Raw genomic sequence first — 57,671 nt, 5'->3', positions numbered from 1 at the left:
CGGCGGCGCGTCCAGCACCAGCGCCGCCGTGCCCCAGGTCGCGAGGGCGGGTGGGACGAGCCGCAGGTCCGTGGGTCCTTCCTGCCGCGGACGGGAGCTGCCCAGCCGCTTGCCGGAAGCGGCGTGCACGGACGAACGGGCGGGAGAGGCGGACCCGGAACGGGCGGGAGAGGTGGCCCCGGCGGGAAGGACCGACCCGGCGGTGAAGGCCTCAGGCGCCGCCTCGTCCTGCCGCGTCGGCGGCTCATGGGCCCTCCTCATGGCCGTACGAGGTTCCGCAAATCGGCGAAGCGCCGGTCGCCGATGCCGTTCACCTCGCGCAGCTCGTCCACCGATCGGAAGCCGCCGTGCTGCGTGCGGTAGTCGATGATGTGCTGCGCCAGCACCGGACCGACCCCCGGCAAGGTGTCGAGCTGGTCGGCGGTGGCCGTGTTGAGCGAGACGGGAGCCCCCGTCATCACACCGCCCGCCGCCACGCCGCCCGTTCCCCCGGCAGCCGTACCGCCCCCTCCGGTCCCCACCCCAGTGCCCGCAGCGGGAACCGGTGCCCCGACGATCACCTGCTCTCCGTCCACGAGGAACCGGGCGCGATTGAGACCCTCGGTCTTCACGCCGGGCTTCACCCCGCCCGCCGCGCGCAGCGCGTCCGCGACACGCGAGCCGGCCGGCAGCCGGTGGATCCCGGGTTCACGGACCTTGCCGCCGACGTCCACGACGATCTCGGCCGTCCCTGCCGCACCCGCCCCGCCTGTCGCCTTCACCGCTCCCGCGGGCGCTCCCCCTCCTCGTTCCGCCTCGGCCTGTCCGCCGTGTCCCTGCTGCTCGTAGGGTGCCGCCGCGCGCACCACCTCGGGCGGCCGCACGGACTGGGTCCGGCCCGCCCAGAAGTGCTGCACCGCGAACGCCGCGGCGACGACGAGCACCACGGTCAACGCGAGCACGCTGCGCGGCTCCAGGCCACACCTCGCCTGCAACCACACGGGCATCCGCTCCCGCACCGCGAGCCCGGCCCGCTCCCGCCAGGTCCCTTCCCCAAGCCGGCCGTCCCCACCGACCGTCCCGGCGCCCGCCCCACCGTGGCCACCGGCACCGGCACCGTCACCGACGGGGACACGGACGGACTCAGCATCAGTTTCCACACCGGCCTCCGCGATGGCCCCCGGCCGATCCAGCCCGCGCCCCACACTGCCTAAGGCACCCGTCTGCTCGGGCGTAGGCGGACCATGCCTCGACTCCCGCCGCTCCCCGGCCCGTTCGGCATGCTCGCCGAAGAGCACCTCCGCGCGTCGGCGGAGTTCCTCCGCCGAGGCCTGACGATGCCGTGCCCGGCCGCGCGCGACAGGCCGATGGCGGCGGTGGCGGACGCGGCCGTCGGACGCCGGTCCACGGCCCGGCCCGCTGGTCGCAGTCGCTGTGCGTGAACGTGATCGAAGTGCCATGCGACGAGGATCGGCCACCTCGGCACACTCGCGATGATCTTGGTCAATTCCCGGGGACAACGGACGGCTTGTGGACAACGCGGCCACCCACACGGGTGATCAGCGGCCGCCGTGCCCCGCCACGACCGTTCACTGCGGCGAAACCACGACCCCCAGCAACCCGGGCCCCGTGTGCGCCCCGATCACCGCCCCGACCTCGCTGACATGCAGATCGGCGAGCCCTGGCACCCGTGCCCGCAGCCGGTCGGCGAGGGCCGACGCCCGGTCCGAGGCGGCGAGATGGTGGACGGCGACGTCGACCCGGGCGCTGCCCGCACGCTCGGCCGCGATCTCCTCCAGGCGGGCGATCGCCTTCGACGCGGTCCGCACCTTCTCCAGCGGTTCGATACGGCCGTCCGCCAGTTGCAGCAGCGGCTTCACCGCGAGCGCCGAGCCCAGCAGGGCCTGCGCGGCACCGATACGGCCGCCGCGTCGCAGGTAGTCGAGGGTGTCGACGTAGAAGTAGGCGGACGTGCCCGCGGCCCGCTTCTCCGCGGCCGTGACGGCCTCGTCCATGGTGCCGCCCGACTCCGCGGTCTCCGCCGCGGCGAGCGCGCAGAAGCCGAGCGCCATCGCGATCATGCCGGTGTCCACCACTCGCACGGGCACCGGCGCCTGCCGCGCGGCGACGACGGCCGCGTCGTACGTGCCGGAGAGCTCGGCGGAGAGATGGAGGGAGACGATGTCGGTGGCGCCGGACTCGGCGACCCTGCGGTACGTCTCCTCGAAGAGGGCGGGGCTGGGCCGCGAGGTCGTCACCGGGCGCCGCTTCTGCAAAGCCTGGGCGAGGGCGCGGGTCGAGATCTCGGTGCCCTCTTCCAGCGCCCGGTCGCCGAGGACGACCGTCAGAGGTACCGCTGTAATGCCATGACGCTCCATCGTCCGGGCCGGCAGGTAGGCCGTTGAATCGGTGACGATCGCGACATGGCGGGACATGAGCTGGAGGTTACCTGCCGTAGTGCCCGTGTGGCAGCCCGGCCCCCGCGCCCTGTGACGCGAGTGGCCGGATCAAGTGGTGCTCTCGGGGCGGGGCTTCTTCTGCCAGGGGTAGGTCGGGCGCGGTCCCGGCGGGCTGATGGCGGGCCGTGCCGGCTCGTGCTCCGGGCTGGACTGCGGGGTCTCCGGCCAGGTCTGTCCGGCCGTGGCGGCATCGGCGGTGGGCGCCTCGGGCCACGACCTCGCGGCCGGCTGCGGCTCCGGATCCGGATCCTGCTTCTGCTTTGGCGAGGCGGCGGGCCGGGGCTCCGGCTCCGTCGTCCAGTGCCGCAGCGCCCCGGCCTCCATGTTGATCTGGGCGCTGAGCGTGTCCAGGTCGTCCCCCGCGAAGCGGTGGGCGCGGTCGCGGGCCGCCCAGCGCAGGGCATCCGCCGATTGTGTGATGCGTTCGGTGCGCTCGCGCAGCTCGGGGAGCCGCTTGCCGAGCGTGGCGCGGTCGGGCTCGGACTCCAGGCGTTTCAGCTCGTCGTCCAGCTCGTGGCCGTGCGCACTGAGCCGCTCGAAGAGGCCGACGGATTCCTTCAGGGACTCGTCCTCGGCGACGGCCGCGCGCAGCGCCTCCTGGGTGGCACGCATCGACGTACGCAGTTTCAGCCGGAGTTGGGCGAGCTCCCCCGCGGCGCCCGGCTGGGCGAAGGACTTGGCGCGCAGGGTGTGGTCCTCGACCGTGCGGCGGGCCTGGGTGAGGCCGCGGTCCACGCCGCGCTTGGCGGCGCCGACCACCTTCACCGTGGCGTACACACCGAGCCCGAGAAAGAGCACGAAGAGCAGGGCGAATACTGCGATCACTGCTTCCACCGGCTCCTCCTCAGGGCGTCTCGGGACATCTCACGCCACTCCTCAACGGTAAACGCAACAGGCAGGCCCGGAGTTCCAGAAAAACCCCGAACCTGCCCGTAGGGGATCACCCCGAGAGGGTTCCGCGGTGCCCGGCGCCTATGCGGGAACGATGTTCACCAGCTTCGGCGCCCGCACGATCACCTTCCGGATCCCGGCCCCGCCCAGCGCGGCGACGACCTTCTCGTCGGCCAGGGCGACCTTCTCCAGCTCGTCCTCGGCGATCGACGGCGAGACCTCCAGCCGCGCCTTGACCTTGCCCTTGATCTGGACGACGCAGGTCACGGTCTCGTCGACCACGTACGCCGGGTCGGCCACCGGGAAGTCCTGGTGGACCACCGATTCCTCGTGTCCCAGCTTGCGCCACAGTTCCTCGGCGATGTGCGGGGCCAGCGGCGCGACCATCAGCACCAGCGGCTCGGCTACGGACCGCGACACCGGCCCGCCCGTCTTGGTCAGGTGGTTGTTCAGCTCGGTGACCTTGGCGATGGCGGTGTTGAACCGCATGCCCTCCAGGTCCCCGCGCACGCCGTCGATCGCCTTGTGCAGGGCGCGCAGCGTCTCCTCGTCCGGCTCGGCGTCGACGACGGTCACCTCGCCGGTCGCCTCGTCGACGATGTTGCGCCACAGCCGCTGCAGCAGCCGGAACTGGCCCACGACCGCGCGCGTGTCCCAGGGCCGGGAGACGTCCAGCGGGCCCATCGCCATCTCGTACAGCCGCAGCGTGTCGGCGCCGTACTCGTCACAGATCTCGTCCGGAGTGACCGCGTTCTTCAGGGACTTGCCCATCTTGCCCAGCAGCCGGGAGACCTTCTCACCCTGGTAGTAGTAGGCGCCGTCGCGCTCCTCCACCTCGGCGGCCGGCACCGCGATGCCACGGCTGTCGCGGTAGACGTAGGCCTGGATCATGCCCTGGTTGAACAGCTTGTGGAACGGCTCGGCCGAGGAGATGTGCCCCAGGTCGTACAGCACCTTGGACCAGAAGCGCGCGTACAGCAGGTGCAGCACGGCGTGCTCGGCGCCGCCGACGTACAGGTCGACACCGCCGTGCGGCTGCCCCTCGCGCGGGCCCATCCAGTACCGCTCGATCTCCGGGTCCACCAGCTGCTCGCTGTTGTGCGGGTCCAGGTAGCGCAGCTCGTACCAGCAGGAACCGGCCCAGTTCGGCATGGTGTTGGTCTCACGCCGGAACGAGCGCGGGCCACGGCCGTCGCCCAGGTCCAGCGTGACGTTGACCCAGTCCTCGTTGCGCGACAGCGGCGTCTCGGGCTGGGTGTCGGCGTCGTCCGGGTCGAAGGTGCGCGGCGAGTAGTCCTCGACCTCGGGCAGCTCCAGCGGCAGCATCGACTCGGGCAGCGCGTGGGCGATGCCGTCCTCGTCGTAGACGATCGGGAAGGGCTCGCCCCAGTAGCGCTGGCGGCTGAACAGCCAGTCGCGCAGCCGGAAGTTGACGGTGCCCTCGCCGATGCCGGACCGCTCCAGCCACTCGGTGATGCGCGCCTTGGCGTCGACGACCCCCAGGCCGTCCAGGGAGACACCCTCGCCCGTGGAGTTGACGATCTTCGCGTCGTACGACACGAAGGCGGCGTCCCACGTCGAGGTGTCGGTGCCGCGGCCGTCGGTCGGCTCGACGACGCAGGTGATCGGCAGCTCGAAGGCGCGCGCGAACTCGAAGTCGCGCGTGTCGTGTGCCGGGACCGCCATGATCGCGCCGGTGCCGTAGCCCATCAGCACGTAGTCGGCGATGAAGACCGGGATCCGCTCGCCGTTGACCGGGTTGGTCGCGTACGCGCCGATGAAGACGCCTGTCTTGTCCTTGGCCTCGGCCTGCCGCTCCACGTCGGACTTGGACGCGGCCTGCGCGCGGTAGGCGGCGACGGCATCCCCGGGGGTCGCGTGGCCGCCGGTCCACACCTCGTGGGTGCCCTCCGGCCAGGCGGCCGGTGTGAACTTCTCGACCAGCGGGTGCTCGGGCGCCAGCACCATGTAGGTGGCGCCGAACAGGGTGTCCGGGCGGGTGGTGAAGACCGTGATGCGCTCGCCGTCGATGGGGAAGTCGACGCGGGCGCCCTCGGAGCGGCCGATCCAGTTGCGCTGCTGCAGCTTGATGGCCTCGGGCCAGTCCAGCTCCTCCAGGTCCTCCAGCAGCCGGTCGGCGTAGGCCGTGATGCGCATGTTCCACTGGCGCAGCTTGGCCTTGAAGACCGGGAAGTTGCCGCGCTCGGAGCGGCCCTCGGCGGTGACCTCCTCGTTGGCCAGCACCGTGCCCAGCCCGGGGCACCAGTTGACCGGCGCGTCGGAGGCGTAGGCCAGCCGGAACTCGCCCAGGACGTCGGCCTTCTCGGCGGCGCTCAGCTCGCTCCACGCGCGCGTGTGGCCCGGTACGGGCCGCTCACCCGACTCGAACTGGTCGATCAGCTCGGAGATCGGACGGGCCTTCTTCACCTCGTGGTCGTACCAGGAGTTGAAGATCTGCAGGAAGATCCACTGGGTCCACTTGTAGTACTCCGGGTCGATCGTGGCGAACGACCGGCGGTTGTCGTGGCCCAGGCCCAGCCGGCGCAGCTGGGACTTCATGTTCTCCATGTTGGCTTCGGTGGACGCGCGCGGGTGCGTGCCGGTCTGCACCGCGTACTGCTCGGCGGGCAGGCCGAAGGCGTCGAAGCCCAGGGTGTGCAGGACGTTGTGGCCGGTCATGCGCTGGAAGCGGGCGTAGACGTCCGTGGCGATGTAGCCCAGCGGGTGGCCGACGTGCAGGCCCGCACCCGAGGGATACGGGAACATGTCCATGATGAACTTCTTGGGCTTGGCGACGATCTCCTGGTCGCCCGCCAGGTCGCCCTTGGGGTTGGGCGCGCCGTAGGTGCCGTCGGCGTCCCAGAAGTCCTGCCAGCGTGCTTCGATCTCGGCAGCCGTCGCGGCCGTGTAGCGGTGCGGCGCTGCCACCTCGGAGGCGGCAGCGGGGTTCGTCTCGCTCATGATCCTCAAAGCTCCATCGATCGTCTCTGCCTGCGGCTGTGTCGTTCGAGAAACGAAAAATCCCCTCACACAGGAGGGGACGCCGCGCCGATTCCGGCCACTCGACTCGTCCGGTGGCCGGGACTGATCAGCGCGGCCCGCTAAGCAGAAGGCGTACGGCACGCATGGCGTTAGGGTACCGCAGCCCCTCATCGCACCGCGACGCGCTTCCGAGGGGCTGTCTCGGCACCCAAAAACCTGAACATCGGTCAAAAGTTACTTCGCGTAACAGCCGCTATGGGACATCACAACAGCCACATTGTCCTTTGATAACAACGCAATAACTCAAACCTCGTACTCATCGGTATGGCGCCGCTTAGAGTGCGGCAGCGGGACCGCTTTCCCGAACCGCTCGGAGTTGCCCCCATGAACCCTCATCGCAGTAACACCTCGCTACACCCGGCCACCGGGATGTGGGGAGGCCGGTCGTGACGAACTACGACTCCACGGCAGACGACACGTTCGCCGACTTCCTCAACTTCGGCGCCGGCGTGCTGTCCCTCGTGTGCCTGTCCTGCTCGGTGATCTGGGGGCTGGTCGCCCAGGACCGGGTCCTGCTGGACACGCGCAGGCGCATCCTGGCGCAGGCCGTGCACCGGACCACCGCGGTCGCCTCGATCGTCTTCCTCCTGGTGCACATCGGGGTCAAGCTGGCACTCGCCCACACCACGTGGGTCGCGGTGTTCATCCCCTTCGGTCTCATCGCCAGCGACAACGACGAGATCATGGGCCGGTCGTTCCTCGTCGGCCTCGGCACCCTGGCCAGCATGCTCATGATCTTCGTGGGCGTCACGGGCGTGCTGCGCAACCGTTTCGCGTCCCCGGCGCCCGTCGCGGCCCGCTGGCGGGCCATGCACATGCTGGCCTACCCGGCCTGGTGCGCCGCCCTGGTCCACGGCCTCTACGCGGGTCGCCAGGCCAAGCCGATCTTCGTCGTCCTGTACTGCCTGTCCCTGGCCGGTGTGGCCGCAGCCCTCGCCCTGCGGGCCGCTCCGCGCCCGGTCAAGCGCAAGGTCGCCGACAAGTTCGCCCAGCTCATCGGGCCCGGGGACGGCCTGGGCCGCAGGGACCTGGAGGAGAGCCGGGCCCGGGCGGGCACGGGCTCCGCGCTGCCCGGCTACGAGAACCGGAGCAAGCCCGTGGGAGCCATGGCCTCCCCGTCGGGCCCGCTGTACGAGAAGGCGGAGCGCCCCGCGCCGCAGGAGTCCACGAACGGCTTCGCCGCCGCCTACCGGGCCGTCTCGAGCCCGCCCCTGGGCCAGCAGGCGTTCGCACCGGGGCCGACCGACCGCGCGGAACTGCCGCTGGACATGCAGCCCACTCAGACCATCCCGACCGTGGACGGCCCCTCCAGCACCTCGGGCAACTGGCCGATCCCGTCCCCGCCGCCGGTCGGCGAGGCCCCGCCGTCGGCCTACGACCCGCTCCAGGACACGGGCTTCAACATCCCGCCCTACGACCCCCTCCAGGACACCGGACAAAGCATCCCGGCCTATGGCAATCCAGGCGCCGCCGGCTATGGATCGAGTGACGTGTACGACACGGGTGAGACGAACGCCGTCTACGACACGTACTACCCGAACGACACGTACAACAGCGGTCCCGCCACTGAAACACTGCCCGGTGCGTCCTACGACTTCGACGCACCGGGATCGGGCGAACCTTGGAACACGCCTTCCGGAGGCTTTAAGTGAACGAGGCTTTGCCTGACGTACCCGAAGTCCGCGTGGTCGGCCTTCCCCAGCTCACGTCTGGCTTCGACCTTGTCGATCGGCTCGATCTGCCCATGCACCTGAAGGTGCATGGGCCACTCGAGCCGATGGGCGGCGAGCAGCTCGCGCAACTCGCCGAACGCATCAACCTCAAGGGCCGCGGCGGCGCGGGCTTCCCCTTCCACAAGAAGCTGCGCTCGGTCGCCGAGGCGGCGATCAAACGCGGCGTCCGGCCGGTCGTCGTCGTGAACGGCAGCGAGGACGAGCCGGCCTGCCGCAAGGACACGGTGCTCATCAACCGTGCCCCGCACCTGATCCTGGACGGCGCGCTGCTGTGCGCCGAAGCACTCGGTGCCCGCACGCTCGTGGTGGGGGTCACCCGTGAGTCCACACAGCGCTCCATGGAGGCCGCGCTGGCCGAACGCGGCCTCAGCAACGGCCGCAGATCGGCACTCCGCGCGCGTGTGCAGCGCAACCCGGTCCGTATGGTCACCGGCGCCGCCGCGTCGCTGATCCGCTCCATCGACGGCGGCCCGGCCATCCCGCCGGGCCGCAAGGTCAGCGCCTCGCAGAACGGCGTCGGCGGCGCGCCCACGCTGCTGTCCAACGCCGAGACCTTCGCCCAACTGGCCATCGCCGCCCGCATCGGCCCGGAGCGCTACGGCAACACCGGTCTGTACGACGAGCCGGGCACCGTCATGCTCACCGTCTCCGGGGCGGTCGCCCGCCCCATGGTGATCGAGGTCCCGACGGGCGTGCCGCTGCGGTACGTCCTCCAGCTCGCCGGCGCCCCGCCGGTGCCCCAGGGCGTGCTCACCGGTGGCTACCACGGCAAATGGATCGACGCGGCGACGGTCAACGAGGCGATCGTCTCGCGCAATTCCCTGGACGCCGTGGGCGGTGCGCTCGGTGCCGGCGCGATCCTGCCGATCACTCAGGAGACCTGTCCCCTGGGCGAGTCACTGCGCGTCGCCCAGTGGCTGGCGGAGGAGAGCGCGGGCCAGTGCGGCCCCTGCTACCTCGGTCTGCCGGCCGCCGCGCGCGGCATGGAGGACATCCTCAACGGCGGCGGACCGGCCGCCCTGGAGGCGCTCAAGCAGGTCGCCAAGAACGTGAAGCGGCGCGGCGCGTGCTCGCACCCGGACGGCTCCGCGATGTTCCTGGAGTCGACCATCAAGGCGTTCACGGACGACCTGGCCGCCCATGTCCTCGGAAACGGCTGCGGACGGCCCGTGGAGGGCGTTCTGCCGCTCTTCGAGGGGGGCAGGGCCCCGACCGGCATCCCGGGCGGCGGCGAGTCCGAGGAGAACGGCCCCAGCCGCCAGAAGATCTTCGTCGACTGGACGCTGTGCCGGGGCCACGGCCTGTGCGCCGACATCCTCCCCGAGGTGTTCCAGCTCGGCGCCGACGGCTTCCCGACCGTGGCGCAGGCGAAGGTGCCGCGGTACGCCGAGGACAAGGCTCTACGCGCGGTGCGCCGCTGTCCGGCGCTGGCCCTGCGCATCGAGGAGGACACGCGCGCTCAGGGCGGCGCGCCGTCCCGCAACCTCCCTGTCCTGTCCCAGGGCCGCGGCCGCCGCGCTCTCGGCCGCTGAGCAGACGTCGTACGGCGGGCTTCCCCCCAGGGGAGCCCGCCGTAGGCGTACCAGGGCCGGCGCACCCGGAAGCCGCACACGAAGAAGGCGGGCCATCCGATCGGATGGCCCGCCTTCTCATCTGCTGTGGAGCTAAGGAGAATTGAACTCCTGACCTCCTGCATGCCATGCAGGCGCTCTACCAACTGAGCTATAGCCCCTTGCTGCGCCCCTCCGGGTTTCCCCGGCGGCGACGCCAACATTACTGGTCCTCCGGGCCCAACACCAAATCGATTTCGCCTCGCACGGAGATGCCCGTTATGTCGTATTTACACCGACTGTACGGAGCTAAGCCGTGACGAACGAATAGAACCGCTTGAGCGTGCAGTGCTCCTCCAGAAGCCGGCCGTAGATCGGCTCGCCCTCCAGCTCGCGGTACGTCTCGATCGGGTCGCCCTTTATGATCAGCGCCCGCGCGCACTCCTCGCACCAGTACTGGTAGTCGGGATTGATCGGCTCCATGTCGCGGACGATCGGAGTCCCGCTGCCACACCAGTCGCATTTCCGCCTGTGTGCACCCATCGATCAGCTCCAGCTGTGGCCGCAGGCCGTGCACACGTAGGAGATCCCGCCGTTGTCGCCGAGCATCTGGGCCACGTGCGCGGATCCGCAGGAAGGGCAGCTGAGGCGGGTGGACATCTCCCAGGTCAACGCTGCTCCGAGGAGGTGGTCGACCTCCTCGAGGATGCTCGCAGGCATCGCTACTCCCTCCCGTCGGGCCGCGCCCCCTTCCGGCCGTTTGATTCTGCCACGACCGGACCAATACGGTCAGCGACGCCTCAGTACCAGTCCGGACACGGCAACCCGGCGGGGCCGTAGAGGTATACGCCTCAGAGTGCCCCGATGACTCAAGAGGGAGCATGAAAAATCCCGCCCCCTGACGGGAACGGGATCTTGAAGCGTGGAGCTAAGGAGAATTGAACTCCTGACCTCCTGCATGCCATGCAGGCGCTCTACCAACTGAGCTATAGCCCCTCGTGTTCTTCCCCGCTCGGCGGGGCGAACAAGAAGAACTTTAGCCTGCGACCTGCCGGAAAGTGAAATCCGGGGTCAGTCGTCGTCGCCGAGCACCGGTTCCGGCAGGGTGCCGGCGTTGTGCTCCAGCAGGCGCCAGCCGCGGGCGCCTTCACCGAGGACGGACCAGCAGCAGTTGGAGAGTCCGCCGAGGCTCTCCCAGTTGTGGGAGTCCAGGGCGAGGAGACGGCCGATGGTGGTGCGGATGGTGCCGCCGTGGCTGACCACGACGAGCGTGCCGTCCTGGGGGAGCTTCTCGGCGTGCCGCAGCACCACGGGGGCGGCGCGGTCGGCGACCTCGGTCTCCAGCTCGCCGCCGCCTCGGCGCACGGGCTCGCCGCGCTTCCACGCGGCGTACTCGTCGCCGTACCGGGCGATGATCTCCTCGTGCGTCAGGCCCTGCCAGGCGCCCGCGTACGTCTCGCGCAGCGCCTCGTCGTGGGTCACCTCGAGGTCGGTGAGCGCGGCGAGTTCGGCGGCCGTGTTCGCGGCCCGCTTCAGGTCGGAGGCGACGATCGCGTCCGGCTTCAGGGCGACCAGCAGCCGGGCCGCGCGCCGGGCCTGGGCGACGCCGGTCTCGGTGAGTTCGACGTCCGTGGTGCCCTGGAAGCGGCGCTCCACGTTCCACGCGGTCTGGCCGTGCCGCCAGAGGATGATGCGGCGGCCCCGGCCCGTGCCGGCGGACGCCTCAGTGAAGGACGTCACCGCCAGTCACCGTCCAGCTCCGCCGCCTCCTCGGCCGCTCGCAGCTTGGCGTGCTCCTCGGCCTTGCCGCGGGTGGCCTTGGCGTCCTCGGGCAGCTCCAGCTCGGGGCAGTCCTTCCACAGCCGCTCCAGCGCGTAGAAGACGCGCTCCTCGCTGTGCTGGACGTGGACGACGATGTCGACGTAGTCGAGCAGCACCCAGCGGGCCTCGCGGTCGCCCTCGCGGCGCACCGGCTTGGCGCCGAGCTCCTTGTTGAGGCGCTCCTCGATCTCGTCGACGATCGACTTGACCTGACGGTCGTTGGGCGCGGAGGCCAGCAGGAAGGCGTCCGTGATGGACAGCACGTCACTGACGTCGTAGGCGACGATGTCGTGTGCCAGCTTGTCGGCGGCCGCCTGGGCGGCGGTGTTGATCAGCTCGTGAGAGCGGTCGGTCACGGTCACTACAAGGCTTTCCGTCGGCGGTCACTTGCCACCAGGGTCTCACGGACCGCCGTGCGCCCCCCACGCGATTACGGGGACCGGGTGGGGGCGCACTCCCGCCGGCTAGTCGGAGGACGGCTTGTAGTCCTGCCCGAGGACGACGGCGACGTCGGCGCTCGCGGAGATCTTGCCCTTGGTGACGGAGCCCGGGGGCAGGCCCAGGGTCTTGGCGACCTCGGCCGCGTCGGCCTTGTCGGCGGCGTCGGCGTAGGTGACCTTGGACGTGGCCTGGGCGGAGCCGGGCGTGCCGCCCTCCAGGAAGGTGAAGCCGCCGTTGAGGAGCACGACGCGGGCCTTCTCCGTGTTGTCCTTCACACCGCTGGCGTTCTGGACGGCGACGCTGACGGCGGCGCCCTTGTCGGGGCTCTTGGCGGTTCCGCCGAGGACGTTCTTGACCACGCTCGCACTGGCCTGGGCGCTGAGCGTGCCGTCGCCCTGGACGGGCAGCAGGTCCGTCCGGTAGTCGCCGCCCTTGGCCAGGTCGGAGAGCCCGGCGAGGAAGGTGCCGAGGTCCTTGTCGGTCAGGGACGGGTCGAGGATCTGCTGCAACGTCTGGATCGTGGTCGTCGCGGCCTGCGGGTCGGAGGACAGCTTGCGCAGGACGCCCTGCAGAACCTGCCCGAAGCGCTCCAGCTGGGCGTTCTGGGCCTCGCCCGGGGCGCGGTAGGTGGCGTAGGCGACGGCCATCTTGCCGCTGAGGGTCTGGGCCTTGCCCTTGTCGACCAGGGGGGCCTCGCCCTTCTTCTTGGCGTCGGGGTCGGGTACGGCCGTGTCGGTGTCGACGTCGATGTTGCCGACGAGGTCGACGAGGTTCTGCAGGTAGGGGGTGTCCAGGCGCCAGGTGCCCTGGATGTCGGTGCCGAGGACCGTGTCGAGCGCGTTGCGGGTGCCGTCGGAGCCGTCGTCCTCGACCGACTTGGCGAGCGTCGTCGTGGTGCCGTCGTCGCTGGTCAGGGCGAGGGAGTTGGGCAGCAGGACGGTGGTGCCCCGCTTGGCGGTGGTGTTGTCGACGAGGAGGGCCGTGGCGGTGCCGCCGCCCTTGATGTCGTGCAGGTGGACGACGATCACGTCGCGCTTCTGGGCGCCCGCGGCCGTCGCCGTGCCCGTCGCGGGGCCGTCGGAGGACAGGCCGGGCAGCTTCCCCGCGTACCAGAGGTAACCGACGCCTCCGACCGCGGCGAGCGCGAGGACGACGACCAGGGCGACGATCCGGCTGCGGGCGCGGCGCCGGGCCTCCTCGCGGCGCTCGGTGCGGTTCTCGGTGAACTTCAGCCAGTCGATGACGTCTTCGGAGTTGTCGTCGGGCTCCTCGACGAAGGCGAACTGCTCGGTGTGGTAGTCCCGCTGGGGGCCGCCCCGGACGTCCTCGTCGTCGGCCGGGCCCGCCTGCTGGGGGATGTGGGCGGTCTGTTCGGCGACGCGGGGCTGCTGGGCCGTACCGGCGCCGGCCGCGGCCTGGCCGTAGGGGTCGTGAGCGGCGGTGCCGCCCTGCTGCTGCCCGGAGGCGTAGGGGTCGTACGAGCCGTAGCCGGGCTGCTGAGCGCCCGTGCCGTAGTCGTACGCGGGCGGGGGCTGCTGCCCGCCCCGGGCGTACGGGTCGTAGCCGTAGCCCTGCTGTTGCTGCTGGGCGTACGGGTCGTACGTCTGCTGCTGGGTCTGCTGGGCCTGGACCTGCCGGTAGACAGGCTGGCCGTACTCGTCGTAGCCGACGAGTTCGTACTGGTCGCCCCCGTACCCCGGGTCGTATCGGTCGTTCACCGGTGCCCCTCTCGGCTCACTCGCCGCGGTACAGCTCGCGCTTGTCGATATAGCGCACGACTCCGTCCGGCACCAGGTACCAGATGGGGTCGCCCTTGGCGACTCTCGCACGGCAGTCCGTGGAGGAGATGGCGAGGGCGGGCACCTCGACGAGCGAGACACCTCCCTCCGGGAGTCCTGGGTCGTTCAGGTGGTGCCCCGGCCGGGTGACCCCGATGAAGTGCGCGAGGGAGATCAGTTCCTCGCTGTCCCGCCAGGTGAGGATCTGGGAGAGCGCGTCGGCGCCGGTGATGAAGAACAGGTCCGTGTCGGGGTTCAGCGCGCGCAGGTCGCGCAGCGTGTCCACGGTGTAGGTGGGGCCGCCGCGGTCGATGTCGATGCGGCTCACGGAGAACTGGGGGTTCTCCGCGGTCGCGATGACCGTCATCAGGTAGCGGTCCTCGGCCGGGGAGACCTTGCGGTGGCTCTTCTGCCAGGGCTGGCCGGTCGGGACGAAGACCACCTCGTCGAGGTGGAACGCCGCGGCGACCTCGCTGGCCGCCACCAGGTGCCCGTGGTGGATCGGGTCGAAGGTGCCGCCCATGACGCCGAGGCGGCGCTTGCCCGGCTGGGGCCGGCCGTTTCCGGGACCGTCGATCTGGCGGTGCTCCGTGGCGGCACGCCGGGGCTCCGAGTGTCGCCCGGTGCCGCTCGCCGTGTCCTGTGCCGGGTCGTACGGCGTCTCGTTCGCCGGACCGGTAGGCATGTCCTGCTCTCCCATGCGTGCAGACCCTACCGGCCCTGACTGAGGCGTCCGGCCGCCCCTGTGGTCCCCGGGGCGCCCCGCGCGGGGCGCCCGGCCGGGCTCAGCGGTCGCGGTTGAAGCGGGTGGTGATCCACAGCAGGAGCAGCAGGGCGAAGAGGGCGCCGCCACCGGTGAGGTAGGGGCTGAGGCTTTCGTGGTTACCGCCGTGCTCCTCGCCCGCGGCGGCGAGGGTGACCAACTGGGCAGCGGTGCTGTGGAAGCTCATCTTCGGCAGGACCTATCGCGTGTGGGCGGGTTAAAGACGTCGGCTCATCGTAAGCGGGCGCCCCGACCGCGATCACCCCGACTCCGCCTGTTGTGACACGGAGCCGGTGTGCGGTCCCGCCCGGCCCGGTCCCGGGGCCCGGCGGGGAACCTTCCCGGTGCCTCAGTCGTCCTTCCGTCTGTAGCCACGCAGCAGGAACCACGCGGTCAGCACACAGCCCACGATCATCACGAGCAGGACGTACCGCAGCATCCCCGGCCCCCCTTGCCGCTCGGCGGCGGTCGCGGCCTCGGCGAGCCAGGCGGCTGCGGGGTGGTGCTCCATGGCGGTGGTCTCCTTCGCTGTACTGCCCGACCACCGTAACTCCGCCTAGGCTGGGCTCTGCCTCGGGGAAGCAAAAGGCCGCACAAGGGGCCGCAAAGGTCATACAGACGCACTGGGGGAAGACATGTCCGACGGCCACGAGCACAACGGGCACGAGCACGTGCCGAGCAGGCAGCGCAGGCGCTTCCCCGGAATCTCCTCGCGTACGTACGAGCACCCGGCCGACCGCTCCGCCCTGGTGGCCCTGCGCAAGCTGAGCGGTTTCGACACGGTGTTCAAGGCGCTCAGCGGCCTGCTGCCCGAGCGCAGTCTGAGGCTGCTGTTCCTGTCCGACTCGGTGCGGGTCTCGGACCAGCAGTTCTCGCATCTGAACGTGATGCTGCGGGACGCCTGCTACATCCTGGACCTGGAGAAGGTCCCGCCGATGTACGTGAACCAGGACCCGCAGCCGAACGCGATGTGCATCGGCCTGGACGAGCCGATCATCGTCGTCACGACGGGGCTCGTCGAGCTGCTCGACGAGGAGGAGATGCGGGCGGTCATCGGGCACGAGGTGGGGCACGCGCTGTCCGGGCACTCGGTCTACCGGACCATCCTGCTGTTCCTGACCAGCCTCGCCGTCCGGGTCGCCTGGATCCCGCTGGGCAACCTCGCGATCATGGCGATCGTGACCGGGCTGAGGGAGTGGTTCCGCAAGTCGGAGCTGTCCGCGGACCGGGCGGGGCTGCTGGTCGGCCAGGACCTCCAGGCGTCCATGCGGGGTCTGATGAAGATCGCGGGCGGCAACCACCTGCACGAGATGAACGTGGACGCGTTCCTCGCCCAGGCCGAGGAGTACGAGGCCGGGGGCGACCTGCGCGACTCGGTGCTGAAGATCCTGAACGTGCTGCCCCGCTCCCACCCCTTCACCACCGTGCGGGCCGCCGAGCTGAAGAAGTGGGCGGAGTCGCGGGACTACCAGCGGATCATGGACGGCCACTACCCGCGGCGCGACGAGGACCAGGACACCTCGGTGCGGGACTCCTGGCGGGACTCGGCGAACCACTACACGACCCATGTGAAGAACTCCAAGGACCCGCTGATGAAGCTGGTCACGGACCTCGCCGGCGGCGCCGGCGACCTGGGCGACCGTGTCCGCCGGGGCTTCGGCGGTTTCGCGAACCCGGCTCAGAAGCCGCCCCGGGGGCCTGAGACGCCGGGCCCGTCGGACTCCCCGCCGGACGGCCCCTCGGATGCCCCTGAGGACGGCCGGCCGCCGCGCGACGGCAGCTGAGGCGCCCGCACACGCGCCTGGGGAGCACGCCTTGAAGGCACGCTCCGGAAGCCGCCTCACACCCTCGGCTGCGCGCTCGTCGCCAGGGTGCCGCACAGGGCCGTGGCGCTGCCCGTGGCGTAGGGGTCCGTGCCCGCGGGGCCGCCTTCCTTGGCCGTCTGGCCGGCCAAGAGGGGGCGCAGGTGGTTCGTGGAGTCCTCGGCGCAGGAGAGCGGGCCCGCTTGGACGTAGGAGACGACCAGCTGGCCCTGGTGCAGGCGCAGGTCGTCGCGGTCGAAGCGGAAGTGCAGCTCGCGCCGGACGGTGAACAGGGACACCTCGGCCTTGCCACCGGCCCCGGCCGGCCGCAGCGCGTACACGAGCGTGTGGTCGGCGGTGACCTCCAGCGTGGACGAGTTGACCTCGGCGGCCTGGAGCGTGCCCTGGACCCGCACCTTGCGGTCGGCCAGCTCCGCGCGGGAGGGGTCGAAGCGGACGAGCCAGCCGGTGGGCGCGTGGCGTCCGTCGGCGGTGGGACGGGCGAAGCTCTGGTCGAACTGGTCCAGCTGGTCGGAATCCAGCAGGACGCGGACGGCGCGGACCTCACCGCCCATGAGCACGTCCGGGTCGAGTGCGGAGCGGACGACGTAGTCCTTGGCGGTGGTCAGGGCGCTGACGACCTGGCTGTCCGAGAAGTGCGCGGTGCGCCGCGAGGCGGGCAGCGGCACGCCCTCCGCGCCGCTCTTGAACTGTGCGGCGGGACTGCGCTCGTACAGATACGCGGTGTCGGCCGTGCCGGGCACCTTGCCCTCGGGGGCGAGCGGGATGACGGTCATCCGCAGGGGCTCGGCGGCCTCCCGGGCGGCGGGGGTCTGGTAGGGGTGGCGCACCCCCATGTAGATCGCGGTGCCGAAGGCGAGGGCGATCAGCAGGACCAGGGCCAGTGCCTGCCGGGACGGGCCCCGGCGCAGGGGCGGCCGACGTCGCACGGCGGGCGCGTGGTCGGCGATGCGCTCCTGCGCGGAGAACTCCTGGAGACGGGCAGCGCGAACGAACGACTCGTCGAAGACGACGGATCGATACTCGTCCTCTCCACCTCCGGGAGCGCCCTCGGGTGTCCCCTCAGGTGGGTCTCCAGGCCCGCCCATATCTTCAGGGTAGGTCCCCGGAAGCTCGGGTAAACGCCGGGCCGCACCACAAGTTCTGACAGGTCCTCACCAGGAAGGGCGGGTTCCGGTCACGGGTTGCGCGGTATCACCGAGACGGCCGGCGGGGAGTGGTCGGCGGAAGCGGAGGGAGCCGCCGCGCTGCCCTGTTCCAGCCCGGTCGAGGTGGGCGCCGGCACGGGTTCCTCTCGGTTGGAGGACGCGCCCCGGTAGACCGCGGTGAAGGCCAGCGCGACCATGCCGATGCCCATCACGAGGGCGAGCAGCCAGGCGACGGGGCGGTGCCAGCGGACCTGTCTGGAGTACGGCCCCGTGCCGCCGTAGCGGTCCTCGATGATGTCGGGGTCGTCCAGCTCGTCCAGCTCGGGATCATGGCCGAAATCGCCGTGGCCGTCCGGACCATACCCCTCGTCGTACCGCTCGCCTCTGGAGTGGGCGCGGCGCGCCTCCGCCTCGGAGGCTTCGGCTCTCGCCTTGGCGGCGGCCAGGAGGCGCTCCACGGCGGTCGGCTCGTGCACCACGGCCGCGCGTACGAAGGCCTCGTCGAAGACCACGGGGGCGAACTCTTCGTCCGACACCCCGCGGTCGTGGTCGTCGTCGGGCTCCCGGCCGTCAGGAAACGGCGTGCCCCCCACGTCCTCCGGCACGCTTCCAGAGTAGACCTGGGGGGTCATTTTGGGCAGACGGTAGGGAGATTCATCCGCCGGTTGAGACGGCGTGCACGGGGTGCCGCACGGCGCACGCGCGGCCCGGCCACCCCAGCCGCACACACATGCGCCGCCTTGCGGACGCCGCGGCAGGCGGCTCAGCGCCGTACGTGCCCGTCCCCGGTGACGATGTACTTCGTGCTGGTCAGCTCAGGGAGCCCCATGGGGCCGCGGGCGTGCAGCTTCTGCGTGGAGATGCCGATCTCGGCGCCGAAGCCGAACTGGCCGCCGTCGGTGAAACGGGTGGAGGCGTTGACCGCGACCGTGGTCGAGTCGACCAGCTGGGTGAAGCGGCGGGCGGCCTGCTGGGAGGTCGTGACGATGGCCTCGGTGTGGCCGGAGGTCCACAGCCGGATGTGCTCGACGGCCTTGTCCAGCGAGTCCACGACGGCCGCGGCGATGTCGTACGACAGGTACTCGGTCTCCCAGTCCTCGGCCGTCGCCTCGACGACGGTGGCCTTGGAGTCCTTGGCGTAGGCCTGCACGCGCTCGTCGGCGTGCACGGTGACCCCGGCCTCCGCGAGGGCGTCCAGGGCCCGCGGCAGGAACTCGGCAGCGATGTCTTGGTGGACCAGCAGCGTCTCGGCGGCGTTGCAGACGCCGACGCGCTGGGCCTTGGAGTTGATCAGGATCTCGACGGCCATGTCGAGGTCGGCCTGGGCGTCGACGTAGACGTGGCAGTTGCCGGTGCCGGTCTCGATGACCGGGACGACGGACTCCTGGACGACCGTGTTGATCAGGGAGGCGCCGCCGCGCGGGATGAGCACGTCGACCAGACCGCGGGCGCGCATCAGCTCGCGCACGCTGTCGCGGCTCTCGCCGGGCACGAGCTGGACGGCGTCGGCGGGCAGCCCCGCCCCGCCCACGGCGTCGCGCAGGACGCGCACGAGGGCGCTGTTCGACTGGTACGCCGAGGAGGAGCCGCGCAGCAGGACGGCGTTGCCGGACTTCAGGCAGAGGGCGGCGGCGTCGACGGTGACGTTCGGCCGGCCCTCGTAGATGATCCCGACGACGCCGAGCGGCACGCGGACCTGGCGCAGGTCGATGCCGTTGGGCAGCGTGGAGCCGCGCACGACCTCGCCGACCGGGTCGGGCAGCGCGGCGACGTCGCGGACGTCCGAGGCGATGGCGCGGACCCGCTCGGGGGTGAGCGTGAGCCGGTCGATCATGCCCTCGCTGATGCCGGCCTCGCGGGCCTTGGCGACGTCCTTGGCGTTGGCCTCGACGATCTCGCTCGTGCGGACCTCCAGCGCGTCGGCGATGGCGAGCAGCGCGTCGTCCTTGTCGGCCCGTGGCAGCGGCGCGAGGCTCGCGGCGGCGGCCTTGGCGCGGTAGGCGGCCTCGGTGACCGGGGACATGGAGTCGTACGGCGAAAGCGTGGTCATAAGGGAAGCGTAGTGTGCCGGGCGGGACCGTTCACGGCGCGTTCCACACCCCGAGACACCTCCCGAGACATCCGCCGGAGCGGGTCAGAACGGATGAACTCCGACCGGCGACGCCGGCGGGGGCCCGTACCCCTCGGCGATGCGCTGGTGGTAGGTGGCGCGGTCGATGACCTCCAGGCCGACGATCTCCCAGGGCGGCAGCCCGGCGGTCTGCCGGTGCTCGCCCCACAGGCGCAGGGCGACGGCGGCCGCGTCGTGCAGGTCGCGGGCCTCCTCCCAGTAGCGGATCTCCGCGTGGTCGACGGCGTATCGGCTGGTCAGAAGGAAGGGGTGGTCGTGGGCCAGCTGTTCCAGGGCCCGCCGGACCTCGGGGAGCGGGGCCTCCTTGCCGGAGACGCTGAGGGTGACGTGCCACAGGCGCGGGGTGTCACCGGGCTCCTCGCCTTCGAAGCGGTCCCCCGCTGCCACGCTCGTCAGGGCCCTCTCCTCACCGGCCGCGCGGGAGCCGGTACCACCACGGGACGCCGCGGCCCCAGGGCGCACTCGTCTCACGACGGCCTCCTTTGCACTGTGGCGCTGCTGCGGAATATGTCCCCCGGGACAAAGTTGAGCAGGCCGCAGGAGATCGCGGGGCGGTTTTGCGGAACGTCCACCACCGGGGGCGGATGTTTCGACCCATTACGGGTGCAGGAGCACCAGGTCGTCCCTGTGTACGACCTCGCGTTCGTACGCGGGTCCGAGTTCACGGGCGAGCACGCGGGTGGAGCGGCCGATCAGCCGGGGGATCTCCTTGGCGTCGAAGTTGACGAGCCCGCGGGCCACGGCGTGCCCCGTGGCGTCCCGCAGCTCGACCGGGTCGCCGGCGCTGAACTCGCCCTCCACGGCGGCGATGCCGGCCGGCAGCAGCGACTTGCGGCGCTCCACGACGGCCTGGACGGCGCCGTCGTCCAGAGTGAGGGCGCCCTGCGGGGTGGAGGCGTGCTGCAGCCACAGCAGCCGGTCAGCGGAGCGTTTGCCGGTGGGGTGGAAGAAAGTCCCGGTGTCCTGGCCGGTCAGGGCGTCGGCCGCGTGGACGGCGCTGGTGAGCACGACGGGGATGCCGGCGGCGGCGGCGATCCGGGCGGCCTCGACCTTGGTGACCATGCCGCCGGTGCCGACGCCGGCCTTGCCCGCGCTGCCGATCTCGACGTCCGCGAGATCGGACGGGTCACGCACCTCGGCGATGCGCGAGGTGCCGGGCTTGCCGGGGTCGCCGTCGTAGACGCCGTCCACGTCGGACAGCAGGACCAGCAGGTCGGCGCGGACGAGGTGGGCGACCAGGGCGGCGAGGCGGTCGTTGTCGCCGAAGCGGATCTCGTCCGTGGCGACGGTGTCGTTCTCGTTGACGATCGGGAACGCGCCCATCGCGAGCAGCTTGTCCAGGGTGCGGGAGGCGTTGCGGTGGTGGGCGCGGCGGCTCATGTCGTCGGAGGTCAGGAGCACCTGTCCGACGCGGACGCCGTAGCGGGCGAAGGAGGCGGTGTAGCGGGCGACCAGCAGGCCCTGGCCGACGCTGGCGGCGGCCTGCTGGCGGGCCAGGTCCTTGGGGCGGCGGCGCAGGCCCAGGGGGGCGAGGCCGGCCGCGATGGCACCGGAGGAGACCAGGACGATCTCGCGCTCGCCGCCGCTACGGATTTTGGCGAGCACGTCGACCAGCGCGTCCACGCGGTCCGCGTCCAGGCCGCCCGAGGCGGTGGTCAGCGAGGAGGACCCGACCTTGACGACGATCCTGCGGGCCTCGCCCACGGCCTGCCTTGCCCCTGCCACGTCCCCGTCCGTCCCCTCGCGTCGATGCGGTCGCTCACCAGGAAATCTACGGGACGGGCGCACGGGGCGCGGCGCCGGTCCACGCTACGGACAGTGCCGCTCGTGTCACGGGAGCGCCGTCACCCTGCCCGGATCCCGCCCCACCCCACGACAGGAATGCAATCTTCCGCTACGGTCCGACGCCACGCGGGACGGCAGCCGCCCCCACGCCTTGACGACACGCGCGTGTCGTCAGGAGGTCGCCGCACGTTAACCCGGACGGCCGACCTGCGCCGCGCCGAACCGACGCTCCTGGAGTGACCGCAGTGCCCCTACCTCTCCCCCGCCCACCGGCCCTGCTGAAGGGGCTGGTCACCATCGTCCTGGCCGCCGCGTTCGCCGCTCAGGCGGTCGCGGCGCTGCTCCCCCACGTCCCTCTGCTGCTCGCCGCGACCGCCGTCTCCCTGGCCACCGAGGGCGTCCTGTACCGGTGGCAGCGCGGGGTGCTGTCGCTGTTCGCCAAGTCGCACGCGGACATCACCGTGCGGCACGTTCTGCGGGACCTGCTGCTGGTCGTGTGCCTGCTGCGGCTCGGCGAGCAGGACCGGGAGACGGTGTACGCCCCGCTCGTGGCCGGGCTGCTCGCCTTCTACGTGCTGCACTGCGCGATCCAGGCGCTCTCCGTCCTGGTGCGCCGGACCCGCACCCTGCCGGTGGTGACCCGGAACATCGACGCCTCGGCCCTGCGGCTGTCCCCGGCCCCGCCCGTGCTGCTGCGCCGCCCCGGCCACCGGCTCCTGGTGTTCGGCCTGCCGGCGACGGCCGGGCTGCTGGCCGCCGCGCCGGGCGACGAGCCGGTGTACGCGGCCGCGGGCATCGCGCTCTCCCTCGCGCTCGCGCTGACCGGCCTCGGCGCACTGCTGCTGCGGCTGCTGCCGGGGCGCCGCCCGGCCGGCGAGCAGGAGGTGCTCGACTGGTTCGACGCGTGGCTGGCCGAGTACCGGCCGACCGTGGGCCTGTACTTCTCCGGCGGCGCCTCCTCGGCCTACCAGGCGAACATGTGGCTGGAGCCGCTCGCCAAGACCGACGGGAAGCCGGTCATCGTGCTGCGCGAGCGGTTCATGGTGCAGAAGATCGCGGCGACGGACATCCCGATCGTGTGCCTGCCGAAGGTGTCCACGCTGATGCGTCTGGAGCACTCCACGCTCCAGGTCCTCATCCATCCCTCGAACTCCGGCAAGACCTCCCAGGTGCTGCGCATCCCCACGATCCGGCACACCTTCGTCAACCACGGCGAGAGCGACAAGCTGTCCTCGTGCAACCCGTACGCGAAGGCGTACGACGAGGTCTGGGTGGCCGGGCCCGCCGCGCGCGAGCGGTACGCGCTGGCCGAGGTGGGCGTCGAGGACAAGGACGTCGTGGAGACGGGCCGTCCGCAACTCGACGCCGTGCAGCCGTACGCCGACCCGCCGGCCGGGACCTACACGACCGTGCTGTACGCGCCCACCTGGGAGGGCTGGGACGGCAACCCCGGCAACACATCGGTGATCACGGCCGGCGAGAACCTGGTGCGGGCGCTGCTCGCGGACCCGGGCGTGCGGCTGCTGTACAAGCCGCACCCGCTGACGGGGTCGGTGGACCCGCGCGCGGGCGCGGCCGATCTGCGCATCCGGGAGCTGATCCGGGCGGCCAACCGGGAGCGCACGGGAGCGCGTCGCCCCACGGCCGATGCGGAGCTGGCCCGGCTCACCGAGGAGCTGGACCGGCTCACCAGGGCCGACTTCCGGTCCTGGGCCGACACACTGGAGCGGATGCTCGTGCAGTCGGCGCCGGAGCCGGGCCGGGCACAGTCGGTGGCACGGGCGACGGCGGCCTGGGAGGCGGCGTACTGGGCCTCACTGCCGGAGGGCGAGCACCAGATCATCACGGACGCCCGCCCCACGCTCTACTCCTGCTTCAACGTCGCCGACCTGCTGATCAGCGACGTGTCGAGCGTGATCAGTGACTTCCTGGCGAGCGAGAAGCCGTACGCGGTGGCCAACACCAGCGGGCTGCCCGAGGAGGTCTTCCGTACGGCGTTCCCCACGGTGGCGGCGGCGACCGTGCTGACACCGGACGCGGCCGGGGTGCCGAGCCTGCTGGAGACGGTCCGGCACCCGGAGAAGGACACCCTGGCCGAGGCACGCGCCGCGCTGAAGCTGCGCCTGCTGGGCCCGGCCGAGCCGCCGTCGCAGGAGCGCTTCAACGCAGCCGTACGGGCCCTGTGCGCCCAGGCCCGGGACCACCGGGCACGGCTGGCGGAGCGCCTGGCGGCGGAACGCCCGGCCGCGGAACTGCCCGGCCAGCGCACACAGCCGGCGAGCGGCGGGGCAGGCCTGCCGACGACGGCACCGCGCTAGCGGCACGGCGGCACGCACCAGCGGACGAACCGACCGACCGCGGGGCCGTGGGCGATCACCCACCGGCCCCGCGCCCGCGTTCACGCCGCCTGCCTCACCTCACGCGACGTCAGCACCCGCCGCGCCTTGCGCACCGCCCGGCGTACGAAGGTGTCGACGCCGCCCTCGCGGTAGCCCGGGAAGGCACGGGCCTCGCGCGGCTCGGCGAGGTACACCGAGTCGGGGATGCCGGCGGCGCGGTCGCGGAAGTGCGGGTAGACCAGGTAGACGCGGCGCCCCTTCTTCTCCAGCAGCGCCGCCGCCTGCTTCTTGGCCTTGACGAACTTCACGACGTCCAGCAGCAGTTCGGGACGCTGCTCGGCGACCAGATGCAGCCGCAGCCGCTCGTGCACCTTGAGGCGCTGGGCGACGCCCTCGGTCCAGTACGCGTCCATCAGCGGCTTGGCCAGCTCGAACTTGTGCCGGCGTATCTCCTCGCTGTCCGTCAGGTACTTGGGCCCGAACTGCGGCAGCAGCGTGACGAGGAACGGCCGGACCATCAGCTGGTCGCGCCGGCCGCCCGCGGGGACGAGCTCGGCGATGAGGTTCATCAGGGCCCGCGCGGAGTCGAAGCGCAGCGTGTAACTGCCGCTCTTGGTCACGTGCTTGCCGTCGTCCCGGCCGACCAGGTAGTAGCAGGTGTGGTCGGCGACCACGGAGACGCCGTCCGCCCGCAGGTACGCCTCCATCGTGAACAGGGCGTCCTCACCGGTGAACAGCGACTCGTCGAACCGCATGCCGTGCCGGTCGAGCAGGGCGCGGCGGAACAGCTTCTGCGCGCTGAGCGTGAACTTGATGTTGGACGAGTAGACGTCCGTGCGCTCCACCGTCTTGCCCCACATGGACTTCGGCGCCGAGCGGTTGACGCCCTCGACCTTGCCGAGGACGACGTCCGTCCCGGCGCGGTCGGCCATGTCGACCATCCGCTCCAGAGCCTCGGGTCCCAGCCGGTCGTCGGCGTCGAGGAAGAAGACGTAACGCCCGGTCGCCTTGCTCAGACCGACGTTGCGCGGGCCGCTGGGGCCGCCGGAGTTCTCCTGCCGGATCACCAGGACATGCATCGGAGCACGCTCGGCGAACTCCTCCAGGTACTCCCCTGTACCGTCCGTCGATCCGTCGTCCACCGCGATGACCTCGACGCGCTCCGGATCGATGGTCTGCGCCTCGACGGACGAGAGGCACTCGATCAGATAAGGCATCGCTTCGTACGCACCGATGATCACACTCACATCAGGCTGCGCAACGGTCACGTTTCCCCCTAGTCAATGGGATATTCCCCCCGTATCGCCTCATTCGCTACTTGGTAGACGGGTGATCGGGACAAGCGGTTGCCTCGACCACATGTTTTAGTGAGTCACCTCACATGGTGAACCGTCAGGAAGCGGGAAAGCGAAAGAGTTCGGCCCCCGAGGAACACTCCTCGGGGGCCGAACTCTGAAGCGAGGGGCGGCGGTTCAGCCCGTGCCGACACCGTCCGTGTCGCCGGCGGAGGACACCCGCTGCCCGGGCACGGCGTTCGCCAGTTCCGACTCGGCCGTGGCGGCCGCGATCCGTGACTCCTGGCCGACGTTGCGCGTCTCGGCCTTGAGCGCGAGGTTCGCGACGGCGGTGTTGAACTGGTCGATGGAGGCCGGCTCGTCCGGGCCCAGCAGGTACTGCTTGAGCTCCTTGCGGTCCTCGGCCAGCGGATCGGCGGCCGGGTCGCGGACGGCGCTCAGCAGCTCGCCCAGCCCGTCCGCGCTGTTGGACAGGATCACCGCGGCACGCACGGCCGTGTTGTTCCGCTTGAACTCCTCGGCACCCACCTCCGCGGAGTCGGTGACCGCGTACGGCTTGCCGCTCGCGATGAAGTCGGACACCACGCTGGAGATGTCGGAGACCATCGCGTCGGAGACGTTGAAGCAGTCGTACAGCCGCGGCTCGGCGCCCGTGATGACCCGGTGCTCCCAGGTGGGGAAAGAACGCCAGTAGGCGTCGTTCCACTCGCCGCGCAGCCGGGCGACCTCCTCGTGCCGGGCGACGTCGACCTGCCCGTCACGAGTGGCCTCGGCCTCGTCGCGGCCCTTGTCGCCGGTGCCGACCAGCTGGGCGATCCGGGCCTCGATCCGGTCCAGCTCGGCCTTGGCCTGCGTCTGGGCGGCGCTGTCGGTGACGAAGCGCGAGTCGGCGGCACGCTCGGCGGCGGCCTTCTGGACCAGGGCGGTGATGCGCTGGTGGGCGGCCTTGGCCTCCTTGCTGCGTGTGCCGGTGAAGGGGTGCGGCTTGTACAGGACGCGCACCGGCGGGTCGGCCATGACCAGCTTCTTCACGATGTTCTCGCCGGCCAGCAGGATCGAGGTGTTGCCGGGGTTGTCGTCCCAGCCCTCCCAGGTGGGGGCGTACAGCACGGTCGGGATACGTCCCTCGGGCACGCCCTGCCAGGTCTGGATCGGGGCGAGCTGCGGGCGGCCGACCTCGACGATGTCCTCGTCGCGGACACCGACGTCGGCGATGGCGTAGCGGTCGCGGCCCGCGCGGCCGGCCGTCCACACCTCGTCGTAGACCTTGCTGAACGGGTTGACGCTGGCGAGCTTGTCGCTGTCGCCGTGGCCGATGAAGACGTGCTTGATGGTGGGCACGCGCAGCATGTGGATGTTCTTGCCGACGTTCGCCGCGTAGAGCGCGACCCGCACCGTGGACAGGTCCATGTTCATCAGGTGCACCCCTCCGGGCACGCAGATGACGGGGACCGTGGTCGGCGCGAGGTTGTTCAGGATGGCCCGCTCGCGCAGGATGATCAGCGGCTTGGAGTCCAGCTTCTCCATGGTGTCCAGCCACATGTTCACCTGGTACGCGGAGTCCTTCGAACCGGAGAAGTACAGGACCGTCTCCGGCTTGTACTCGCCCAGCCAGTCGTCGACGGCGGCCAGCACCTTCTCCGCGTTCGGCGGGATCTTCCGGCCCCGGACGTACGGCATGAGCGCCAGGACGTACACGGTGGCGACGGCCACCGTGATGCCGATGCCGACGAAGCCCACGAGGGCCGACTTCACCTGCGCGGCGATCAGGATGCCCGCGACCGCGAAGAGGTCGAGGTGCAGCATCTTCTCGGCAGAGCGGTGCAGCAGCCCCCGCGGCGGGGCGTCCGGGATGCGGATGCGCGACTTCAGGTCGACGTTGCGGGTGGCGACCGGCATGCGGCGGCGGTTGCGGATCAGCTGGACCAGCGCACCGTGCGGGGCCTGCAGACCGTAGAAGGCGATGAAGCAGGCGATCGCCCCGTAGTAGATCAGGTTGTCCGCGAGGGACAGCCGGGCCAGCAGCAGGACCAGGAGCAGCTGCCGGATCAGGAAGCGGATCGACAGGCCGGCCCGGACCTTGCCGAGGCGGTTGATCAGATAGCTGCCCTTGCGGTGCAGATAGTGGTCCGCCAGGTACGTCACGGCGGCCGCTGCCGCGAAGGCGGGGACGCTCGGGACGAGCGCGGCCAGCATGAGGGCGGGGAAGCCCGCCACCATGAGGACCGCCGCGGCCAGCTCGGCCGCGCTGCCCACCCGGGCGACGCGAATAGCGGTGGATATCACGGAGAAACCTGCTCTTGGGAGGGGTGTGCCGGTCTTGGTTCGAGAATGCGGCTGGTCTGTGAATATTCGCGAGACGGTATGGATTCAGGCCCCTGCGAACACTCCTGTCGACAAACGTGAACAGGAGAGCGCAGAGGCCTGAATTACCGAAGTCTATTTGGCGCCAATTATTACACGCCGTCCTGCCGGTCCAGCACCGAGGCCAGCGCCTGCTCGAAGCCGGAGGCGCGGGCCGCACCGGCGGTCGGGTCCTGCTGGCGGACGTCGATGACGTGGCCGGTCAGCTCGGACAGCAGCACGTCGAGCGAGGTGCGGGCCACGGCCTCGGAGGACAGCAGCGAGCCGGCCGGCTCCTGGCCGAACGCCTTGGTGCGCATCGGGGTGGCCGTGCGCTCGGGGTTGATGCAGTTGACGCGGACGCCGTCGCCGGCCCACTCGTCGGACAGGGCCTGGGTGAGGTTCACCATGGCGGCCTTGGTCGAGGAGTAGAGGCTGTACTCGGCGCGACCCCGGGTGTAGCTGCTGGAGGTGTACAGCAGCAGCTGGCCCTTGGTCTCGGACAGGTACTTGTACGACGAACGGGCGATCTGCACCGGGGCCAGGTAGTTGACCTTCAGCGCCTCTTCGATGGTGGCGTTGTCGGTCTCGGCGAGCTTGCCGATGCGCAGCACGCCGGCGGTGTTGACCACGTAGTCGATGCGGCCGGTCTCGGCGTAGGCCTTGGACAGGGCGTCGTCGACCTCCTCCGGGTTCTCCACGTGGGTGCCGGTGGTGGAGCGGCCCAGCGCGTAGACCGAAGCGCCGTAGGACTCGGCGAGTTCGGCGATGTCCTTGCCGATGCCGTAGGAGCCGCCGAAGACGACGACCGTCTTGCCGGTCAGCAGCTCGCGGTAGGCCTCCTCGGAGACCTGCTCGGGCGCGGCCGTGGAGGCCAGCTGGAAGAGCTTGTCGGCGATGAAGACGTCGACGGGCTGGGTGACCTTCATGTTGTACTCGTCACCCGCGACGACGTGGATCGGCACGTCCGGCAGGTACTTGAGCACGACGGAGCAGTCGTCGGTGGCCTGGAAGTTGGGGTCACCGGCGGCGACCTCGTAGGCCCGCTTGATGGTGGACAGCTTGAAGGCCTGCGGGGTCTGGCCGCGGCGCAGCCGGGAGCGGTCCGGGATCTCGGTGATGAACTCGCCGTCCTCGCCGTGCGTGCGCGTGACGATGATGGTGTCGGCGGAGGGGATGGCCACGTCGACGGCCTGGTAGCGCTCCAGCGCGGTGACGCAGTCGTCGATGACGCGCTGCGACAGCAGGGGGCGCACGGCGTCGTGGAAGAGGACGTTGGCGTCCTCCCCCTCCGCCAGGCCCTCGCCCAGGGCCGAGATGGCGCGCTCGGTGGTCTCGTTCCGCGTGGCGCCGCCCTCGATGATCTTCGAGACCTTCTTGAATCCGGCCTTCGCGACAATCTTCTCGATGTCGGGCACATAACCCGGCGCCATCAGCACGATGATGTCGTCGATCGAGTCGGCGTTCTCGAAAGTGGTCAGCGTGTGCTCGATGACTGCCTTGCCGGCGATCTTCAGCAGCTGCTTGGGGATCGACAGACCCACCCGCTGACCGGTGCCACCGGCCAGGATCACTGCGGTGGTACGGGGCTTGGCTATGTGCTGGGACACAGGTGACCTACCTTGGGGCGACAGGGAACTTGGAAATGGTCCCACTTGTGGTTACCGCAGTGCAAGGTGAGCGACCTCCGCCGCATATGTGCGCGCAACCTGTCATTCACCTCCCACTCCTGGTGATTGGTGAGACGGCTGCGCGGGCCCCGGGGAAATGCGCTGTGAGTAACTCCACAGGCGCTCAGCGACGTCGGAGCCGCTCGGGACGGCGGTGACCGAGGACCTTCACGAGTTCCTTGGACGATGTCCGGTGCACGGTACGCGCTTTGAAGGTGCCCTGCGTACCGGCCCGCCGCTCGCCCCGGCGGGCGCCACTGCCGCGGTGCGCGGATCTTCACGTCCCGGGGCGAGGGGCTGCACGCCTTCTTCATAGGCCCCGGGCGCGAATACGGCTCGCCCGGCCGTTCATTGCCGCGGAATTACTGATTAAGATTCCGCAGCATTTCGGTCTCGGCGAGAGCAATAGGCCGGCGTCCCGGGTCGGACTTCTCACACGGCTCACGCGCCGCGTACGAGGAAGAGCCCGGCACTCCGAGGAGTACCGGGCTCACGCGTGCGTCGGGGGCCGGGTCAGACCACCTCGACGCCCGGCCGGCCCGCCTCGACCCGCAGCCTGGCCAGCGTGCTCGGCGTCGCCGACGGCTGCCGTACGGTGTCGACCACCCTCACCTGGGCGTCGATGCCGGCGCGGCCGATGTCGAAGAGGTGGTAGCCGCGGTGGGCGTCGAGCAGCTTCCAGTGCGGGTTGTCCGGGCGCCGCGGGTCCCACTCCTTGCGGAAGGCCGCCTGGTCCTGGTCGCCGTTGCTGGAGATGGAGGTGCCGACGAACTCGGCGCCGACGACCTCGGAGTCCGCGTCGGCGTAGTCCTCCTTGAGGTCGCTGACCATCGTCAGGTGCCGGTCGCCGGAGAGCACGACGGGGTTGCGGACCTGCTTGAACTCCTTCAGGAAGCGGTTGCGTTCGGCCTGGTAGCCGTCCCAGGCGTCGTAGAACCAGAGCTTGCCCTCGCCGACCTGGAGGTCCGTCTCGGCCATCATGATCTGCGAAGCGATCAGATTCCAGCGGGCCGGCGAGTCCTGCAGCCCGTTCAGCAGCCACTGCTTCTGCCGTGCGCCCAGCATGGTCAGGGACGGGTCCTGGGCACCGGCCTGGCTCTTGGCCTGGTCGCTGCGGTACTGCCGGGTGTCCAGGACGTTGAGCCGGGCCAGGCGGCCGAACTCCAGACGGCGGTACATCTTGATGTGCGGGCCGTTCGGGACGGCGGTGGCACGGACCGGCATGTGCTCGTAGAACGCCTGGTAGGCCGCGGTCAGCCGGGCCACGAACGCGTCGTGCGGCTGCTTGTCCGGGTCCTGGGGGATCTCGCCGGCGAAGTCGTTGTCGACCTCGTGGTCGTCGAAGCTCACCACGAACGGGGCGTTCGCGTGCATCGCCGCGAGGTCGGCGTCGGTGCGGTACTGGGCGTACCGGTTGCGGTACTGGGCGAGGCTGAACGGCTCCCCGGCCCCCTCGTGGCGTCGTACGCCCGTCGCCGAGGGCGTGGACTCGTAGATGTAGTCGCCGACGAACACCACGACGTCCGGGTCCTGCTCCAGCATGTCGGCGTATGGCGTGAAATAGCCGTGCTGCCAGTTCTGGCAGGAGGCCAGCGCCATGCGCAGGGAGCCACCGGAGCTGTAGGGGTGGGGCGCGGTACGGGTGCGGCCGACGGGCGAGAGCTGCCCGCTGGTGCGGAAGCGGTACCAGTAGGTACGGCCCGGGCGCAGCCCGCGTACGTCCACGTGAACGCTGTGCCCGTACTCGGGCCGGGCCTGGGCGGTGCCCCGGCGGACGAGCTTTCTGAACCGGTGGTCCTCGGCGAGCTGCCACTCCACGGGCACCACCCGGTCGGGCATACCGCCGCCGTTCAGCGGGTCCGGGGCGAGCCGGGTCCACAGCACGATGCCGTCCGGCAGTGGGTCTCCGGAGGCGACGCCGAGGCTGAACACGCCGTCGGGCAGCGGCGTCTCGGCCCCCTGGGCGGTGGCCGGGAGCCACAGCTGGGCGGAGGCCGCTGCGCCGAGGACCGCGGCACCGGCGGTCAGAAATCGGCGTCGGTCGGGGGATACTGCTCCGGTCATCGACTGACTCCCTTACCTCGCTGGCCACTTGGACTCTGGGAAGCTTCACGCTCGCGGGCGGTCCGCCCGCTGAACGCCGGAGTTCACGTACATGACAACTAAGCAGACAAAAGGAGACCCACCGCCAGCGTCGGAACAAGCCGTTGCCGGGGTGGGTCTGACAGATGATCAGGCAGAGATCACGGGGAGAAGCCGGCGTCGAGCGCGGAGCCGTCCGGGCCGGTGCCGTGGGTGCCCGCGCCGAAGCTGACCGAGCCGGTGGCGGTGGGGGCGGCGACCGGGTTGAGGAACGCCCAGACTCCCCCGTCGCGGTTCTCCCCGGTGGCGCTCACGAACGGCTCGGGCCGGCCGTCGCCGTTGACGTCGAGCAGCTTGGTCCGGGCGCCGAAGAAGTCGTTCCGCTCCGCCGTGCCCGGGACGCTCGCGGTGTTCTGGGGTGGTGAAGACGTCGGCGTAGCCTCGCCGTTGACGGCTGCGACGGAGACGCCCCCGCCGAAGCCGTCGCCCCACTCGCGGCCGTCGGCGGCGTGCGCGGGCATCGGGGCCGTGGCGGCCACCAGCACGGTGATGGCCGCCGCGACACAGGCTCCCTTGCCGCGGTCCGTCAACCGCCGGAATCGAAACGGATCAGAACGGCTCGAAGTCGTCGAACTCCCGCTCCGCCTCGTCCCGCTCGGCCTGCCGGTCCCTGCGGCGCTGCGCGGCCGGTCGCGCCTCCTCCAACCGGTGGTCCTCACCGCGTCGGCCGAGCATTTCGGCCCCGGCCATCACGGACGGCTCCCAGTCGAAGACCACGGCGTTCTCCTCGGGACCGATGGCGACACCGTCGCCACCGCGGGCACCGGCCTTCATCAGTTCCTCTTCGACCCCGAGCCGGTTGAGCCGGTCCGCCAGGTAGCCGACCGCCTCGTCGTTGTTGAAGTCGGTCTGCCGCACCCAGCGCTCGGGCTTCTCACCGCGCACCCGGAACAGCCCGTCGTCCTCGCGCGTCACGGTGAAGCCCGTGTCGTCCACGGCCTTGGGCCGGATCACGATCCGCGTGGCCTCTTCCTTCGGCTTCGCGGCCCGCGCCTTCGCCACGAGCTCCGCGAGCGCGTACGACAGCTCCTTCAGCCCCATGTGCGCCACGGCCGACACCTCGAACACGCGGTACCCGCGCGCCTCCAGGTCGGGCCGCACCATCTCGGCCAGGCCCTTGCCGTCCGGTACGTCGATCTTGTTCAGGACGACCAGCCGCGGACGGTTGTCCAGCCCGCCGTACTCGCGCAGCTCCGCCTCGATGGCGTCGAGGTCGGAAACCGGGTCGCGGTCCGACTCCAGCGTGGCGGTGTCCAGGACGTGCACGAGCACACTGCACCGCTCCACGTGCCGCAGGAACTCCAGGCCCAGGCCCTTGCCCTGGCTGGCCCCCGGGATCAGACCGGGCACGTCGGCGATCGTGTACACCGTCGAGCCGGCCGTGACGACACCGAGGTTCGGCACGAGCGTGGTGAACGGGTAGTCGGCGATCTTCGGCTTGGCGGCGCTCAGCACCGAGATCAGCGACGACTTGCCGGCGCTCGGGTATCCGACGAGCGCCACGTCGGCGACCGTCTTCAGCTCCAGGACGACTTCGCGCACGTCTCCCGGCTCGCCGAGCAGCGCGAACCCGGGCGCCTTGCGCCGCGCGGACGCCAGCGCCGCGTTGCCGAGCCCGCCCCGGCCGCCCTGCGCGGCGACGAACGACGTGCCGTGCCCGACCAGGTCGGCGAGGACGTTGCCCGCCTTGTCGAGGACCACCGTGCCGTCCGGCACCGGCAGGACCAGGTCCTGTCCGTCCTTGCCGAAGCGGTTGCCGCCCTCGCCGGGCTTGCCGTTGGTGGCCTTGCGGTGCGGGGAGTGGTGGTAGTCGAGGAGCGTGGTGACGGACTGGTCGACGGTGAGGATCACGTCCCCGCCGCGGCCGCCGTTGCCGCCGTCGGGTCCGCCCAGCGGCTTGAACTTCTCACGGTGGACGGAGGCACAGCCGTGGCCTCCGTTACCCGCGGCGACATGCAGCTCGACGCGGTCCACGAAGGTGGTCATGGTGGGTGCCTCCAGTGATGTACGGCCGTTGTGTACGGGTTGTACGGGGTTGTTCTCTGCGTAACACGCGAAAGGCGGACCCGCTTCCCGTGAGGGAAGTGAGGTCCGCCTCGCGAAAGCTTCCGGTCAGGCGACCGGAACGATGTTCACGACCTTGCGGCCACGGTGGGTGCCGAACTGCACCGAACCGGCCTGGAGGGCGAACAGCGTGTCGTCGCCGCCACGGCCGACACCGGCGCCCGGGTGGAAGTGGGTGCCGCGCTGACGGACCAGGATCTCACCCGCGTTGACGACCTGACCGCCGAAGCGCTTCACGCCGAGGCGCTGAGCGTTGGAGTCACGACCGTTACGGGTGGACGATGCGCCCTTCTTGTGTGCCATCTCTCCTCAGTCCCTTACTTCGCAGCCGCGGGGATCTCAGTGACCTTGATCGCCGTGTACTGCTGGCGGTGGCCCTGACGACGGCGGTAACCGGTCTTGTTCTTGTAGCGCAGAATGTCGATCTTCTGGCCCTTGTGGTGGTCCACGACCTCGGCCTGGACCTTGATGCCGGCCAGCACCCACGGGTCGCTGGTCACGGCGTCGCCGTCGACAACGAGCAGGGTCGAGAGCTCGACCGTGTCGCCAACCTTGGCAGTGGAAATCTTGTCAACCTCAACGATGTCGCCGACAGCAACCTTGTGCTGGCGACCACCGCTGCGCACGATGGCGTACACGCGGACTCACTCTCTCGCTCGGGGAAACGGCACCCCCGCAGGCCAGCCGCCCGACACAAAGAGCGGCCTCTCCTGGGCGCCCGGCGCCCGGAGGATGAGGTTTACGGGGATGTGACGCGTCATTCGACACGCCGACGGTCAAGGTTACGGGGCCGCGGCCAAGAGGGTCAAACCGAGCCGGGCCCGCCGCCTGTGCGACCGGTCACGCCGGTCGCACCCGCCGGGGCGTACGCAGGTTCGCGCACGCCCCGGCGGACGTCGAGGCGGTCAGTCCTCGTCGGTGGAGGCCGAGACGGAGGAGCGGGACTGCTCCGCCGCGACGGTCTTCTTCGACGTGGTCTTCTTGGCGGCGGTCTTGGTGGTCTTCGCCGCCGCCTTCTTCGCCGTCGTCTTCTTGGCCGCGGTCTTCTTCGCCGCGGTCTTCTTGGTGGCGGCCTTCTTCGCCGTGGCCTTCTTGGCCGTCTTGCGGGCCGTCTTCTTGGCCGGGGCCGACTCCTCGGCGGCCGCCTCGACGGCCTCCTCGGCGGGCTCCTCGGCGGGCTCCTGCGGGGCGGCGCCGTCAGCCGCGGCGGCCTGAGGGGCGTCCTCGGGAGCGGCCGACGGGACGACCACGACGGCCGCCTCCTCGGGCGCGGTGGACACGGTGGGCTTGCGCACGGCGCGGCGCCGCGGACGGGCCGGGGCGGCGCTATCGGCGGACGCCGGTGCGGCCGCCTCGGCAGCCGCCGCGACCTGTTCAGCCTGCTCGGCCTGCTCGGGCGCCGGTGCGGCCTCGGCCGCGGCGGGCGCGGTCTCGGACACCGTCACCACGGCCGCCTCCGCCCCCGCCGGAGAACCGGCCGGCGCGGACACCTTGCGCGTCGCCCGCCGGCGGCCACGGCCCTTGGGCGCGGCCTCCTCGGCGGCCGGGGCCTCGACGACCGGGTCCTCGACGGCGATCGGCTCGGCGTGCGCCTCGGCGGCCGGTTCCGGCTGCACCGGACGGGCGACCTCCTCGGCGGCGGTCACGTCCTGAGCCGTCGGCACCTCGGCCGGCTCGGCCTTCCTGTCCTGCTCGGCCTTCGGCTCCGCCGTCTCACCGCGCGGCGCACCCGCCGGAGCCGACGCCCGCCGGCTCGCCCGGCGCCGCGACCGACCGCGCGTGGCCGCGGCCTCAGCCTCGGCGGCGCTGCTGTACAGCTCCTCGTCGGGCTCGAAGACCGGCTCGGGCAGCGCGATCGGCTCGGCGATCTCGGCGCCGACCTCGGCCTCGGTCTCCGCCTCCTGCTCGGCGGTCTCCAGGGCCGCCTCGTGCACGTGCGGCTGGTCGGCGGCACCGGCACGGGCGCGCTTCTTGCGCTTGCCGCCGCCCCCGCCGGCGCCGGTCGGCTGCTCCATGTGCACGATGACACCGCGTCCGTTGCAGTGGACGCAGGTCTCGGAGAAGGACTCCAGGAGCCCCTGCCCGACCCGCTTGCGGGTCATCTGCACGAGCCCCAGCGAGGTCACTTCCGCGACCTGGTGCTTCGTACGGTCCCGGCCCAGGCACTCCAGCAGGCGCCGCAGCACCAGGTCCCGGTTGGATTCCAGCACCATGTCGATGAAGTCGATGACGATGATGCCGCCGAGGTCGCGCAGCCGCAGCTGGCGGACGATCTCCTCGGCCGCCTCCAGGTTGTTCCTGGTGACGGTCTCCTCGAGGTTGCCGCCCTGGCCGGTGAACTTGCCGGTGTTGACGTCGACGACGACCATCGCCTCGGTCCGGTCGATCACCAGCGAACCGCCGCTGGGCAGCCAGACCTTGCGGTCCAGCGCCTTGGCGAGCTGCTCGTCGATCCGGTAGGTGGCGAAGACGTCGACCTCGGAGGTCCACTTCTGGAGCCGGTCGGCGAGGTCCGGCGCGACGTGCGAGACGTAGCCGTGGATGGTCTGCCACGCCTCGTCGCCGCTGACGACGACCTTGGAGAAGTCCTCGTTGAAGATGTCGCGCACGACCCGGACGGTCATGTCCGGCTCGCCGTACAGCAGCGTCGGCGCGTTGCCGCCGTTCTTGGCCTTCTTCTGGATGTCCTCCCACTGCCCCTGGAGCCGCTCGACGTCCCGGCGCAGCTCGTCCTCGCTCGCGCCCTCGGCGGCGGTGCGCACGATGACGCCCGCGTCCTCGGGGACGATCTTCTTGAGGATCGTCTTCAACCGCGCCCGCTCGGTGTCGGGCAGCTTGCGGCTGATGCCGGTCATGGAGCCCTCGGGCACGTACACGAGGTAGCGCCCGGGGAGGGAGACCTGGCTGGTCAGACGGGCACCCTTGTGCCCGATGGGGTCCTTCGTCACCTGGACGAGCACGGACTGCCCGGACTTCAGGGCGGACTCGATGCGCCGCGGCCCGTTGGCCATGCCGAGCGCCTCGAAGTTGACCTCACCGGCGTACAGCACCGCGTTGCGGCCCTTGCCGATGTCGATGAAGGCGGCCTCCATCGACGGCAGCACGTTCTGCACCTTGCCGAGGTAGACGTTGCCGACGTACGAGACCGCCTGCTCCTTGTTGACGTAGTGCTCGACGAGCACGCCGTCCTCCAGGACGCCGATCTGCGTACGGTCACCGTGCTGGCGGACGACCATCACGCGCTCGACGGCCTCGCGCCGGGCCAGGAACTCGGCCTCGGTGATGATCGGGACGCGCCGGCGGCCCTGCTCGCGGCCCTCCCGGCGGCGCTGCTTCTTGGCCTCCAGACGGGTCGAGCCCTTGATGGACTGCACCTCGTCGGACGGCTCGGCCTTGGGGCGGGGCTCACGGACCTTGACGACCGTGCGCTCCGGGTCGTCCTCGGACGGCTCGGCCTCGGGCGCGCTGTCACCGGCACGGCGACGGCGGCGCCGGCGACGGCGGCTGCTGCTGGAGCCCCCGCCGGACGACTCGTCGCGGTCGGCACCCTCGTCGGACTCGTCCTGGTCCTCCTCGGTCTGCTCCGCGGTGTCCTCGGCGTCCTGCGCGGCCTGTGCGCCGGCGATCTGCTCGGGTTCGGCGTCCGTGCCCTCGCCGGTCTCGGCGTCGGTCTCGGCGGACTCACCGCGCCGACGGCGGCGGCCGCCCCGGCGGCGGCGACGGCGCGAGCCGCCGCCCTCGGAGTCGTCCTGATCGTCGCCCTCGGCGGACTCCTCGGGCTCCTCCGCCTCGTCGACACCGCTCTCGGCGGCGGCGCTCTCGGCGGGGGCCTCGGCGGCCTGGGCCTCGGGCTCGTCCGCGGCACCCCGGCGGCGACGCCGACGGCGCGATCCGCTGGGCTGCTCCTCCCGCGCCTCCACCGGCGCGGACTCCTCCGCCTCCTCGGGCTCCTCGGCCCCGGCCGCCTCGGCGGCGGCCGCGGCGGCGGCCCGCTCCGGCGTCTGGAACTGGGGCTCGGTGAACACGGGCGCCTGGAACAGGGCGACGGCGGGCCGCGCGGGCCGCGCCGACGTCTCGTCCTCACCGGAGGCCTCGGCACCGGCGGCACCCCGCGCGGACTTCGAGCCCCGGGAGGACCGGGAGGACTGCGCGGGCTCGGCGAAACCACTGGCGGCCCGGCGGACGACCCGGCGACGGCGGCGCGGGGCGGCATCCTCGGCGGGCTCGGACGCCTGGGCGGCGGCTTCGGCGGGGGCCTTGGCGGCTTCGGCGGGAGCCTCGGCGGCAGCGGCCCCGTCGGCTCCGTCGGACTCGGCGGCAGGGGATTCGGTCACGGGTGCCTTCGCCTCCTCGGCGGGCGTGCCGGCGGGGGCCTCGGCGGCCCCACCGGACACGGCGGCGGCCTCGGCGGGCGCGTCGGTCGTGGTGACGGAGCCGGACCGGCCCGCGTCGGCGGTTCCTTCCGCCGCCTGTGCGGCGGCGGGTGCTGCGGTGGGCGCGGTCACCCGGCGCGTGGCACGACGGCGAGTCCTGCGCGGCGCGGCCTCCTCGGCGGCCTCAGCGGTCTCGGCGGCCTCAGCGCCGTCGGTGGGCCCGGTCGGCTCAGGGGCGCTCGGCTCGGCCTGCGCGGCGGCGGCAGCGGGCGCCGCCGTCTCCACCGGCTCCGCCGGAGCCGCGGCGGGCGAGGTCACCGTGCGCGTCGCACGACGCCGGGTCCTCCGGGGAGCGGCATCCTCGGACACCTCTGCGGGCGCGGCGGTCTCGGGCTGCTCCGGCGCCTCGGAGGCGGCGGGAGCACCGGCGGACACCGGCACCACGGTCTCGGCGGCCTCAGCGCCCGCCGGAGCCCCTGCGGGCGCGGCGGCACGGCGAACCGCGCGGCGCCTCTTCGGAGCGGCGGGCGCGGCTTCCTCGGCGCTCTCGGCAGCCTCGGGAGTCTCCTGCGCCGCTGCGGCGGTCTCCTCGGCGGCGGTCTCCTCGGCCTCGCCAGCCTCTACGGCGTCGGCCGCGAGGTCGTCGGGCTCCGCGGCCGGTATGGCCGGCGTGACGGTCTCCACGGGAGCGTCGGAGGAGGCGCCGACGGGCGGACCCGCCGGCCGGGAGGCGGCACGGCGCCGCCGCCGGGGCGGCAGGGTGTCGCTGGGGGTGTTCTGTTCGGAGTCCGTGGCGGACTCTGTGGGTTCGGTCGGTCCGAGCATGCGGGCTTTTCTCCCGTCAGGCTCCCGGGCGCCGCGCCTGGTCCGGCTGTGCCGGTGACGTCCGCGGCTCGCGCTGTGCGCGTCGCCGCCGTCCGGGGCGCGGGCGCCGCACGGGAGCTCTCTGTGTCCTGTCTCGCCGGTTCCGTACGCCGAATGCGTACGGCCTGGCGAAAGTCTTCTGGTCGGTGCGCTGCCCGACCCAGGTGGCTCCCGAGTCCGAGGGCGGCGCTACGACGTCCGTCCCTTCGCGGAACCTACGCCGGCGCCGTCGCGGCGGCAGGCGGTTCGGCCTTTGAGCGGGCCTCCGCTGCCTCGCGGTCGGGCGCGAGCGGGTCGGTCACCGTGCCGGTCTCTTCATCGAACAGCCCCTGCGCCAGCCTGGTCACCGCTGCGGGGACCGGCGGCGCCAGGTCGGCCACGGCGCGGAGACCGGACAGGACGTCGTCGGGTCGTACGGCAGGCGTCACGTGCCGAACAACCAGCCGCAGTATCGCACAGGGCTGGTCGGTCGGCCTATCAGCCTGGGAACTCTGCGTTTCCGTGAGGCCGGGGATCTCCAGGCTCACGACGGCGGAGCGGGCGTCGAAGGTGCGGACGCCGTTCTTCATGAGGCGCTGGACCTCGACGGTCTCGGCCGCGTTGAAGGCGTCCACCGCCCGGCGGGCGTCCTCCTGCGACACGCCGTCCAGTCGCAGCTCCCACACGGAAGCCGTCAGCCGGTCGGCCAGCCCCGAGGTGTGGGCCTCGACCGCCTCGACGATGTCGAGCCCGGCGGGCATCGACTCGTCGAGAAGGGCCCTGAGCTGCTCCGGGTCGCGGGGCGCCGTGAGCGCGATCTCCAGGTACTCCGCCTCACTGCCCGTGCCGGTGGGTGCGGCATTGGCGTACGACACCTTCGGGTGCGGTGTGAAGCCCGCCGAGTACGCCATCGGCACCTCGGCACGGCGCAACGCACGCTCGAAGGCGCGCTGGAAGTCACGGTGGCTGGTGAACCGGAGGCGGCCGCGCTTGGTGTAGCGCAGTCGGATGCGCTGCACCGCGGGTGCGGGCGGCGGGCCTTCGGGCTGTCGCTTGCCCAGTGTCGTTCAGTCCTTCGTGAGAGCGGTCGTACTACTACCAAGAGTACGTGCCTCGCGGCCCGAAGGTTCCCCGAGGTCGACCGGCTGCGGCTGCGCGGGCTCCCCGAAGAGCATCCGCCGGAAGTCGGCGCGCGCCTGACGTACGGATTCCCGGGCGGAGGCCAGCGCCTGCCGCGTGGCCCGTCCCACACTGCGGGCGGCCTCGGCGGCGGGCCGCAGGACGGCGTCCCGCACGACGTGCCCGACGGGCGTCAGCACGCTCCGGTACACCCAGCGCACCGGCTCGACGAAGATCCACCTCAAGAGTGTCGCGAGGAACCGCCCGACGGCGAGCGAGATGTGCCCGGCGATCCGCCAGGCGTGCCCCAGGGCGTCCCCGACCTCCCGCCCGATGACGGCGAGGACCCGCCCGGCCGGCGTGAGGATCCAGCGCCACACGGCGAGCGCGGGAAGGACGAACAGGATCCGGGCGATCCAATAGAGAGCCGTCCCGATGCCGGTGACGACCATGCTCGCCAGCCACACCAGCCCCTTGGCGCACCAGGCGATCGCCCGCCCGACAGGCGCGAGCACCCACGTGTACAGCCACACGGCGGGTACGACGACGAGATACCGGGCGAGCCACGCCACGACCGCGAACGCGCCGGCCCCGACCGCGGCGAGCACGGCACCGAGCCCCTTCAGCACCCACATCACGGCACGCCCGATCGGCGCGAGCAGATACGAGTACACCCAGCCGAGCGCGGCACCGACGCCCCGGGCGACCCAGGTGACGACCCACTCGATCGCGTGGCCCACCGGCGTCAGCACCTGCCGGTAGAACCACACCAGCGGTACGACGAGCAGCACGTTCCCGAGCCACCCGAGCGCCTTGGCCACGGGCACGACGACATACCGCCACAGCCCCACGAACGGCCAGACGAACACCGCCCGCCCGAGCCACAGCAGCGCCCGGCCCAGTGGCCGCAGCAGCACGTCGTTCAGGAACCGCCCGGCCACGACGAGCGCGTCCCACACCATCCGCACGGGGACGACCAGCACGAGCACGACGATCCGCACGGGAATCCGGATCGCGACGGCGAGACACCCCTCGGGCGCCGCCTCACGCACCGGCGGCGCGGACGGTTCAGGCACCCGTTTCCGCAGATCGACGCGCGTCTCGGAGCCCTCGCGGGCCGGTTTCTCCAGATCCATACCGTCGTAGACGCCTCAGCGGCCCGTCCGGATCCACCACCGCACAGCCCCGCCCCGTTCTTCCTCAGATCCTCCACCCGGTGTCATGATCATACGGCTCACGCGCCCGCGGTCCGTGCGTGCAGCAGCCGGGGCGACTCCTGGAAGCCGCACCGGACGTAGGCGGGAATCGCCCGCGGGCTCGAGTGCACGGTCACCCGTTCCAACCCGAGTTCCCGCGCCCCGTCCAGCACGGCCCTGATCAGCGCACCGCCCACCCCGCCGTCGCGCGCCCCGGGTACGACATACACGCACTGCAGATCGCCGGAGGCCCGCCGGGGCGAGCGCGGCGTGGGCACCCGCTGCACCACCGCCAGCCAGGCCATGCCGATGACGACGCCGTCGTCGCGCACGACCACCGTGCAGCGATGCGAACCTGCGTTGTCCCGGGCCCAGTCGACGAAGTGCCGTAAGAATTCCTCGCGTTCGCCGAGGGCCTCGCCACCGTTCTCGACGAGCCACTCCCAGCGAAGTGCCGCCACGGCCGCCAGTTCACCGGACCGGGCCGGGCGGATGCTGATGTTCTCCATCAGTGCATTGTCCGGTCGGTGGCCCCGTCCGCCTCCCACCGCAGCAGATCCCCCGGCTGGCACTCGAGGACCTCGCAGAGGGCGGCGAGGGTCGAGAAGCGGACCGCCTTGGCGCGACCGTTCTTGAGGACCGCGAGGTTGGCGGGGGTGATGCCGACGCGTTCCGCGAGTTCGCCCACGGACATCTTCCGCTTCGCCAGCATCACGTCGATGTCGACGGCGATCGGCATCAGATGACCCCTTCCAACTCGGCCTGCATCCGGGCCGCTTCGATGTCCCGTGCGACGGCCTGGGCGAGCAGCATCCGCAGGACGAGCACGACCAGCGCGACACCCAGCACGGCCACGACGACCCCGCACAGCAGCAGCACCACCCCGGGAGCGACGGCCTCGCCCGGGGCGAGGACGACCGCGAGCGCGAAGACCAGCAGCGCGGCCGCCACGAACGCGCCGATCACGATGTGCACGTACCGGAAGGCGGCCGTGGAGAACACCGTCCCGCGCCGCACCATCGTCACCAGCCGCCACACGCAGACCACGACGACCTGAGCGGTCACGACACCCAGCACCAAGATCACGAGGATCGGAGTGCGCAGGTAGGCGTATTCGGGCTTGAGCCCGTTCATGTCGATGGCCAGCAGCGGGACCATCACCCCCTGCACGAACAACGACCCGGCGAGCAGCACCACGAGCACCACACGCAACGCTGCCACGGCCAGCTTCCCCATGACCACTCCTTCGATCGACCTACGATAGGAATCTATCGAAATTCGATACATGAGGCAAGGGACACCGCCCTTCGACGCACACGGCAGAAGTGAGAAGCGGAAGGGAAGAAAGAGAAAGAGCCCCCGCCGAGTCGGAGGGGGCTCCCCGTGCGGCGATACGGATACGGTGCCGCCGCCGGACGACCGTCAGTGTGCGTGACCGCTCGGCGCCGGTGCCTCGTTCTTGACCGTCAGGGGCAGGAGCTTCTTGCCCGTCGGGCCGATCTGGATCTGGGTGTCCATCTGCGGGCAGACCCCGCAGTCGAAGCACGGTGTCCAGCGGCAGTCCTCGACCTCCGTCTCGTCGAGGGCGTCCTGCCAGTCCTCCCAGAGCCAGTCCTTGTCGAGGCCGGAGTCCAGGTGGTCCCAGGGCAGGACCTCCTCGTACGTGCGCTCGCGCGTCGTGTACCAGTCGACGTCGACACCGAAGGGGGCCAGGGCCTTCTCGGCGCACCGCATCCAGCGGTCGTACGAGAAGTGCTCGCGCCAGCCGTCGAAGCGGCCGCCGTCGTCGTAGACCGCGCGGATGACGGCGCCGATCCGGCGGTCGCCGCGGGACAGCAGGCCCTCGACGATGCCGGGCTTGCCGTCGTGGTAGCGGAAGCCGATGGAGCGGCCGTACTTCTTGTCGCCGCGGATCTTGTTGCGCAGCTTCTCCAGGCGGGCGTCCGTCTCCTCCGCCGACAGCTGGGGCGCCCACTGGAAGGGGGTGTGGGGCTTGGGGACGAAGCCGCCGATCGAGACCGTGCAGCGGATGTCGTTGGAGTTCGAGACCTCGCGGCCCTTGGCGATGACCTTCGTCGCCATGTCGGCGATCTGGAGGACGTCGTCGTCGGTCTCGGTCGGCAGGCCGCACATGAAGTACAGCTTCACCTGGCGCCAGCCGTTGCCGTATGCGGTGGCGACCGTGCGGATCAGGTCCTCTTCCGAGACCATCTTGTTGATGACCTTGCGGATGCGCTCCGAACCGCCCTCGGGGGCGAAGGTGAGGCCGGAGCGGCGGCCGTTGCGCGTGAGTTCGTTCGCCAGGTCGATGTTGAAGGCGTCCACGCGGGTGGACGGGAGGGAGAGGCCGACCTTGTCGTCCTCGTAGCGGTCCGCGAGGCCCTTGGCGATGTCGCCGATCTCCGAGTGGTCCGCCGAGGAGAGGGACAGCAGGCCCACCTCCTCGAAGCCCGTCGCCTTCAGGCCCTTCTCGACCATGTCGCCGATGCCCGTGATGGAGCGCTCACGGACCGGGCGGGTGATCATGCCGGCCTGGCAGAACCGGCAGCCCCGGGTGCAGCCGCGGAAGATCTCCACCGACATGCGCTCGTGCACCGTCTCCGCGAGCGGCACCAGGGGCTGCTTGGGGTACGGCCACTCGTCGAGGTCCATCACCGTGTGCTTGGAGACGCGCCACGGGACACCGCTGCGCTTCGGCACGACGCGGGCGATACGGCCGTCCGGCAGGTACTCGACGTCGTAGAAGCCGGGCACGTACACCCCGCCCGTCTTCGCCAGGCGGAACAGCAGCTCCTCGCGGCCGCCAGGGCGGCCCTCCGCCTTCCAGGCACGGATGATCGCGGTGACCTCCAGGACGGCCTGCTCGCCGTCACCGATCACCGCGCAGTCGATGAAGTCCGCGATCGGCTCGGGGTTGAACGCGGCGTGGCCGCCGGCCATGACGACCGGGTCGTCCAGGCCGCGGTCCTTGGCCTCCAGGGGGATCCCGGAGAGGTCCAGGGCCGCCAGCATGTTGGTGTAGCCCAGTTCCGTGGAGAAGGACAGGCCCAGCACGTCGAAGGCCTTCACGGGCCGGTGGCTGTCCACCGTGAACTGCGGGACGCCGTGCTCGCGCATCAGCTCCTCGAGGTCCGGCCACACGCTGTACGTGCGCTCGGCGAGGACGCCCTGCTGCTCGTTGAGCACCTCGTAGAGGATCTGGACGCCCTGGTTGGGCAGGCCGACCTCGTAGGCGTCCGGGTACATGAGCGCCCAGCGGACGTCGCAGGAGTCCCAGTCCTTGACCGTGGAGTTGAGTTCTCCGCCGACGTACTGGATCGGCTTCTGCACGTGCGGGAGCAGAGCTTCGAGCTGCGGGAACACCGACGCAGCGACTTCGGCAGGCATGTCGCGCACCTTCGTGAGCTGGACTGAACGGACAGGGTGACCATCCAGACTAACGCGCCCCGGACGCACCTTCGTACGCTCGGAAGATCAGCGGAGGATCACAGGCCCGCCGCCCCGTCCTTGATCCCGTCCCAGAATCCGGGCAGCTCGGTCTCCACGCGCACCGCCCGCTGCTCCTCGCGCTCGTGGAGCAGGCCGTAGGTGAAGGCGCTCTCCCCGGCCGCGTGGGCGACCGCCGACAGCTCGCGCAGGGCCTGCCGGGCCATCACGCTGTCCTGGTGCTCGCCGAGCAGGGTCTGGAGCGCCTTCATGGACTTGACCAGGTCCTTGGCGGGCTTGCCGAGGGCCGGCCGGGCCGCCTCCGCGGCGTAGCGGGCGCGCTTGGTCTTCTTGCGGGCCTCGTGGATCGCGACATCGCGGTCAGTGCCGGGTTCCAGTTCCACGGCCCGCTCGACCAGCCCGGCGACCTTGCGGAAGTCCTTCCTCACGGCCTTGGCGATCGGCTTGCGGGGCTTCTTGCCGGCCGTCTTGCGCAAGGGCGGGTCGGCGATCAGCGCGTCCAGGGTGTCGAGCAGGGCGAGGTAGCGGCGGGAGTCCAGGACGCCGATGAGCCGCCCTCGGGTCCCGCCGTGCTCGGTCCTCGCCCAGGTGTGCAGCCGCTCGCGGACCGGGCCGCGCACCAGGGTGGCCGGCACCTCGTCGAGGGCCGCCGTGAGCCGTTCGGTCAGCACCTCGCGGTCCCGGTCCAGGCCCAGCTCACCGGCCAGCCACTTCAGCTCGTCGCCGACCGGGTCGGTGACGGTCCGGTCGAGGATCTCGCCGTAGGACTTGAAGGCGCTGCGCAGTCGGCGGGTGGCCACGCGCAGGCTGTGCACGGAGTCCTCGGCGTCCCGCCGCACGGCCGGGTCCAGCTCGACGAGCGCGTCCCGCTGGGCCCGCACGTACGCCAGGACGTGATCCGAGGCCGTCACCGGTTCCGCTGCGGGGGCGGACGCGCGCTGCTCGTGCGGCGCCGTCTCCGCCAGGGCCCGCGCCAGCTTCGACCCCGAGGCCGACGGCCGTACGCCCGCCTTGCGCAGCCGCTTCTCCACCTTGTCGAGGAAGGCCGGGTCTCCCCCGTCGGCGAGTTCCACCTCGATCTCCGTCCACTGCGCCGCACCGCCGCCGGCCGTGAGCCGGTCGGCCTGGACGGCGTCGACGCTGACCTCGGCGAGCAGCCGGCCGTCGGCGTCGACGAGGTGACGCACGTCACGGTCGGAGCGCAGCCGGACGACGGGCAGCAGTGCGCCGCCGCGGACGCGGGAGCGGACGAGCCCGGCGAGGTCGCCGGGGAGGGTGTCGGAGAGCGGGGCCCGGATTTCGTCGCGGACGCCGGGGGCGACGGGGAACTTCAGGTGCCAGCCCGCGTCCGAGCCGCCGGTGCGGCGGCGCAGGGTGACGGACGACGCGGCGAGGCGTTCGTCGGCGGTGTCGTAGTAGGTGGCGTCGAGGTGGGCGACGCCCTTGTCGAGCACGGCCGCGACCCCGGCGACACCGGTCAGGTCGGGAAGCCCGCTGTCCTCGGACTCGTACTTCCGCTCGACCTCGCGCTTCGTCTCCGCCATGACCTGAATCTAGTGGCAGACCGGCCGGGACGGCAGTGGTCGGCGCCTCACAACGGGCGGCGCCTCACAAGGGGCGGCGCCTTCAGGCCGTCAGCAAGGCCCGCATCTCCTCGCCGTCCGGGAACGGCGCGTCCTTCACCGTCCGGGAGACGAGGTACACGTGGGCGTCCTCGAACTGGTGGTACGACAGCGGCTCCGGGCCCTGTCCGACGATCAGCACGTTGTGCTCCAGGCGCCAGCTGACGTACCGGGTCGTGAACCTGGGCTGCCGGATGTCGTGGTCCGGCAGGCCCAGCCGGTCGGTGAAGCGCCGCACCACGGTGGCGAAGTGCGCGTCGAACTCCGGCCGCCAGGCACCCTCCTCGCTGGTCCAGCCGGGCAGGGCGCCCCAGCAGTCCTCGTCGAGCAGGCCGCCGTCGACCGAGTAGAGGTAGGCGAACGGCAGGTGGAGCGAGCCGTCGCCGTCGCAGGTGACGAAGTGGCCCTGCGGGGTGACGTGGGTGGCTTCGGGGACATCGGGTGTGTCCTCGTACGCCGGTCCCCGCACCGCCTGCGACCAGTCGGGCCAGCCGCCCTCGCGCATCCGCGCCTCGATGGCGTCGTCGTCGGTCAGGTCCAGCTCCGCCAGCGCGAGGAGCTGACCCACCAGGTCCTCGGTCACCGGGCACAGGGCCACGTACTCCCCGGACATTCCACTCCCCCGTTACTGCCCGCTAGGCCGACATCGGGCGCTGGACCCGGATCGACTGCAGCAGACCGACCGCTATCCACACGGCGAACATCGACGAGCCGCCGTACGACACGAACGGCAGCGGCAGGCCGGTGACCGGCATGATGCCGAGCGTCATGCCGATGTTCTCGAACGTCTGGAAGGCGAACCAGGCGACGATGCCGGCGGCGACGATCGTGCCGTACAGGTCGCTCGTCTCCCGGGCGATACGGCAGGCCCGCCACAGGACGATGCCCAGCAGCAGGATGATCAGGCCGCCGCCGAGGAAGCCCAGTTCCTCCCCGGCCACGGTGAAGACGAAGTCCGTCTGCTGCTCGGGCACGAACTGGCCGGTGGTCTGCGAGCCGTGGAAGAGGCCGGAGCCGGTCAGGCCGCCGGAGCCGATGGCGATGCGGGCCTGGTTGGTGTTGTAGCCGACGCCGGCCGGATCGAGCTCGGGGTTGGCGAAGGCGGCGAAGCGGGCGATCTGGTAGTCGTCGAGCACCCCGATCTGCCAGACGGTGACCGCGCCGATGGCGCCCGCGCCGAGCAGCCCGAACACCCACCGGTTGGTGGCGCCCGAGGCGAGCAGCACGCCGAGCACGATGATGACCATCACCATGACCGACCCGAGGTCCGGCATGAGCATCACGATCACCATGGGCACGGCGGCCAGGCCCAGCGCCTGCATCACCGTGCGGTGGTCGGGGTACTGGCGGTCGCCGGCGTCGACTCTGGCCGCCAGCAGCATCGCCATGCCCAGGATGATCGTGACCTTCACGAACTCCGAGGGCTGGAGGGAGAAGCCGCCGGGGAGCTTGATCCACGAGTGGGCGCCGTTGATCGTGGAGCCGAGCGGGGTGAGCACCAGCAGGATCAGCAGGACCGAGAAGCCGTACAGGACCGGCACGGCCGTGCGCAGGCCGCGGTGGCCGAGCCAGATCGTGCCGGCCATCAGGGCGAGGCCGATGCCGGTGTTGAGCAGATGCCGGATGAGGAAGAAATACTGGTCGCCCTGGTTGAGCTCCGTGCGGTTGCGGGTCGCCGAGTAGACGAGGAGCGTGCCGAGCAGGGACAGGGCCATCGCCGACAGCAGGATCGGCCAGTCCAGCCGCCGCGCCACCGAGTCGCGGGCGAGGAGTCTGGTCCAGCCCGAGCGCTCGGGGCCGTAGCCGGAGACCTGGAAGCTGTTCACACCGCCGGTCATGTCGGCAACCTCCGGCTTCCCCGCCGGCGCCGGCGCCTTCGGGTGTCACGGTTCTCCGGCGTCGGCGGGGCCGCCGTCGCCGGCTGGAGCGGGTCGGCCGGGGCGTTCGGGTCCTTCTTGTTCGCCTGCTGGTCCTTGGCCGGGTCCTTGGGGACCTTCGGGGAGGCGATGGTGCCGTCCGTCTTGACCTTCGGCAGGGTCTTCTGCGGGGCGGGCAGCAGCGCCTTCTTCGGGTCGATGTCGCCGTCCGGGGAGACGCCGTACAGCGCGTTGTAGATGTTGCGGACGGCGGGGCCGGAGGCTCCGGAGCCCGTACCACCCTGGGAGATCGTCATGACGACCGTGTAGTCCTTGGTGTACGTGGCGAACCAGGAGGTGGTCTGCTTGCCGTAGACCTCCGCCGTACCTGTCTTGGCGTGCATCGGGATCTTGTCCTGCGGCCAGCCGCCGAACCGCCAGGCGGCCGTACCGCGGGTGGCGACTCCCGCGAGGGCTTCGTCTATCTCGTTGCGCGTCTTCTGCGTCATCGGCAGCTTGCCGTGCGCCTGGGGCTTGATCGGAGTGACCGTCTTGCCGTCCGCGCTGATGACGGCCTTGCCGACCGAGGGGGTGTACATCGTGCCGCCGTTGGAGATGGCTCCGTAGATCGTGGCCATCTGGATCGGCGTGACGAGCGTGTCGCCCTGGCCGATGGAGTAGTTGACGGAGTCACCGGCGCGCATGCGGTTGCCTTCGAGGCAGTTCTCGTAGGCGATCTTCTCGGCGTAGCTGCCGTTGCGCTTGCCGGTGCGGCACCAGGCGTCCTTGTTGGCCTTCCAGTAGTCCAGCTTCCACTTGCGGTCGGGGACGCGGCCGGTGACCTCGTTGGGCAGGTCGATGCCGGTCTCCTTGCCGAGGCCGAACTGGTGGGCGGTCTTGTAGAACCAGTCGTTGGGCTTCTTCTTCGGCTTGGTGCCGCCGTCCTTCTTCCACTCCTCGTGGGAGAGCCGGTAGAAGACCGTGTCGCAGGAGACCTCCAGGGCGCGGCCGAGGCTGATCGGGCCGTATCCCTTGGACTCGAAGTTCTTGAAGACCTGCCCGCCGATCGAGTACGAGCTGGAGCACTGGTAGGGGCCGTTGAAGGAGTAGCCCGCGTTGACGGCGGCGGCCGTCGGGATCACCTTGAAGATGGAGCCGGGCGCCGACTGGCCCTGGATCGCGCGGTTGAGCAGCGGGTAGTTGGAGCTCTTACCGGTGAGTCGCGTGTAGTCCTTGGCGGAGATGCCGCCCACCCAGGCGTTCGGGTCGTACGTCGGGTTGGAGGCCATGGCGACGACGCGGCCGGTCTTGGCCTCCATGACGACGACGGCGCCGGAGTCGGCCTTGTAGTTCGTGCCCGTGTTGCGGTCGTGCTCCTTGCGGGCCTGCTTCATGGCCTCGTTCAGCTCGTACTCGGCGATCCGCTGGACGCGGGCGTCGATGCTGGTGACGAGGTTGTCGCCGGGGTGGGCCGGGTCGGCTTCGGCCTGGCCGATGACGCGGCCGAGGTTGTCCACCTCGTAGCGCGTGACGCCGGCCTTGCCGCGCAGCTGCTTGTCGTACTGGCGCTCCAGGCCGGAGCGGCCGACCTGATCGGAGCGCAAGTACGGCGAGTTGGTGTTCTGCGCCTTCTTGATCTCCTCGTCGGTGACCGGCGAGAGGTAGCCGAGGACCTGGGCGGTGTTGGCCTTGCCCGGGCTCGGGTAGCGGCGCACGGCCTGGGGCTCGGCGGTGATGCCGGGGAAGTCCTCGGCGCGCTCGCGGATCTGGAGGGCCTGCTTGGGGGTGGCCTCGTCGGTGATGGGGATGGGCTGGTACGGCGAGCCGTTCCAACAGGGCTGGGGCGTCTTGGCGTCGCAGAGCCGGACCTTCTCCTGGACCTCCTTGGGCGTCATGCCCAGGACTCCGGCGAGCTTGGTGAGGACGTCCTTGCCGTCGTCCGGCATCTTCAGCAGGTCGGTGCGGGAGGCGGAGACGACCAGTCGCGTCTCGTTGTCGGCGAGGGCCACGCCGCGCGCGTCCAGGATGGAGCCGCGGACGGCCGGCTGGACGACCTGCTGGACGTGGTTCCCCGACGCCTCCTTGGCGTACGCCGCGCCCTCACGGATCTGGAGGTACCACAGGCGTCCGCCGAGGGTCAGCAGGAGGGAGAGGACGAGGACCTGGATGACGACGAGCCGGATCTGGACCCGTGGGTTCCGCCCGGTCTCGGGGATGTTGGTCACTGCGGCTGCCTCCCCCTCTCAGTGCGCGTACGGATGTGCGGGTACGAAGGTGTCTCCGGGCACGCGTGTGCGGATACGAGTGAGGAACGACGAGCCCAGGAGCCGGGGTTCCTACCGGACCGGCGCGTTCGGGTGAACTTTCCTGCGGTCACAGCCGCTTGACCCCCTTGATGCGCCCGGCCCGCGCCATCCGCGCCCGGGCCGCCTTCACCCGCAGCCCGTTCCGCTGGCTGCCGATCTTCAGACCGGTGCCGCCGGAGAGCCAGCCGGAGGAGATGTCCGTGGCCTTGGCCCCGGAGCCGGTCTCGGCGAGCGGATCGTTCTCGGCGCGTCTGGCCAGCGCCATCACCCCCGGCACCACGAACGGGGCGAGCAGCAGGTCGTACAGGGCGGCCGTGAACAGCAGGCTGCCCAGGCCCACATGGCGGGCGGCGGTGTCCCCGACGAGGGCACCGACCCCGGCGTACAGCAGGGTGGAGCCGAGGGCGGCGGCGGCCACCACGACCATGGGGCCGGTCGCGGACTTCAGCTGGCCCGTCTCCGGCTTCACCAGACCGGCGAGGTAGCCGATGACACACAGTACGAGCGCGTAGCGCCCGGCGGCATGGTCGGCGGGCGGGGCCAGATCGGCGAGCAGGCCCGCGCCGAAACCGATGAGGGCGCCACCCACATGGCCGTACACCAGGGCGAGGCCGAGGACGGTGAGGAGCATCAGGTCGGGCACGGCGCCCGGCAGGTGCAGGCGGGCGAGGACGCTCACCTGGATCACCAGGGCGACGACGACCAGGGCGGAGGAGAGCAGGATCCGGTTGACGCGCATGGGGTGACAGCTCCTACTGCTCTTGCTGGTTCTGGCCGTCTGCGGGGGCCTCGGCGGACGGCGTCACGGTCACCGTCACCGTCGGCCTCGGAGTCGGCTTCGGCTTGGGCGGGAGCACCGTGTCGCGCGGGTCCTTCTTCGGGGCCTCGACGACGACGCCGACGATGTCGAGCTTGCTGAAGGCGGCGTACGGAGTGACGTAGAGCGTGCGGGTCAGACCGCCGCCGGACGGGTCGACGCGGGAGACCACACCCACGGGCACGCCGGGCACGAACGGCCGGTCGGCCTGCGAGCCGAAGGTGACCAGGCGGTCGCCCTTCTTCACCTCCGCCTTGCCGTTGAGGAGTTCCACGCGCAGCGGGCGGTCGCCCTGCCCGGAGGCGAAGCCCAGCTCGTCACTGGCCTCCATCCGGGTGCCGACCGTGAAGTCGGGGTCGCTGGCGAGCAGGACCGTGGCGGTGTTGGGTCCGACGGTGGTGACCCGGCCGACGAGCCCGTCCCCGTTCAGGACGGTCATGTCGCGTTTGATGCCGTCGTTGGCGCCGACGTCGATGGTGATGGTCCAGGAGAAGCCCTGGGCGGCTCCGATGGCGATGACCTCGGCGCCCTTGATGCCGTACTGGCCCTGGCCGGCGATCTTCAGCATCTTGTCGAGCTGCTTGAGGCGGCTGCGGCTGCGGTCGTCGCTGCCGAGCCGCGCCTTCAGGGCCGCGTTCTCCTCTTCCAGCGCGGCGAGCCGGTCGTGCCGCTCACCGGATTCCCGGATGGCGGAGACCGCGTTGCCCACCGGGTCGACCGCGGCCGACACACCGCTCTCGATCGGGCCGAAGACCGTCGCCGCGCCCTGCCGGGCACCGTCGACCGGGGAATCCTCCCCACCGCGAATGTCCACCGTGATCAACGCGAACGCGATGGCGATCAGCAGCACCAGGAGCAGCCGGCTCTCTCGTGTGTCCCTCACGTGCGGCGGCCGTGCCCTTCCTCATAGGAATTCGGGAAGCCCCAGGGAAACCCGAGGGGCTGCATTGTGGGAGCTTATGCATCTATATCAACGATCCGCCGTACGAGAGGAGATCGTCCCGTACGGCGGAATCGAAGAGTTACGTCATCTGCGCGGCTGGGCGTCCAGCACCTGCTGGAGCGCCTCGAACTCCTCGACGCACTTTCCGGAACCGAGCGCCACGCTGTCCAGAGGATCCTCGGCGATATGGATCGGCATGCCGGTTTCCCTGCGCAGCCGCTCGTCCAGGCCCCTCAGCAGCGCTCCGCCGCCGGTCAGAACGATTCCTCGGTCCATGATGTCGCCGGACAGCTCCGGCGGGCACTTGTCGAGGGTCGTCTTGACGGCGTCGACGATCGCGTTGACCGGCTCCTCGATCGCCTTGCGGACCTCCGCGGCGGAGATCACGACGGTCTTCGGCAGCCCGGAGACCAGGTCCCGGCCGCGGATTTCGGTGTGCTCGTCGGTGTCCAGGTCGTACGCAGAACCGATCGTGATCTTGATCTGCTCGGCCGTGCGCTCACCCAGCAGGAGCGAGTACTCCTTCTTGATGTGCTGGATGATCGCGTTGTCCAGTTCGTCGCCCGCGACACGGATGGACTGGGCGGTGACGATGCCGCCGAGGGAGATGACCGCGACCTCCGTGGTGCCGCCGCCGATGTCGACCACCATGTTGCCCGTGGCCTCGTGGACCGGCAGGCCGGAGCCGATGGCAGCGGCCATGGGCTCCTCGATGATGTGCACCTGGCGGGCGCCGGCCTGGGACGACGCCTCGATGACGGCACGGCGCTCGACGCCCGTGATGCCCGAGGGCACACAGACGACGACGCGCGGACGAGCCAGATACCGCCGCTTGTGGATCTTCAGAATGAAGTAGCGGAGCATCCGCTCGGTGATCTCGAAGTCGGCGATCACACCGTCCTTCAACGGACGAACGGCAACGATGTTGCCGGGCGTGCGCCCGATCATCTTCTTCGCTTCGGCACCGACCGCGAGGATGCCACCGGTGTTGGTGTTGATCGCGACGACGGACGGCTCGTTGAGTACGATCCCGCGACCCCTGACGTACACCAGCGTGTTGGCGGTCCCGAGGTCGACAGCCATGTCACGGCCGATGAACGACATTGAGTTCCCCATCAGGATTCGTCTGGCCTTCCCACTAGCTTTTGAGGGCTTTTCAGGTAGGCAAAGGTGGGTGCTGTGACGTGAAGGCTTCCATCGTAGACGCGCCTTCGCGAACACTGCGGGAGGGTCTCCGCCATTGTCAGCAGATGCCGCACGGGTTCGCTTGTGGAGACGGGCGTTCGGGGACCATCGTTCCCTCGATCGCCCCGCATATGCCAGAAAAGTCCGGGAGCCGTGGCTCCCAGACTTCCCTCGCCGTTTCACTTCAGGCGCGACCCGGGAAGAAGATCTTCACCTCACGCTCGGCGGACTCCTCCGAGTCGGAGGCGTGGATCAGGTTCTCCCGGACGATGACGCCGTAGTCGCCGCGGATGGAGCCCGGGGCCGCGGCGATCGGGTCGGTCGGCCCGGCGAGCGCGCGCAGCCCCTCGATGACCCGCTCACCCTCGACGATCATCGCCACGACCGGGCCGGAGGCCATGAACTCCACCAGCGGCTCGTAGAAGGGCTTGCCCTTGTGCTCGCCGTAGTGCTGCTCCAGCGTGTCCTGGTCCAGGGTGCGCAGCTCCAGCGCGGTGATCGCCCAGCCCGCCTTGCGCTCGATGCGGCTGATGATCTCGCCGGTCAGGCCACGACGGACGGCGTCGGGCTTGAGGAGGACGAGGGTGCGCTGGCTCACGACGGGCTCCTTATGTATCAAGGTGGTGCGGTGGAACGAGATTACCCGGCGTGTCGGGGAGCCTGTTACGCAGCGTCAGGTGTGGAGGAGTCGGCCTGGGCGGCGAATCTCGCCTTGGCCTCGTCCACCTTCCGCCCGTAGTGCACCGACGCCCACCACAGGGCCGCGAAGACCACGCCCAGGAAGAACATCATCGGCACGGCGAAGCCCGACGCGATGAGCGCGATCTGCAACGCCCAGCCGAGCGCGACCCCGCCCGGGCGCGTCACCAGGCCGCACAGCACCAGGCACAGGAACATCGCGACACCGCTGACCGTCCACACGGTCGCCATGGAGAGGTCGGGATCCTTCATGGCGACCAGACCGGCGAAACCGATGATGAAGAACTCGCCGATCAGGGTCGAAGAACAGAGCGTACGCACGGGATCTCAGCCCTTCCCCAGGAGCAGTCGGGCCTCGCCGACGGTGATGACGGAACCGGTGACGAGCACACCGCCGCCCGCGAACTCGCCCTCCTCCTCGGCCAGTGTGATCGCGGCCTCCAGCGCGTCGGGCAGCCGCGGCTCGACCTGGACGCGCTCCTCGCCGAACACCTCGACGGCGATACCGGCCAGCTCGTCGGCGTCCATCGCACGGTGACTGGAGTTCTGCGTGACCACGATCTCGGCGAACACCGGCTCGAAGGCCTCCAGCAGCCCCCGCACGTTCTTGTCGCCGCTCGCACCGACGACACCGATGAGCCGGCTGAACTGGAAGGCCTCACCGATCGCCTCGGCCGCCGCCCGGGCGCCCGCCGGATTGTGGGCGGCGTCGAGCACGACCGTCGGGGAACGCCGCACGACCTCCAGCCGGCCCGGCGAGGCGACGGCGGCGAACGCCTTGCGGACCGTGTCAAAGTCGAGCGGCTCGGCCCGCTGCGCGCCGACGCCGAAGAACGCCTCGACGGCGGCGAGGGCGACGGCCGCGTTGTGCGCCTGGTGCGCGCCGTGCAGCGGCAGGTACACCTCCGGGTACTCGCCGCCCAGGCCGCGCAGGGTCAGCAGCTGACCGCCGACGGCCACCTGCCGCTCCACGACACCGAACTCCAGGCCCTCCCGGGCCACCGTCGCGTCCACCTCGACGGCCCTCTTCAGCAGCACCTGCGCCGCGTCGACCGGCTGCTGCGCCAGGATGACCGTCGCGCCCTGCTTGACGATGCCGGCCTTCTCGGCGGCGATCTCCGCATGCGTGGTGCCGAGCCGGTCGGTGTGGTCGAGGTCTATGGGCGTGACGACGGCGACATCGGCGTCGATCACGTTCGTCGCGTCCCAGGAGCCGCCCATGCCGACCTCGACGACGGCGACGTCGGCGGGCGCGTCGGCGAACGCCGCGTACGCCATGCCGGTGAGCACCTCGAAGAAGGACAGCCGGTACTCCTGCGACGCGTCGACCATTTCCACGTACGGCTTGATGTCCTGGTACGTCTCGATGAACCGCTCGGGCGCGATGGGGGCGCCGTCGAGGCTGATGCGCTCGGTGATCGACTGCACGTGGGGCGAGGTGTAGCGGCCGGTCCGCAGCTCGAAGGCGCCGAGCAGGGCCTCGATCATGCGGGCCGTGGAGGTCTTGCCGTTGGTCCCCGTGATGTGGATCGACGGGTACGCCCGCTGCGGCTCCCCCAGCACGTCCATCAGCGCGGCGATCCGGCTGACGGAGGGCTCCAGCTTGGTCTCGCCCCAGCGGGTGGCGAGCTCCGCCTCGACCTCGCGCAGGGCCTTGTCGACCTCGGGGTCGGCGGGCCGGGTCGGGATGTCGGCGTCGGGCGGGCCGCCCTGGGTGCGCAGGGTTCGGCTGCCGGCCTCGATGACCGCGAGGTCGGGGTCGCGGGTGGTCTCCTCCGCGATGATCTCGTCGAAGGCGTTGAGGGGGTCGGGCTGGTCGTCGGCGTTGTGGTCTGGGGGGAGCTCGCTCACGGGGCCAGTCTACGGAGCGGGGGTGACATCGGGTGGGGGTGGTTTGTGTCGTGCCTTGTCTGCGGGTTTGTGGGGGCTTGTTGCGCCCACGCGGCGGAGCCGCATATCGATGCAGCCCCACGCCCCTGAGCGCATCAAGGCCCCGGCGCTGACAAGCACCGGGGCCTTGACGGCCGTACGAACCCTTACGCCTGCGGCAGCCTCTCCAGCTGGGCCTGGATACGGGCGATGTCCTCCTCCGCCTTGGCCAGGCGGGTGCGGATCTTGTCCACGACGTGGTCGGGGGCCTTCGCCAGGAACGCCTCGTTGCCGAGCTTGGCGTTCGCCTGGGACTTCTCCTTCTCCGCCGCCGCGAGGTCCTTCGCGAGGCGCTTGCGCTCCGCCGCCACGTCGATCGTGCCGGAGAGGTCGAGGGCGACCTCCGCGCCCGCGACCGGCAGGGTCGCCGTGGGCGTGAAGGCGTCGCCCTCCGGCTGGAGCCGGAGCAGCTGGCGGATGGCGGGCTCGTGCGTCGCGAACGGCGTGCCGTCCAGGGTCAGCCGGGCCGGGACCCGCTGGCCGGGCTGGAGGCCCTGGTCGGCGCGGAAGCGGCGGACCTCGGTGATGACCGACTGGAGGCTCTCGATCTCGCGCTCGGCGTCGGCGTCCCGGAAGCCACTGTCCTTCGGCCAGTCGGCGATCACGACCGACTCGCCGCCGGTGAGCGTGGTCCACAGGGTCTCGGTGACGAACGGGACCACCGGGTGCAGCAGCTTCAGCGTGACGTCGAGGACCTCGCCGAGGACGCGCTTGCTGACCTCGGCCGCCTCGCCGCCCGCCTGGAACGTCGTCTTGGACAGCTCGACGTACCAGTCGAAGACCTCGTCCCACGCGAAGTGGAACAGGGCGTCGGACAGCTTCGCGAACTGGTAGTCGTCGTAGTACGCGTCGACTTCCGCGACGACCGTGTTCAGACGGGAGAGGATCCAGCGGTCCGTCGAGGACATCTTCGACGGGTCCGGCAGCGGGCCGTCCACCGTCGCGCCGTTCATCAGCGCGAAGCGCGTCGCGTTCCAGATCTTGTTGGCGAAGTTGCGCGAGCCCTGGACCCAGTCCTCGCCGATCGGGACGTCGACGCCCGGGTTGGCGCCACGGGCGAGCGTGAAGCGCAGGGCGTCGCTGCCGTACTTGTCCATCCAGTCCAGCGGGTTGACCGCGTTGCCGAAGGACTTCGACATCTTCTTGCCGAACTGGTCGCGGACCATGCCGTGCAGGGCGATGGTGTGGAACGGCGGGGTGCCGTCCATCGCGTACAGGCCGAACATCATCATCCGGGCGACCCAGAAGAAGAGGATGTCGTAGCCGGTGACCAGGACGGAGTTCGGGTAGAACTTCGCGAGCGACTCGGTCTGTTCGGGCCAGCCGAGGGTCGAGAAGGGCCAGAGGCCGGAGGAGAACCAGGTGTCGAGGACGTCGGTGTCCTGACGCCAGCCCTCGCCGCTCGGCGGCTCCTCGTCGGGACCGACGCAGACGACCTCGCCGTTCGGGCCGTACCAGACCGGGATGCGGTGGCCCCACCACAACTGCCGCGAGATGCACCAGTCGTGGAGGTTGTCGACCCAGTCGAAGTAGCGCTTCTCCATCTCCTGCGGATGGATCTTGACCCGGCCGTCGCGGACCGCGTCACCGGCGGCCTTCGCGAGCGGGCCGACCTTGACCCACCACTGCATGGACAGGCGCGGCTCGATCGTCGTCTTGCAGCGCGAGCAGTGACCGACCGAGTGGACGTAGGGCCGCTTCTCCGCGACGATCCGGCCCTCGGCGCGCAGCGCGGCGACGATGGCGGAGCGGGCCTCCAGCCGGTCCTGGCCCTGGAAGGGGCCGTGGGCGGTGATGACCGCGTGCTCGTCCATGATCGTCAGGGCCGGGAGGTCGTGGCGCTGGCCGATCTCGAAGTCGTTCGGATCGTGGGCCGGGGTGACCTTGACGGCACCCGTGCCGAACTCGGGGTCGACGTGCTCGTCGGCGACGACCGGGATGGAGCGGTCGGTCAGCGGCAGCTTGACCAGCTTGCCGATCAGGTGCTGGTAGCGCTCGTCCTCGGGGTGAACGGCGACGGCCGTGTCACCGAGCATGGTCTCGGCGCGGGTGGTGGCGACGACGATGGTGTCGTCCCCGTCGCCGTACTTCATGGAGACAAGCTCGCCGTCGTCGTCCTGGTACTCGACCTCGATGTCC

Annotated in this window: 48 protein-coding genes and 2 tRNA genes (2 of these 50 only partly in view); 4 read left to right on the top strand and 46 right to left on the bottom strand. The window is 70.9% G+C overall.

Translation table 11 applies throughout. The features are described 5' to 3' along the window. From ABZ192_RS10565 to leuS, 5 genes are all read right to left on the bottom strand, one after another. On the bottom strand, window positions 1-129 hold the 5' end (the start) of the coding sequence (locus ABZ192_RS10565) for a ComEC/Rec2 family competence protein (RefSeq protein WP_356924186.1). It extends 2,523 nt beyond the left edge of the window; only the first 129 of its 2,652 coding nucleotides appear in the window; its start codon is at window positions 127-129; the stop codon falls past the left edge of the window. A 128-nt stretch (window positions 130-257) separates the two neighbouring features. Continuing rightward, a complete protein-coding gene (locus tag ABZ192_RS10560; protein WP_356924118.1) occupies window positions 258-1,439 on the bottom strand; it encodes a ComEA family DNA-binding protein in 1,182 nt (393 codons plus the stop codon). Window positions 1,440-1,568: 129 nt separating this feature from the next. Then, window positions 1,569-2,414, bottom strand: coding sequence for a DegV family protein (locus tag ABZ192_RS10555; protein ID WP_356924117.1), 846 nt, complete (start codon window positions 2,412-2,414; stop codon window positions 1,569-1,571). A gap of 72 nt (window positions 2,415-2,486) precedes the next feature. Continuing rightward, window positions 2,487-3,272: a hypothetical protein gene (locus ABZ192_RS10550; RefSeq protein ID WP_356924116.1), complete on the bottom strand. Its 786-nt coding sequence runs from the start codon at window positions 3,270-3,272 to the stop codon at window positions 2,487-2,489. A gap of 138 nt (window positions 3,273-3,410) precedes the next feature. Then, a complete protein-coding gene (gene leuS / locus ABZ192_RS10545; protein WP_356924115.1) occupies window positions 3,411-6,290 on the bottom strand; it encodes a leucine--tRNA ligase in 2,880 nt (959 codons plus the stop codon). 467 nt (window positions 6,291-6,757) lie between these two features. On the opposite strand from leuS, the gene ABZ192_RS10540 reads away from it, so the two are divergent. Both ABZ192_RS10540 and ABZ192_RS10535 read left to right on the top strand, forming a co-directional pair. After that, on the top strand, window positions 6,758-8,023 hold the full coding sequence (locus ABZ192_RS10540) for a cytochrome b/b6 domain-containing protein (RefSeq protein ID WP_356924114.1): 1,266 nt from the start codon (window positions 6,758-6,760) through the stop codon (window positions 8,021-8,023). Next, window positions 8,020-9,636 (top strand): NADH-ubiquinone oxidoreductase-F iron-sulfur binding region domain-containing protein, encoded by a 1,617-nt coding sequence (locus tag ABZ192_RS10535; RefSeq protein ID WP_356924113.1) that lies wholly within the window; start codon window positions 8,020-8,022, stop codon window positions 9,634-9,636. The genes ABZ192_RS10540 and ABZ192_RS10535 overlap by 4 nt, the downstream gene beginning before the upstream one ends. A 127-nt stretch (window positions 9,637-9,763) precedes the next feature. Here ABZ192_RS10535 and ABZ192_RS10530 read toward each other — a convergent pair. The 10 genes from ABZ192_RS10530 to ABZ192_RS10485 all read right to left on the bottom strand — a co-directional run bounded on the left by ABZ192_RS10530 (window position 9,764) and on the right by ABZ192_RS10485 (window position 14,968). Beyond that, window positions 9,764-9,836 (bottom strand) — tRNA-Ala (locus ABZ192_RS10530). Window positions 9,837-9,963: 127 nt separating this feature from the next. Next, entirely contained in the window at window positions 9,964-10,197 is a 234-nt protein-coding gene (locus ABZ192_RS10525; protein WP_006136074.1) for a hypothetical protein, read from the bottom strand. 3 nt (window positions 10,198-10,200) lie between these two features. After that, complete coding sequence (locus ABZ192_RS10520) at window positions 10,201-10,374, bottom strand: hypothetical protein (RefSeq protein WP_356924112.1); 174 nt, start codon at window positions 10,372-10,374, stop codon at window positions 10,201-10,203. A gap of 203 nt (window positions 10,375-10,577) precedes the next feature. Beyond that, a tRNA-Ala gene (locus tag ABZ192_RS10515) sits at window positions 10,578-10,650 on the bottom strand. Window positions 10,651-10,725: 75 nt separating this feature from the next. After that, entirely contained in the window at window positions 10,726-11,394 is a 669-nt protein-coding gene (locus tag ABZ192_RS10510) for a histidine phosphatase family protein (RefSeq protein WP_356924111.1), read from the bottom strand. Next, on the bottom strand, window positions 11,391-11,837 hold the full coding sequence (gene rsfS, locus ABZ192_RS10505; protein ID WP_059416956.1) for a ribosome silencing factor: 447 nt from the start codon (window positions 11,835-11,837) through the stop codon (window positions 11,391-11,393). The genes ABZ192_RS10510 and rsfS overlap by 4 nt, the downstream gene beginning before the upstream one ends. A gap of 102 nt (window positions 11,838-11,939) precedes the next feature. Then, window positions 11,940-13,634 carry an LCP family protein gene (locus ABZ192_RS10500; protein ID WP_356924110.1) on the bottom strand — a complete coding sequence of 565 codons (1,695 nt, stop codon included), beginning with the start codon at window positions 13,632-13,634 and terminating at the stop codon, window positions 11,940-11,942. Window positions 13,635-13,650: 16 nt separating this feature from the next. Continuing rightward, window positions 13,651-14,394, bottom strand: coding sequence for a nicotinate-nucleotide adenylyltransferase (nadD, locus tag ABZ192_RS10495; RefSeq protein ID WP_356924109.1), 744 nt, complete (start codon window positions 14,392-14,394; stop codon window positions 13,651-13,653). A gap of 85 nt (window positions 14,395-14,479) precedes the next feature. Beyond that, entirely contained in the window at window positions 14,480-14,644 is a 165-nt protein-coding gene (locus ABZ192_RS10490) for a hypothetical protein (protein WP_356924108.1), read from the bottom strand. 162 nt (window positions 14,645-14,806) lie between these two features. After that, window positions 14,807-14,968 (bottom strand): hypothetical protein, encoded by a 162-nt coding sequence (locus tag ABZ192_RS10485; protein ID WP_356924107.1) that lies wholly within the window; start codon window positions 14,966-14,968, stop codon window positions 14,807-14,809. Between the two features lie 124 nt (window positions 14,969-15,092). Between ABZ192_RS10485 and ABZ192_RS10480 the strand changes: the two genes are divergently transcribed. After that, window positions 15,093-16,241: a M48 family metallopeptidase gene (locus ABZ192_RS10480; protein ID WP_356924106.1), complete on the top strand. Its 1,149-nt coding sequence runs from the start codon at window positions 15,093-15,095 to the stop codon at window positions 16,239-16,241. A gap of 56 nt (window positions 16,242-16,297) precedes the next feature. Here ABZ192_RS10480 and ABZ192_RS10475 read toward each other — a convergent pair whose 3' ends face one another. The 5 genes from ABZ192_RS10475 to proB form a co-directional block, all read right to left on the bottom strand. Then, window positions 16,298-17,368: a hypothetical protein gene (locus ABZ192_RS10475; protein ID WP_356924105.1), complete on the bottom strand. Its 1,071-nt coding sequence runs from the start codon at window positions 17,366-17,368 to the stop codon at window positions 16,298-16,300. An 89-nt stretch (window positions 17,369-17,457) separates the two neighbouring features. Beyond that, entirely contained in the window at window positions 17,458-18,060 is a 603-nt protein-coding gene (locus ABZ192_RS10470; protein WP_356924104.1) for a hypothetical protein, read from the bottom strand. Window positions 18,061-18,191: 131 nt separating this feature from the next. Beyond that, a complete protein-coding gene (locus ABZ192_RS10465) occupies window positions 18,192-19,478 on the bottom strand; it encodes a glutamate-5-semialdehyde dehydrogenase (RefSeq protein WP_356924103.1) in 1,287 nt (428 codons plus the stop codon). A gap of 84 nt (window positions 19,479-19,562) precedes the next feature. Then, a complete protein-coding gene (locus ABZ192_RS10460; protein WP_356924185.1) occupies window positions 19,563-20,021 on the bottom strand; it encodes a hypothetical protein in 459 nt (152 codons plus the stop codon). Window positions 20,022-20,156: 135 nt separating this feature from the next. Continuing rightward, on the bottom strand, window positions 20,157-21,263 hold the full coding sequence (gene proB / locus ABZ192_RS10455) for a glutamate 5-kinase (RefSeq protein WP_356924184.1): 1,107 nt from the start codon (window positions 21,261-21,263) through the stop codon (window positions 20,157-20,159). A 326-nt stretch (window positions 21,264-21,589) separates the two neighbouring features. On the opposite strand from proB, the gene ABZ192_RS10450 reads away from it, so the two are divergent. Beyond that, on the top strand, window positions 21,590-23,662 hold the full coding sequence (locus tag ABZ192_RS10450) for a hypothetical protein (protein WP_356924183.1): 2,073 nt from the start codon (window positions 21,590-21,592) through the stop codon (window positions 23,660-23,662). An 80-nt stretch (window positions 23,663-23,742) separates the two neighbouring features. Here ABZ192_RS10450 and ABZ192_RS10445 read toward each other — a convergent pair whose 3' ends face one another. The 26 genes from ABZ192_RS10445 to ABZ192_RS10320 all read right to left on the bottom strand — a co-directional run. Then, complete coding sequence (locus ABZ192_RS10445) at window positions 23,743-24,951, bottom strand: glycosyltransferase family 2 protein (protein WP_356924102.1); 1,209 nt, start codon at window positions 24,949-24,951, stop codon at window positions 23,743-23,745. Window positions 24,952-25,155: 204 nt separating this feature from the next. Beyond that, window positions 25,156-27,264 carry a hypothetical protein gene (locus ABZ192_RS10440; RefSeq protein WP_356924101.1) on the bottom strand — a complete coding sequence of 703 codons (2,109 nt, stop codon included), beginning with the start codon at window positions 27,262-27,264 and terminating at the stop codon, window positions 25,156-25,158. A 170-nt stretch (window positions 27,265-27,434) separates the two neighbouring features. Continuing rightward, window positions 27,435-28,931 (bottom strand): bifunctional cytidylyltransferase/SDR family oxidoreductase, encoded by a 1,497-nt coding sequence (locus ABZ192_RS10435; RefSeq protein WP_356092271.1) that lies wholly within the window; start codon window positions 28,929-28,931, stop codon window positions 27,435-27,437. A gap of 573 nt (window positions 28,932-29,504) precedes the next feature. Beyond that, window positions 29,505-31,055 carry an alkaline phosphatase D family protein gene (locus ABZ192_RS10430; protein WP_356924100.1) on the bottom strand — a complete coding sequence of 517 codons (1,551 nt, stop codon included), beginning with the start codon at window positions 31,053-31,055 and terminating at the stop codon, window positions 29,505-29,507. A 179-nt stretch (window positions 31,056-31,234) separates the two neighbouring features. After that, complete coding sequence (locus tag ABZ192_RS10425) at window positions 31,235-31,663, bottom strand: hypothetical protein (protein ID WP_356924099.1); 429 nt, start codon at window positions 31,661-31,663, stop codon at window positions 31,235-31,237. 19 nt (window positions 31,664-31,682) lie between these two features. Further along, window positions 31,683-33,119 (bottom strand): GTPase ObgE, encoded by a 1,437-nt coding sequence (gene obgE / locus ABZ192_RS10420; protein WP_356924098.1) that lies wholly within the window; start codon window positions 33,117-33,119, stop codon window positions 31,683-31,685. A gap of 126 nt (window positions 33,120-33,245) precedes the next feature. Beyond that, window positions 33,246-33,500, bottom strand: coding sequence for a 50S ribosomal protein L27 (gene rpmA, locus ABZ192_RS10415; RefSeq protein WP_010041940.1), 255 nt, complete (start codon window positions 33,498-33,500; stop codon window positions 33,246-33,248). A gap of 14 nt (window positions 33,501-33,514) precedes the next feature. Continuing rightward, window positions 33,515-33,835, bottom strand: a complete 321-nt coding sequence (gene rplU / locus ABZ192_RS10410) for a 50S ribosomal protein L21 (protein WP_004931419.1) — start codon at window positions 33,833-33,835, stop codon at window positions 33,515-33,517. Between the two features lie 267 nt (window positions 33,836-34,102). Then, complete coding sequence (locus ABZ192_RS10405) at window positions 34,103-38,395, bottom strand: Rne/Rng family ribonuclease (protein ID WP_356924097.1); 4,293 nt, start codon at window positions 38,393-38,395, stop codon at window positions 34,103-34,105. Window positions 38,396-38,649: 254 nt separating this feature from the next. Beyond that, window positions 38,650-39,432 carry a TIGR03936 family radical SAM-associated protein gene (locus tag ABZ192_RS10400; protein WP_356924096.1) on the bottom strand — a complete coding sequence of 261 codons (783 nt, stop codon included), beginning with the start codon at window positions 39,430-39,432 and terminating at the stop codon, window positions 38,650-38,652. Between the two features lie 48 nt (window positions 39,433-39,480). Then, window positions 39,481-40,668 (bottom strand): hypothetical protein, encoded by a 1,188-nt coding sequence (locus ABZ192_RS10395; protein ID WP_356924095.1) that lies wholly within the window; start codon window positions 40,666-40,668, stop codon window positions 39,481-39,483. Window positions 40,669-40,766: 98 nt separating this feature from the next. Beyond that, window positions 40,767-41,237, bottom strand: a complete 471-nt coding sequence (locus tag ABZ192_RS10390) for a GNAT family N-acetyltransferase (RefSeq protein WP_356924094.1) — start codon at window positions 41,235-41,237, stop codon at window positions 40,767-40,769. After that, window positions 41,237-41,467 (bottom strand): helix-turn-helix transcriptional regulator, encoded by a 231-nt coding sequence (locus tag ABZ192_RS10385; protein ID WP_356924093.1) that lies wholly within the window; start codon window positions 41,465-41,467, stop codon window positions 41,237-41,239. Before ABZ192_RS10385 ends, ABZ192_RS10390 begins: the two co-directional genes overlap by 1 nt. Then, window positions 41,467-41,964 carry a DUF2975 domain-containing protein gene (locus ABZ192_RS10380; RefSeq protein ID WP_356924092.1) on the bottom strand — a complete coding sequence of 166 codons (498 nt, stop codon included), beginning with the start codon at window positions 41,962-41,964 and terminating at the stop codon, window positions 41,467-41,469. Before ABZ192_RS10380 ends, ABZ192_RS10385 begins: the two co-directional genes overlap by 1 nt. Window positions 41,965-42,150: 186 nt before the next feature. Beyond that, window positions 42,151-44,115, bottom strand: a complete 1,965-nt coding sequence (locus ABZ192_RS10375) for a TIGR03960 family B12-binding radical SAM protein (protein WP_356924091.1) — start codon at window positions 44,113-44,115, stop codon at window positions 42,151-42,153. Between the two features lie 98 nt (window positions 44,116-44,213). After that, entirely contained in the window at window positions 44,214-45,719 is a 1,506-nt protein-coding gene (locus ABZ192_RS10370) for a CYTH and CHAD domain-containing protein (RefSeq protein ID WP_356924090.1), read from the bottom strand. An 82-nt stretch (window positions 45,720-45,801) separates the two neighbouring features. Continuing rightward, window positions 45,802-46,410 carry a hypothetical protein gene (locus ABZ192_RS10365; RefSeq protein WP_356924089.1) on the bottom strand — a complete coding sequence of 203 codons (609 nt, stop codon included), beginning with the start codon at window positions 46,408-46,410 and terminating at the stop codon, window positions 45,802-45,804. Window positions 46,411-46,432: 22 nt separating this feature from the next. Then, window positions 46,433-47,635, bottom strand: coding sequence for a rod shape-determining protein RodA (gene rodA, locus ABZ192_RS10360; RefSeq protein WP_356924088.1), 1,203 nt, complete (start codon window positions 47,633-47,635; stop codon window positions 46,433-46,435). Next, a complete protein-coding gene (gene mrdA / locus ABZ192_RS10355; RefSeq protein ID WP_356924087.1) occupies window positions 47,632-49,878 on the bottom strand; it encodes a penicillin-binding protein 2 in 2,247 nt (748 codons plus the stop codon). The genes rodA and mrdA overlap by 4 nt, the downstream gene beginning before the upstream one ends. Window positions 49,879-50,026: 148 nt before the next feature. Then, window positions 50,027-50,698 carry a rod shape-determining protein MreD gene (mreD, locus tag ABZ192_RS10350; protein WP_356924086.1) on the bottom strand — a complete coding sequence of 224 codons (672 nt, stop codon included), beginning with the start codon at window positions 50,696-50,698 and terminating at the stop codon, window positions 50,027-50,029. A gap of 13 nt (window positions 50,699-50,711) precedes the next feature. Beyond that, the gene (gene mreC / locus ABZ192_RS10345; protein ID WP_356924085.1) at window positions 50,712-51,659 is read right to left on the bottom strand and encodes a rod shape-determining protein MreC; all 948 of its coding nucleotides are present in this window, start codon (window positions 51,657-51,659) and stop codon (window positions 50,712-50,714) included. A 144-nt stretch (window positions 51,660-51,803) separates the two neighbouring features. Beyond that, window positions 51,804-52,823: a rod shape-determining protein gene (locus tag ABZ192_RS10340; RefSeq protein WP_006133575.1), complete on the bottom strand. Its 1,020-nt coding sequence runs from the start codon at window positions 52,821-52,823 to the stop codon at window positions 51,804-51,806. 265 nt (window positions 52,824-53,088) lie between these two features. Next, window positions 53,089-53,502 carry a nucleoside-diphosphate kinase gene (gene ndk, locus ABZ192_RS10335; RefSeq protein WP_274816273.1) on the bottom strand — a complete coding sequence of 138 codons (414 nt, stop codon included), beginning with the start codon at window positions 53,500-53,502 and terminating at the stop codon, window positions 53,089-53,091. Window positions 53,503-53,567: 65 nt separating this feature from the next. Continuing rightward, window positions 53,568-53,924, bottom strand: a complete 357-nt coding sequence (locus ABZ192_RS10330) for a DUF4233 domain-containing protein (RefSeq protein WP_356924084.1) — start codon at window positions 53,922-53,924, stop codon at window positions 53,568-53,570. Window positions 53,925-53,930: 6 nt separating this feature from the next. After that, window positions 53,931-55,454 (bottom strand): folylpolyglutamate synthase/dihydrofolate synthase family protein, encoded by a 1,524-nt coding sequence (locus tag ABZ192_RS10325; protein WP_356924083.1) that lies wholly within the window; start codon window positions 55,452-55,454, stop codon window positions 53,931-53,933. Between the two features lie 185 nt (window positions 55,455-55,639). After that, window positions 55,640-57,671, bottom strand: the 3' portion of a protein-coding gene (locus ABZ192_RS10320; RefSeq protein WP_356924082.1) for a valine--tRNA ligase. Its footprint extends 593 nt past the window's final position; the window shows 2,032 of its 2,625 coding nt (coding positions 594-2,625); its start codon lies beyond the right edge, outside the window — the gene reads right to left on this strand; it ends in the stop codon at window positions 55,640-55,642.

It is taken from the genome of Streptomyces sp. NPDC006235, from assembly GCF_040613735.1.
GTDB lineage: Bacteria > Actinomycetota > Actinomycetes > Streptomycetales > Streptomycetaceae > Streptomyces.
This window is presented reverse-complemented; position numbering and strand designations above follow the sequence as displayed.

Bases quoted from the DNA above. Each gene is read 5' to 3' on its own strand.
- ABZ192_RS10555 (WP_356924117.1), bottom strand. From the start codon at position 2,414: ATGTCCCGCCATGTCGCGATCGTCACCGATTCAACGGCCTACCTGCCG.
- leuS (WP_356924115.1), bottom strand. From the start codon at position 6,290: ATGAGCGAGACGAACCCCGCTGCCGCCTCCGAGGTGGCAGCGCCGCAC.
- nadD (WP_356924109.1), bottom strand. From the start codon at position 14,394: ATGGGAGAGCAGGACATGCCTACCGGTCCGGCGAACGAGACGCCGTAC.
- ABZ192_RS10370 (WP_356924090.1), bottom strand. From the start codon at position 45,719: ATGGCGGAGACGAAGCGCGAGGTCGAGCGGAAGTACGAGTCCGAGGAC.
- ABZ192_RS10490 (WP_356924108.1), bottom strand. From the start codon at position 14,644: ATGAGCTTCCACAGCACCGCTGCCCAGTTGGTCACCCTCGCCGCCGCG.
- ABZ192_RS10560 (WP_356924118.1), bottom strand. From the start codon at position 1,439: ATGGCACTTCGATCACGTTCACGCACAGCGACTGCGACCAGCGGGCCG.
- mreD (WP_356924086.1), bottom strand. From the start codon at position 50,698: ATGCGCGTCAACCGGATCCTGCTCTCCTCCGCCCTGGTCGTCGTCGCC.
- ABZ192_RS10480 (WP_356924106.1), top strand. From the start codon at position 15,093: ATGTCCGACGGCCACGAGCACAACGGGCACGAGCACGTGCCGAGCAGG.
- ABZ192_RS10340 (WP_006133575.1), bottom strand. From the start codon at position 52,823: ATGTCGTTCATCGGCCGTGACATGGCTGTCGACCTCGGGACCGCCAAC.
- rodA (WP_356924088.1), bottom strand. From the start codon at position 47,635: ATGACCGGCGGTGTGAACAGCTTCCAGGTCTCCGGCTACGGCCCCGAG.
- ABZ192_RS10430 (WP_356924100.1), bottom strand. From the start codon at position 31,055: ATGACCGGAGCAGTATCCCCCGACCGACGCCGATTTCTGACCGCCGGT.
- ABZ192_RS10525 (WP_006136074.1), bottom strand. From the start codon at position 10,197: ATGGGTGCACACAGGCGGAAATGCGACTGGTGTGGCAGCGGGACTCCG.
- ABZ192_RS10520 (WP_356924112.1), bottom strand. From the start codon at position 10,374: ATGCCTGCGAGCATCCTCGAGGAGGTCGACCACCTCCTCGGAGCAGCG.
- ABZ192_RS10375 (WP_356924091.1), bottom strand. From the start codon at position 44,115: ATGCCTGCCGAAGTCGCTGCGTCGGTGTTCCCGCAGCTCGAAGCTCTG.
- ABZ192_RS10390 (WP_356924094.1), bottom strand. From the start codon at position 41,237: ATGGAGAACATCAGCATCCGCCCGGCCCGGTCCGGTGAACTGGCGGCC.
- ABZ192_RS10365 (WP_356924089.1), bottom strand. From the start codon at position 46,410: ATGTCCGGGGAGTACGTGGCCCTGTGCCCGGTGACCGAGGACCTGGTG.
- rpmA (WP_010041940.1), bottom strand. From the start codon at position 33,500: ATGGCACACAAGAAGGGCGCATCGTCCACCCGTAACGGTCGTGACTCC.
- ABZ192_RS10380 (WP_356924092.1), bottom strand. From the start codon at position 41,964: ATGGGGAAGCTGGCCGTGGCAGCGTTGCGTGTGGTGCTCGTGGTGCTG.
- ABZ192_RS10405 (WP_356924097.1), bottom strand. From the start codon at position 38,395: ATGCTCGGACCGACCGAACCCACAGAGTCCGCCACGGACTCCGAACAG.
- ABZ192_RS10465 (WP_356924103.1), bottom strand. From the start codon at position 19,478: ATGACCACGCTTTCGCCGTACGACTCCATGTCCCCGGTCACCGAGGCC.
- ABZ192_RS10470 (WP_356924104.1), bottom strand. From the start codon at position 18,060: ATGACCCCCCAGGTCTACTCTGGAAGCGTGCCGGAGGACGTGGGGGGC.
- ABZ192_RS10475 (WP_356924105.1), bottom strand. From the start codon at position 17,368: ATGGGCGGGCCTGGAGACCCACCTGAGGGGACACCCGAGGGCGCTCCC.
- obgE (WP_356924098.1), bottom strand. From the start codon at position 33,119: ATGACCACCTTCGTGGACCGCGTCGAGCTGCATGTCGCCGCGGGTAAC.
- ABZ192_RS10395 (WP_356924095.1), bottom strand. From the start codon at position 40,668: ATGGATCTGGAGAAACCGGCCCGCGAGGGCTCCGAGACGCGCGTCGAT.
- ABZ192_RS10485 (WP_356924107.1), bottom strand. From the start codon at position 14,968: ATGGAGCACCACCCCGCAGCCGCCTGGCTCGCCGAGGCCGCGACCGCC.
- ABZ192_RS10385 (WP_356924093.1), bottom strand. From the start codon at position 41,467: ATGCCGATCGCCGTCGACATCGACGTGATGCTGGCGAAGCGGAAGATG.